At 58.1% G+C, this 57671-nt stretch carries 43 protein-coding genes and 2 pseudogenes (1 of these 45 running past the window's edge); 22 read left to right on the top strand and 23 right to left on the bottom strand.

Features of this window, described 5'->3' with window-relative positions; translation table 11 throughout:
* Positions 1–1128: the 3' portion of a glycosyltransferase family 4 protein gene (locus tag NDI65_RS20645; protein WP_310894233.1), read on the top strand. It extends 21 nt beyond the left edge of the window; only the last 1128 of its 1149 coding nucleotides appear in the window; its start codon lies beyond the left edge, outside the window; its stop codon occupies positions 1126–1128.
* 60 nt (positions 1129–1188) lie between these two features.
* On the opposite strand, the gene NDI65_RS20640 is transcribed toward NDI65_RS20645, so the two are convergent.
* Positions 1189–2514 carry a sulfatase-like hydrolase/transferase gene (locus NDI65_RS20640; RefSeq protein ID WP_310894232.1) on the bottom strand — a complete coding sequence of 442 codons (1326 nt, stop codon included), beginning with the start codon at positions 2512–2514 and terminating at the stop codon, positions 1189–1191.
* A gap of 306 nt (positions 2515–2820) precedes the next feature.
* On the opposite strand from NDI65_RS20640, the gene aglF reads away from it, so the two are divergent.
* Entirely contained in the window at positions 2821–3549 is a 729-nt protein-coding gene (gene aglF / locus NDI65_RS20635) for a UTP--glucose-1-phosphate uridylyltransferase AglF (protein WP_310894231.1), read from the top strand.
* Positions 3550–3638: 89 nt separating this feature from the next.
* The gene (gene aglM / locus NDI65_RS20630; protein ID WP_310894230.1) at positions 3639–4943 is read left to right on the top strand and encodes a UDP-glucose 6-dehydrogenase AglM; all 1305 of its coding nucleotides are present in this window, start codon (positions 3639–3641) and stop codon (positions 4941–4943) included.
* A gap of 100 nt (positions 4944–5043) precedes the next feature.
* On the opposite strand, the gene NDI65_RS20625 is transcribed toward aglM, so the two are convergent.
* Positions 5044–6624, bottom strand: a complete 1581-nt coding sequence (locus NDI65_RS20625; RefSeq protein WP_310894229.1) for a hypothetical protein — start codon at positions 6622–6624, stop codon at positions 5044–5046.
* Positions 6625–6928: 304 nt separating this feature from the next.
* Here NDI65_RS20625 and NDI65_RS20620 point away from each other — a divergent pair, with 304 nt between their 5' ends.
* Entirely contained in the window at positions 6929–7858 is a 930-nt protein-coding gene (locus NDI65_RS20620; RefSeq protein ID WP_310894228.1) for a glycosyltransferase family 2 protein, read from the top strand.
* A gap of 76 nt (positions 7859–7934) precedes the next feature.
* Here NDI65_RS20620 and NDI65_RS20615 read toward each other — a convergent pair whose 3' ends face one another.
* The 8 genes from NDI65_RS20615 to NDI65_RS20580 all read right to left on the bottom strand — a co-directional run bounded on the left by NDI65_RS20615 (position 7935) and on the right by NDI65_RS20580 (position 17132).
* Positions 7935–8879 carry a glycosyltransferase family 2 protein gene (locus tag NDI65_RS20615; RefSeq protein WP_310894227.1) on the bottom strand — a complete coding sequence of 315 codons (945 nt, stop codon included), beginning with the start codon at positions 8877–8879 and terminating at the stop codon, positions 7935–7937.
* A gap of 264 nt (positions 8880–9143) precedes the next feature.
* Positions 9144–10337, bottom strand: coding sequence for a glycosyltransferase (locus tag NDI65_RS20610; RefSeq protein WP_310894226.1), 1194 nt, complete (start codon positions 10335–10337; stop codon positions 9144–9146).
* 145 nt (positions 10338–10482) lie between these two features.
* Complete coding sequence (locus NDI65_RS20605; protein ID WP_310894225.1) at positions 10483–11919, bottom strand: lipopolysaccharide biosynthesis protein; 1437 nt, start codon at positions 11917–11919, stop codon at positions 10483–10485.
* A gap of 102 nt (positions 11920–12021) precedes the next feature.
* Positions 12022–13002, bottom strand: a complete 981-nt coding sequence (locus tag NDI65_RS20600) for a hypothetical protein (RefSeq protein ID WP_310894224.1) — start codon at positions 13000–13002, stop codon at positions 12022–12024.
* A gap of 530 nt (positions 13003–13532) precedes the next feature.
* Positions 13533–14774 carry a low-salt glycan biosynthesis hexosyltransferase Agl6 gene (gene agl6 / locus NDI65_RS20595; protein WP_310894223.1) on the bottom strand — a complete coding sequence of 414 codons (1242 nt, stop codon included), beginning with the start codon at positions 14772–14774 and terminating at the stop codon, positions 13533–13535.
* 314 nt (positions 14775–15088) lie between these two features.
* On the bottom strand, positions 15089–15562 hold the full coding sequence (locus NDI65_RS20590; RefSeq protein ID WP_310894222.1) for a type IV pilin N-terminal domain-containing protein: 474 nt from the start codon (positions 15560–15562) through the stop codon (positions 15089–15091).
* A gap of 710 nt (positions 15563–16272) precedes the next feature.
* Positions 16273–16431: a hypothetical protein gene (locus NDI65_RS20585; RefSeq protein ID WP_167344081.1), complete on the bottom strand. Its 159-nt coding sequence runs from the start codon at positions 16429–16431 to the stop codon at positions 16273–16275.
* A gap of 284 nt (positions 16432–16715) precedes the next feature.
* Positions 16716–17132, bottom strand: coding sequence for a hypothetical protein (locus NDI65_RS20580; RefSeq protein WP_042665006.1), 417 nt, complete (start codon positions 17130–17132; stop codon positions 16716–16718).
* A 205-nt stretch (positions 17133–17337) separates the two neighbouring features.
* Between NDI65_RS20580 and NDI65_RS20575 the strand changes: the two genes are divergently transcribed.
* The 4 genes from NDI65_RS20575 (at position 17338) to NDI65_RS20560 (ending at position 19783) form a co-directional block, all read left to right on the top strand.
* Positions 17338–17622, top strand: a complete 285-nt coding sequence (locus tag NDI65_RS20575; protein WP_042665003.1) for a hypothetical protein — start codon at positions 17338–17340, stop codon at positions 17620–17622.
* Positions 17623–18016: 394 nt separating this feature from the next.
* Positions 18017–18991: a hypothetical protein gene (locus tag NDI65_RS20570; RefSeq protein ID WP_089776756.1), complete on the top strand. Its 975-nt coding sequence runs from the start codon at positions 18017–18019 to the stop codon at positions 18989–18991.
* Positions 18992–19221: 230 nt separating this feature from the next.
* The gene (locus tag NDI65_RS20565) at positions 19222–19506 is read left to right on the top strand and encodes a ribbon-helix-helix domain-containing protein (protein WP_089776755.1); all 285 of its coding nucleotides are present in this window, start codon (positions 19222–19224) and stop codon (positions 19504–19506) included.
* Positions 19499–19783, top strand: a complete 285-nt coding sequence (locus tag NDI65_RS20560) for a type II toxin-antitoxin system RelE/ParE family toxin (RefSeq protein ID WP_089776754.1) — start codon at positions 19499–19501, stop codon at positions 19781–19783. Before NDI65_RS20565 ends, NDI65_RS20560 begins: the two co-directional genes overlap by 8 nt.
* A gap of 178 nt (positions 19784–19961) precedes the next feature.
* Here the strand turns inward: NDI65_RS20560 and NDI65_RS20555 are convergent, their stop codons facing one another.
* Entirely contained in the window at positions 19962–20303 is a 342-nt protein-coding gene (locus NDI65_RS20555; protein ID WP_089776753.1) for a hypothetical protein, read from the bottom strand.
* Between the two features lie 93 nt (positions 20304–20396).
* Between NDI65_RS20555 and NDI65_RS20550 the strand changes: the two genes are divergently transcribed.
* A complete protein-coding gene (locus NDI65_RS20550) occupies positions 20397–20711 on the top strand; it encodes a hypothetical protein (RefSeq protein ID WP_089776752.1) in 315 nt (104 codons plus the stop codon).
* A 647-nt stretch (positions 20712–21358) separates the two neighbouring features.
* Here NDI65_RS20550 and NDI65_RS20545 read toward each other — a convergent pair.
* The 4 genes from NDI65_RS20545 to NDI65_RS20530 all read right to left on the bottom strand — a co-directional run bounded on the left by NDI65_RS20545 (position 21359) and on the right by NDI65_RS20530 (position 27511).
* Positions 21359–21979, bottom strand: coding sequence for a TetR/AcrR family transcriptional regulator (locus NDI65_RS20545; protein ID WP_089776751.1), 621 nt, complete (start codon positions 21977–21979; stop codon positions 21359–21361).
* A 200-nt stretch (positions 21980–22179) separates the two neighbouring features.
* A complete protein-coding gene (locus NDI65_RS20540; protein ID WP_089776750.1) occupies positions 22180–23286 on the bottom strand; it encodes a tubulin/FtsZ family protein in 1107 nt (368 codons plus the stop codon).
* Between the two features lie 175 nt (positions 23287–23461).
* Positions 23462–25981, bottom strand: a complete 2520-nt coding sequence (locus NDI65_RS20535; protein WP_089776749.1) for an MMPL family transporter — start codon at positions 25979–25981, stop codon at positions 23462–23464.
* A gap of 3 nt (positions 25982–25984) precedes the next feature.
* Complete coding sequence (locus NDI65_RS20530) at positions 25985–27511, bottom strand: COG1361 S-layer family protein (protein WP_089777281.1); 1527 nt, start codon at positions 27509–27511, stop codon at positions 25985–25987.
* Between the two features lie 466 nt (positions 27512–27977).
* Here NDI65_RS20530 and NDI65_RS20525 point away from each other — a divergent pair, with 466 nt between their 5' ends.
* Both NDI65_RS20525 and csg read left to right on the top strand, forming a co-directional pair.
* Positions 27978–29579 carry a hypothetical protein gene (locus tag NDI65_RS20525; protein WP_226908689.1) on the top strand — a complete coding sequence of 534 codons (1602 nt, stop codon included), beginning with the start codon at positions 27978–27980 and terminating at the stop codon, positions 29577–29579.
* A gap of 607 nt (positions 29580–30186) precedes the next feature.
* Entirely contained in the window at positions 30187–32658 is a 2472-nt protein-coding gene (csg, locus tag NDI65_RS20520; protein WP_089776748.1) for an HVO_2072 family ArtA-dependent S-layer glycoprotein, read from the top strand.
* Between the two features lie 267 nt (positions 32659–32925).
* On the opposite strand, the gene NDI65_RS20515 is transcribed toward csg, so the two are convergent.
* Positions 32926–33681 (bottom strand): helix-turn-helix domain-containing protein, encoded by a 756-nt coding sequence (locus tag NDI65_RS20515; protein WP_089776747.1) that lies wholly within the window; start codon positions 33679–33681, stop codon positions 32926–32928.
* Positions 33682–34190: 509 nt separating this feature from the next.
* Between NDI65_RS20515 and NDI65_RS20510 the strand changes: the two genes are divergently transcribed.
* Entirely contained in the window at positions 34191–35768 is a 1578-nt protein-coding gene (locus tag NDI65_RS20510; protein WP_089776746.1) for a hypothetical protein, read from the top strand.
* Positions 35769–35905: 137 nt separating this feature from the next.
* On the opposite strand, the gene NDI65_RS20505 is transcribed toward NDI65_RS20510, so the two are convergent.
* Entirely contained in the window at positions 35906–38158 is a 2253-nt protein-coding gene (locus tag NDI65_RS20505; protein WP_089776745.1) for an RND family transporter, read from the bottom strand.
* 28 nt (positions 38159–38186) lie between these two features.
* The gene (locus tag NDI65_RS20500; protein ID WP_089776744.1) at positions 38187–39746 is read right to left on the bottom strand and encodes a COG1361 S-layer family protein; all 1560 of its coding nucleotides are present in this window, start codon (positions 39744–39746) and stop codon (positions 38187–38189) included.
* A 394-nt stretch (positions 39747–40140) separates the two neighbouring features.
* On the opposite strand from NDI65_RS20500, the gene NDI65_RS20495 reads away from it, so the two are divergent.
* The 4 genes from NDI65_RS20495 to NDI65_RS20480 all read left to right on the top strand — a co-directional run bounded on the left by NDI65_RS20495 (position 40141) and on the right by NDI65_RS20480 (position 46520).
* Positions 40141–43203, top strand: a complete 3063-nt coding sequence (locus NDI65_RS20495) for a right-handed parallel beta-helix repeat-containing protein (protein ID WP_089777280.1) — start codon at positions 40141–40143, stop codon at positions 43201–43203.
* Positions 43204–43511: 308 nt separating this feature from the next.
* On the top strand, positions 43512–44702 hold the full coding sequence (locus NDI65_RS20490) for a hypothetical protein (RefSeq protein WP_089776743.1): 1191 nt from the start codon (positions 43512–43514) through the stop codon (positions 44700–44702).
* A gap of 1 nt (position 44703) precedes the next feature.
* A complete protein-coding gene (locus NDI65_RS20485; protein WP_042664976.1) occupies positions 44704–45381 on the top strand; it encodes an ABC transporter ATP-binding protein in 678 nt (225 codons plus the stop codon).
* Positions 45378–46520: an ABC transporter permease gene (locus tag NDI65_RS20480; protein WP_042664973.1), complete on the top strand. Its 1143-nt coding sequence runs from the start codon at positions 45378–45380 to the stop codon at positions 46518–46520. Before NDI65_RS20485 ends, NDI65_RS20480 begins: the two co-directional genes overlap by 4 nt.
* Before the next feature lie 30 nt (positions 46521–46550).
* Here the strand turns inward: NDI65_RS20480 and NDI65_RS20475 are convergent, their stop codons facing one another.
* Positions 46551–47351: a UbiA family prenyltransferase gene (locus NDI65_RS20475; RefSeq protein ID WP_089777279.1), complete on the bottom strand. Its 801-nt coding sequence runs from the start codon at positions 47349–47351 to the stop codon at positions 46551–46553.
* 473 nt (positions 47352–47824) lie between these two features.
* Between NDI65_RS20475 and NDI65_RS20470 the strand changes: the two genes are divergently transcribed.
* Both NDI65_RS20470 and NDI65_RS20465 read left to right on the top strand, forming a co-directional pair.
* Positions 47825–49492: a histidine kinase N-terminal 7TM domain-containing protein gene (locus NDI65_RS20470; RefSeq protein WP_310894239.1), complete on the top strand. Its 1668-nt coding sequence runs from the start codon at positions 47825–47827 to the stop codon at positions 49490–49492.
* Positions 49493–50334: 842 nt separating this feature from the next.
* Positions 50335–50553: pseudogene (locus NDI65_RS20465) on the top strand (inorganic phosphate transporter); the annotation flags it as partial.
* A 389-nt stretch (positions 50554–50942) separates the two neighbouring features.
* Here NDI65_RS20465 and NDI65_RS20460 read toward each other — a convergent pair.
* From NDI65_RS20460 to NDI65_RS20450, 3 genes are all read right to left on the bottom strand, one after another.
* Entirely contained in the window at positions 50943–52157 is a 1215-nt protein-coding gene (locus NDI65_RS20460; RefSeq protein ID WP_089776742.1) for an ABC transporter substrate-binding protein, read from the bottom strand.
* Between the two features lie 84 nt (positions 52158–52241).
* Positions 52242–53453, bottom strand: coding sequence for an ABC transporter substrate-binding protein (locus tag NDI65_RS20455; protein WP_310894220.1), 1212 nt, complete (start codon positions 53451–53453; stop codon positions 52242–52244).
* A 159-nt stretch (positions 53454–53612) separates the two neighbouring features.
* Positions 53613–54626 carry an NADP-dependent oxidoreductase gene (locus NDI65_RS20450; protein WP_089776740.1) on the bottom strand — a complete coding sequence of 338 codons (1014 nt, stop codon included), beginning with the start codon at positions 54624–54626 and terminating at the stop codon, positions 53613–53615.
* 195 nt (positions 54627–54821) lie between these two features.
* Between NDI65_RS20450 and NDI65_RS20445 the strand changes: the two are divergent.
* The 4 genes and pseudogenes from NDI65_RS20445 to NDI65_RS20430 all read left to right on the top strand — a co-directional run bounded on the left by NDI65_RS20445 (position 54822) and on the right by NDI65_RS20430 (position 57398).
* Positions 54822–55380: pseudogene (locus tag NDI65_RS20445) on the top strand (NAD(P)H-binding protein).
* 83 nt (positions 55381–55463) lie between these two features.
* Positions 55464–56672 carry an MFS transporter gene (locus tag NDI65_RS20440; RefSeq protein ID WP_089776739.1) on the top strand — a complete coding sequence of 403 codons (1209 nt, stop codon included), beginning with the start codon at positions 55464–55466 and terminating at the stop codon, positions 56670–56672.
* A gap of 107 nt (positions 56673–56779) precedes the next feature.
* Positions 56780–56929: a hypothetical protein gene (locus tag NDI65_RS20435; RefSeq protein WP_167344080.1), complete on the top strand. Its 150-nt coding sequence runs from the start codon at positions 56780–56782 to the stop codon at positions 56927–56929.
* A gap of 76 nt (positions 56930–57005) precedes the next feature.
* On the top strand, positions 57006–57398 hold the full coding sequence (locus NDI65_RS20430; protein WP_089776738.1) for a hypothetical protein: 393 nt from the start codon (positions 57006–57008) through the stop codon (positions 57396–57398).
* A 135-nt stretch (positions 57399–57533) separates the two neighbouring features.
* On the opposite strand, the gene NDI65_RS20425 is transcribed toward NDI65_RS20430, so the two are convergent.
* Positions 57534–57671: integrase core domain-containing protein (locus NDI65_RS20425; RefSeq protein ID WP_310894238.1), on the bottom strand; the 138-nt coding region annotated here is incomplete at its 5' end.

The raw sequence follows: 57671 nt of genomic DNA, 5'->3' as shown, positions 1-57671 counted from the left end.
GTCCGATTTCCCCCATATATCGGCGGTGTTGAGTCATATACCCACGATATGTCAAAAGAACTTGTTGAACTGGGGCACGACGTGACTGTTCTCTGCGCGAAGGCCAAAGAGGAGTCCGCTTACCGAGAGGTAATTGACGGTGTTGAGGTCGAGAGATTAGACGATATCGGCAAAGTTGCGCAGACAAATATCATGCCACAGTTTCCGATTTCAGTTCTGCAGCATGCACGCGAGGCAGACATTATCCATACACACATTCCCACCCCTTGGACTGCTGATTTCAGTGCACTCGCGGCTAAACTCACCGGGACTCCGCTGGTCGTCACATATCACAACGATATCGTTGGGAACGACCTGCTTGATTACGTTGCTTCGGTTTACAACCACACCGCACTACGGTTCACGTTGGCGACGGCAGACAAGATACTGATCACGCAACCAGACTACTTAGAAAGTTCAGATCACCTGCATCGGTATGCTGAGAAAGTTGAGGTGAACAGCAATGGTGTTGACGTGGACACGTTCCGGCCGATTGATGTTGTCGATGAAGACGTGGAGCGACTTGGATTCTCGAACGAATCTCCCAATCTATTCTTTTTGAGCGTTCTTGACGACGTTCACGAGTACAAAGGACTCGACGTTCTGCTGGAAGCTATGTCTCTCCTTGTAGAGAGAGATGGTACGACTCCGAGACTTGTTGTTGGTGGCGGCGGTGAACTAAAACCGGAGTACGAATCTCTTGCATCTGAGTTGGGCGTCTCTGAATTTGTTCATTTTACTGGGTATATTCCTGATGAAGATCTTGTAACCGCGTATAATATCGCAGATCTATTCGTGCTACCTTCACTCTCGTCCGATCAGGAAGGGTTTGGCCTTGTGGTTCTCGAAGCGCTTGCGTGTGGGACTCCCGTTGTTACGACTGAGGTTGTCGGTGTTTCAGACCAAATTGAATCTCATGATTTGGGTAGCCTATCTAAAGTTGGTGATCCTGAGTCGTTAGCAGAGACCATCATTACTGAATTACCTCATTCAAATAAGCAGATTCGCGGTAGGGAGCTATGCAAATCACAGTACTCTTGGAAATCGTCTGCAAATGAATTAACTCGCATATACCAGAGACTTATCTGAGTGCATAATATTGTCATGTGACTTCGCAGCCATCTGTACTTGATTAAGACTAAGTGTGAATCATTTATACCCCAATGCTTCAAGCTGATCTTGTAACATAGCATTTGTTTCTTCAATCTGACCAACTTTATCACTGTTTGGGAGGTGGCTCTTTAACTCCTCCTCGTGGTGATTCTGATCTGTGATTTCTTCTCCAGATCCACTCTTAACTTTCAAGCTCAACGTGACAGAATCCTCCTCAGAATGAATGATTTTAGAATCTTGGTAGTAAACGGCCTTTCTTTCAGTACCATATCTACTGCCCTCGCAAATTACGTATCGGTCCGAAGGAATATCTTGGAATACACTTCTTCCGTTAAAACTATCAGTCTGCAATCCAGCGCCGTGCAGTAATGTTCTGGGGATATCTTTTAATGAGATCCAGCCTCCCTCATAGGTGGCTTGCTTTGTTGGATGGTGAATCCCAAACGGAACTCTAGCAACCATATCCCACGGCGTTCCTCCATGTCCTGCACCAGGTGCATGTGGTGCAACTGTGAAACTTTTATCTTCTTCCCAATGTTCGTAGAAGGCTTCTCCGTGATCTCCAGTAATTACTATGAGGGTGTTGTCAGATATCGATGATATAAGTGGCTGAAGAATCTCTTCGAGGTAGTTTAGTGCTGCTGCATAGAGCTGGAACCGATTGTCCCTCCAGTTCAATGCTTCAGTTGAACCATCATATCCTCTATACCAATCATTGTAGTATTCCAAAGAAGTATCCACATTGTATCTCTTCAAATATTCATCCGGTGGACTAATTGGTGCATGTAAATCACCAAAGTGTAAATATGAAAAAGACTTTGATTGCTTCCCTCTCCACCCCATATAATCGTCAACTACTCTCTCTGCATCTGCATCACCATACAACTTATTTTTTTGGTACCAACCTCTTGCAGCAAGAAACGGGTTTATGAAAGATGCACCTAAATATGTATTAAAACCTGATACCTCAAATTCGTGTGCAATTGTGTGCTCTGTTTCAATCTGTGTAGGCATTACCATATAGTCGCTGCTTTCCCTCACTTGAGCAGTCCCTCCATGTTCATGAGGATATTCTCCTGTGTGGATACTAGTCACAGAAGGAAAAGTCCAAGGTGCAGGTGCAATCGCAGTTGAAAAATCTACGGGCAAGTTAGGTACATGGTCTGGGCGGAGAGCGTCAATCACAATAACCAAGACATGGTCGATTGCAGTCTGTGTCTCACCTCTGTTTGTAGGGTTCTGGTGAGACCAGTCCGCCCTTTTACTCATGTACTTGTAATAGAATGGCCCAACTATTCTCCTTAAATCAATGGGAGACCTCGTATATGCATAGTTCGCGACTTTTCGAATATTATCTGCCATATGTCTCTACTGGGTGTATGAGCTATTCAAAATTATATGTTTTGACGAATTGACAAACAAGCCATCCCCTAATAATCTGATTTCAATTCGTTTTAGCACCCATCGTGTACTTTACTAACAGTACTAGGCGTGACTGTACCAATGTCCCAAATAATAGATCATCGACCAACGGCCGAATCTCTATGATATTCTGTTCATATTGCTGGTTAGCTGGGCATCTCACTAATGATCCCCTCTATTGTGGTTGGTTGCACAGGCTCCATAAGATGCAACAAGAACTATACTGAATAACGACAATTAGCCAGTATGAAAGCAGTCGTTTTAGCCGGCGGTGAGGGGACCCGACTCCGTCCACTTACTGAAGATAAACCAAAGGGAATGGTCGAAGTCGACGATAAGCCTATCCTGACCCATTGCTTCGAGCAACTCGCTGAACTCGGCGCTGACGAACTCGTCGTCGTCGTCGGCTATCTGAAAGAACGAATCATCGAGTACTACGGCGATGAATTCCAGGGGCTCCCCATCACCTACACCCACCAACAAGAACAAAAGGGGCTTGCTCATGCTCTTCTGGAAGTCGAAGAGCACATCGACGACGATTTCATGCTGATGCTTGGTGACAATATCTTCGACGCCAATCTCGCAGATGTTGTCAACCGTCAACAGGAACAACGAGCTGACGCGGCCTTCCTCGTCGAAGAAGTTCCGTGGGACAAAGCAAGCCGGTACGGTGTCTGTGATACGAATAAGTACGGTGAGATTACCGATGTCGTCGAGAAGCCGGATGACCCGCCGTCCAACCTAGTGATGACGGGCTTCTACACGTTCACACCCGAAATTTTCCACGCGTGTCACCTCGTGCAGCCGTCGAACCGTAACGAGTACGAGATTAGTGAGGCGATCGATCTGCTCATCCACAGCGGACGCACAATCGATGCGATTAGACTCGATGGCTGGCGGCTCGACATTGGCTACCCCGAAGACCGCGACGAGGCTGAAGAGCGACTGAATGGCGAAGTCGCTGAGGCTCAGTAAGCGAAGCCAGTTTTCAACCTTGGCTGGTGCGTCCGTTTCTTCATTTTTTCCCGAGTATTTGATATGACCTGCGTGGGACATACGGAGTAATGGAACTCTCTGTCATCGGGAGCGGCTATGTCGGAACGACAATCGCCGCGTGTTTCGCAGATCTCGGTCACACAGTTGTCAACGTCGATATCGACACAGAGATTGTCGACGCAATCAACCGGGGCGAGCCGCCGATTCACGAGGACGGCCTCCCCGAACTTGTTGCGGCGCATGCAAGCGAAGACAGCACGGGCCGACTACGGGCAACCACGGACTACACCGATGTCCTTGGGACGGATGTTACGTTCCTCTGTCTCCCAACACCACAGCAAGCCGATGGGGAAATCGATCTCTCGATTATGGAGGCCGGGGCAGAACAACTCGGCAAGACACTCGCACAGAAATCCGAGTGGCATACAGTTATTGTGAAAAGCACTGTCGTCCCAGGGACGACTGAGGAAGTCATCACACCCCTACTCGAAGAGGCGAGCGGGAAAGTTGAGGGCGAACAACTGGGAATCGGGATGAACCCAGAGTTCCTCCGTGAAGGGACTGCAGTTCAAGACTTCCGTAATCCCGAAAAAGTCGTTCTCGGTGCGGACAATGACCGAACACTCGAAGATATGCACGAGGTGTTTGCACCACTCATTGCTGAAACTGACCCCCACGTCGTCGAAACAAACAGCCGGACAGCGGAGATGATTAAATACGCCAACAACGGCTTCCTGGCAACCAAGGTCTCGCTGATCAACGACATCGGAAATATCTGCAAAGAGTTCGGTGTCGATGCCTATGAGGTTGCGGACGCGATTGGGCTTGATGACCGTATCGGAGAACAGTTCCTCCGAAGCGGACTTGGATGGGGTGGTAGTTGCTTCCCGAAAGACACCAACGCGATCATTCACGCGGCCAAGCAGCAGGGATACACACCCGCTGTTCTCGAAGCCGCGGTCGAGGTGAACGACAAACAGCCAGAACGATTATTGTCCTTACTTGATCAGCACGTCGATGTCACTGGGCAGAAAGTGGCTGTTCTCGGGTTAGCGTTCAAACCGGGGACGGACGACATTCGGAACTCCCGTGCAATCTCGGTGATTGAGGGTCTCAAGGACCGAGGTGCATCTATCGCCGCGTACGACCCTGTCGCGGCGACCAACATGCGCGAATACTTCCCGGATATTGAGTATGCGGACTCCGCTGTTGATGCACTTGCTAATGCCTCTGCATGTGCCGTGTGTACTGACTGGGATGAGTTTGAGGTGTTAGACGAGGAATTCGATCAGATGGAACAGCAGGTTGTTGTTGATGGAAGGCATACCGTTGTGTCAACAGAGGGACTTACCTATCAGGGCCTTACTTGGTAATTGGTGGAGAATAAGCCATCTCTGTGGAATTCGCAGAAAAACCAACTTACCAATTAGCTAATCATGGAACGTGGTAGGTTCTTAGCTTAACTGAGGCGACTCAGTCAAGGCCTGTTACTAACCGAATATCTCCACTATCATAAATTCTGTCTTCTGATTGGTTGAATTTTACCATTGATTCATTTCGCCAGACGAATAGAGAGGTTTGATTTGATTCATCAACTGCTGTTAGATTTGAATTCCCTTTTGACACCCACAAGCCAGGTTCATAAACCGCAATCTGTCCATCATAGTACTCACTAGTCCAATCACTTGCAGTAAACTGGCTAGAAGTATAATGTCCTTCAGAGAGGGTCGTTGACTCAGGATCTGAAACAAGGACGTGTGGAGGAATCGCTAACAATTGTGTAATAATGAGTGCACAAACTAATATCGATGCGAGGGTAGTCCGTCTGTTTGGGCGTGATATCATTTCCGAATTGCATAGGATAACTAAAGCAGAAACTACCAAGAACGGAACAAAGACTATCAGAAACCGAATTGGATCCAGAGGAATAATTCTACCTGTCACAAGAGATATTGAGTATAGAAGACCAATAATTCCAGCAAATACAGTCCACGAAGTTACCCACGATGGTCTCTGTCTTTTAGATAATGTACCGTAAGCTGCAATTAGTGCTAACGCACCTAACACCCCAACTGCAGACGTTGTAATCGCTCCGCGGATTGAGCTTGAACCTTCCCCAATGCGTCCTGATGCTTCTCCACCCCCTCCACCACCTTTCATGATGGATTGGATCAAGTCTACAGTAACCCACCTTGTAAGATCTGGAACAAAATATGCCAATATGAATATAAAAATACACATCCCCACAAATAGGGATATTACTGGAGGTAGTCCAACTTCATTCATTTCTATGTTTTTGAAGCGTGAGGGAACAATGTTTGAGTTAGTGACTGACCCAATAGTATACCATACGCTTATAAATAAAAGTGCAAACAGCGACACTGTGTGGTGTGTTAATGTAATCGATCCTAAGAGCAGGAGAATGAGAATGCTACGTCGTCGATTCTGAGCCATCAGCAACACAAAAGTTAGTGTGAAGAAAAGGGCAATTGCGAGTGTTTCGTCTAAAAACTTGGCCTCAAATAGTAGTAGTGACCGTGTACTGGCAAAACCCATTGCAGAAATAAATGCTGTCCGTGTATGCACTTTTCGAGATACTGCAAGATACACCATTGTTGGGGTGACACCAGAAATTAACGGTAGGTACTTCCCTACATCGAGAATCGAATGGCCAATTACTCTTTCAATTACATTCGTCAATGCATAGAAAGCTGGCCAAGATGTGGTGAGTGACATGAATTCAGAAATCCCTTGACTGTTGGAAAAAGATAGATGCGCGGGGATTGTGTACGAGTATGGGTCATACCCAAAGAACCCAATCTCGACTGGATCAATTACAATTAGCATCGTGAAGATTGGAGTGAGAAAGAGAAAAATGATATGCGTAGTTTTTTTCAGATCAGTTAGTACTGCTGTGATGATTGGGATGAAGTAGAGACTAATCAAGAGGAGGTAACCAATTCCATGTGGTACTGATGCCTTAGGGACTAATAGACCAATAGCAGCTACTGCTAATATATTAAAATATATAACTAATATCTTTCTATCTACCATTGGTATGGGGTCTTAGTTGATGATGGTCGGCGAAATCTCGATAGAAATAGACAGATGTTAACTGCGGAGGCTATTGATGTAGGACAATATGATAGTCCATATTGATTACTCTTTTTCGAAGGCTCCACCATACATCCATATTGAACATCGCCTATATTAATTCTATTCGGTAATTGTATGCTTTTAATCAACGAAATATGTGTTCACTAGATCTATACTCAAACAGATTGTTGTTTAAATTGCTGTTTTAAATTCAGGCTTGGTTCAACGACAAATATTTCACGTAGTAGGTAAATTAGCATGCATGTCGCTTGTCAGTGCAATAATACCGACATATAACCAAAGTGAAGAACTAGAAAGAGCTGTGAAAAGTGTCCTTGAACAGACGTACCCAGATATCGAGACTATCATAGTCGACGACGCATCAAATGACGAGACTCAAAAAATCATTGAAAAGTATACGGATAAATACGAACAGATAACGTCTCGTACTCATATTCGAAATAGAGGCGGAGCTGCGGCAAGGAATACGGGAATAGACGCTGCAAGCGGCGATCTAATTGCATTTCTTGATTCTGACGACACATGGAATAAAGAAAAAATCAGTAAGCAAGTGAAAAAGATTCAAAGCACTACTTCTGACTGCGTATATTGTGGAATAGACTATCAGCAATCGGGGAGAGCAAAACGAATTAGAACATTTATCCGGAGAGCGTTCAAACTGCGCCAAGATCGAGGCGTTAGAGAGGGCGGAGAAGACTTGATTCCAGAGATACTCTCAATGCAGTTTGATTTAGGTGGTACGTCAACACTGTTACTGACTGCAGACGTTGTGAGCAGGGTCAATGGTTTTGACGAACGGTTCGATCGGCACCAAGATTGGGAGTTCATGCTCCGAGTCTTGAAAAACCATGAAATTTCATACGTCGATGAAAAGTTAGTGAATAAGTTTGAGACTGGCAGGCCTTCGGCAGATAAAATATACGGTGCAAAAAAGCTATATTTCAATAAATTCTCGGAAGAGATAAGGTCTGCAGAGCAATCTGGTTATGAAGTGATTCGAAACCACCGCCTCCACTTAGCTCAATCATATTTGATACAGGGTGAATTTAGCGAAGCAATCGAATGGCTGATAAAATTAAACCTAGATCTTAGTGATTTTCCGATACTGGTTTGGTACACGCTTATCGGACTTGGGAGGTTGAGGAACGGAAAAGATACACATCTTGAATAGACGGTACGTACGGTGAGTGTAAAGAAGTCAGACCGGTATCCGCTGCGACGAGGTTAGTGTCGATGTTTTAAATCAATTAATAGGCTCGCCCACCCATCGAGTTCACTAGTTTTATCGTTTTTTCGTCTACTGGATTTCGTTGTCGAATTAATTTGGGGAGATCACTGATTAGCTCGAACACTGAGCTCATCAATAATTGGATGTCAAATTGGGACCGATAAAGGAGTTGGCCAGTCCAGACGAACAATGAGAGTAAGATAAGTCTAGCAGGTAAGTTCCGTATCGCTAGTGCAATTCTATTTGTGAAATTTTCTTGTAGGACTTTTTTGTCAGTAAATCGTCCCTTTGGATCCTCAAAATGGGTGACTACATGGTTAGGATAATATCGAATATCATATCCGAAATCAATTGATCTCAAACACAAATCTAACTCTTCAGAACCATAATCAAATAGTTCTGGGTAATACCCTACATTTTCAAATAACTCTTTGCGAATAATGTTTCCACAACCCGTGAATAATGTCGTATTGGATGGGATTTCCGGGTGATCATCGGGAGGCCTCATTTGGGCACGGAAAAATGGTACTCTCTTTTCTAACTCACTCACTGGTAGTGGGAATTCAGTTTCGAAAGTTTTCGCATTTACCACATGTAGAGCTGCAATACCTAAGTCATCATCCTGTTCAAAATCATCTACAATGTCTGCAATTAGATGGGGGTCAGATAATATTGCATCATCATCAAGCGTTACTACATAAGCGCCATCTGCCAATTGATAACCAAGATTTCGAGCATTTATGACACCCATTCGGACAGGCTTGTGGATGTATCTGATATTCTCTTCATCGAATTTCCCACCTTTCTCGAATTTTTCTTCTGGGCCTGAGGTACTATTCGAAATGACTATTATCTCAAAATTTTCATATCTTTGTTTTAATATACTCTTGATTGCCCTCTCAAGTTCGGAACTTCGGTTATATGTTGCAACAACATACGAAACTAATGGATTCGAATCGCTCATTTTAGAGCCAATCTACATACATGTAGGAATTCCCAAGTATAAGTAGTTGTGGGGGACCTGAGACGCAATTAGTTGGTGAGTGCTCTGTTGAAATCCTCTCGCCATCTGGCGATTTGCTGAGACGCTAGTTTCCAACTGTATCTGGTGAACCCCGGGAGAAGAATCCTTCTCCTCAATGTCATTGATAGAGGAATTCAACAGAGCCTTGGTGAGTAATAGTGTGCTTCATATCTCAAATAGAATTCAACAACTAGTATCACAAATTCATTTTGAAATATCAATGAATATATCTTCAAGATTCTCAACAGTGTTTTTTATGTTGAAGTCAGAGACAATCGTCTCACGAGCACGTGCCCCAATTGTACTAGTATCTGACTCAATAGCTGATCGAATTATTTCAATGAATCTGGGTGACACCATTTTTCCACAACGCGTGTCTGCTACAAATCCATTTGAACTGTGATTAATTAGTTCTGTCGTGCTGTTAACTCGACCGAGAATTGGGACCGTTTCCATTGCCATTGCCTCCATAGCAGCAACCGGAATTCCGTCCCGGTCCCCATTAGAGGCGACAACAGATGGCAATAAAAAGAATTCTGCAGCATCTAACTCGCTTATTAGTTCATCGTCTGTCACATGGTCCAACAGCGTCACGTGATCAGATATCCCAAATGATTCGATTGCTGACCGGATCTCCTCCTCATTCGGCCCTCCTCCAATGATATGCCACTCAATATCTGGATAGTCTGAGACAAGCTCAGAGATTGCTGCAACCCCGTACGCCAGTCCTTTCTTTTCAACAAATCTGGAGACAGTCACGAAGCGGTTCGTGACTGTTTCATTTGTTGGTGTGAATTTTTCAGAGCGAATACCACAATGAACAACCTGAACGTGTGTGTGTGTGCGGTTTTGCAGATAACGACGATGGGCATCAGAGATCGTGAGAACCCGGTCAAGAGAGGACATACGTTCCGAAAGTGAGTCGTTCATATCATCTCGCCATATGTCATATGCATGGGCTGTTGTCGTTGTTGGAATATTCAGCGCCGAACCTGCGAATTGCGCCCCTAGTGACTGAGATGCTAAAAAGTGCGCATGGATAATTTCAGGACACCACTCTAGCGCATCAATAAATGATCGGATTTCTGCGCCTCTAATTAAACCTTTTGCCAATTCACGTGGTTCTGAGGCCAATCCTTGTGCTGTTTCTAAAGTTGGGATAAGGTGCTTTCCGAGTGAGCTTGCACGAAAAAGGTCTTTTGGATGTAACTCAGAGGCCGTTGAATATCCCGCTGTGATCTGCTTCTGACTAAATTCTGTGTGTTGTATCTCTGAATCACCTTTATTAATCGAAAAGACTGCAACGTTATGCCCTCTGTCGGACAATTCCACAACCTCATTCAGTATGAAGCTCTCAGAGAGCTTGGGCCACGTGTTGACCACATATAGAATGTTCATACATCGACATTACCTTTCGAATAAATAAAGCTTCCACCAAATGCAATCTGCACGAAGAGAGTTACAAGTTCAGTATGCCCGGTCTCTACCTGTGACGCTATTGATGGTGGTATTTTTGCTCTTTCTGGCGGATTAATTCCATTTATCAAACAGTTCCTCGGAACGTCGAGACCAACGATGAAAATTCGTACCTCGATATATTTTCGATCCCGAGCATCACGCCGATGTAGATTACAACGCCGATAATTACGAGCGCACCGAGTTGGAGAACCCCGGTACCAGTGATAACCATCCGATCAAGCCCAATTACAGCAAGGCCCATTATGACACTACCTGTGAACGGGCACATGAGCAAAAACAACAGCCGCGACAGTGACGCTTCGGTCACGTCTATAACCATATAGATGACGAGTGGCTGAACGAGAACCGCGTTTACGACAACTGCCCCCGCGACACCGAGCAGTCCGAACTCCGTGGCTGCGGGATAAATCACAACCACGAGAATCGCGACCTTGAGCGCCTGGATCTTGGTGCCAATCTCGGGCCGGCCAACGGCTTTGAAAAGCGCTCCCGTCGATGCACCGAAAGACCGAATTGCCCCCCAAAACGCGAGCGCTTGCATCACTGGAATCGCTGCTTCCCACTGCTCACCGAGCACAGCTAGGACGAATTGCGGAGCAATAGCGATGACTCCGGCCGCCATCGGGAACCCGGCGATGGTCGTCAGATGGAGAACTCGAAAGTACCCCTCGCGAAGTTGAGCGGTGTCGTTTTGGACCTTTGAGAACGCTGGGAATGCAACACGAGAGATCACTTGGGTGACCTCAGTTGCGGGAGCATTCGAGAAGCGATACGCAAGTTGGTAGAGTCCAAGTGCGGACGCGCTAAAGAACCATCCGATAAAGACATCGTCTCCTTGTCCGTATAGGAATACGAGTATCCCCGAGGCAAACATCCACTTTCCAAACTCAAACATCTCGCCGGCATACTCTCTGTTAAATTCAATCCCCGGACGATAGTCGTGGATAGCATATGACAGAATCACCATGACAACTCGTCCGGCGAGCAATCCGGCGAGAAGTGCCCAAACACTCTGATACACAAGAGCGGTTGCGACGGCAACGAGAATGTCAATTGTGCGCCCGCCGACTTTGTAGATGAACTCTTTGTGAAAATGGAGGTCCTTCTGGAAATAGACAATGGCTGGGTTTTGAATGCCGAGCAGCAGGGGTGAGAAGCCGATTACTTGGATGATTCCAGCTGCTTCTGGTTCTCCGAATGCTTGGGCGAGTAGTGGTCCAGATGCAATCGTGATCGTGGCGATAACTGCACCGCGAGCAATTTTCATGAGCCACAGCGTGTTGAGATATTCGTCGATATTATCAGACTCATGCTGGACGAGGGCCGAATCGAATCCCAAATTCGAAAACTGCTGAAGAGCTCCGAGAACTAGCAGTGCAACTCCGAGAAGGCCGAATGCCTCCGGTGAGAGGATTCGAGCTAGAATGATTACGTTGAGGAGTTGGAGGGTACGATCGGCGACGTTGATTCCGGCAGCCCATATACCGCTCTGGATGGCCATCTGCTTAGTCGATCCACCAGCCGTTAGACGACGGTATAGCGCTCGGAGATATTCACGCATCCAGACTAAAAACTCCATTTAAGATGCAATAAATGACTGTGATCACGTATAGCCGAGATCGGCCAGCTTTTTTGTAACGGCTTCTGATGGCGAGTCTCGCCGAGGTTTTGATCGGACCTCGTAGTCTTTCTCGATAGACTCTTTCCCTGTCTCATCGTCATCAATGACGAACCACGGCACTTGTCGGATGAGTAGTGAATCTTCCTCGTGGAGATACCTTCCGCGTTCGCCAAGATGCTCTCCGTGGTCACCTGTGATCACAACCGGGCAATCGACACGGCGAACGAGCCGGACAACTTCTTCAAGCACCTGTTCGAGATTGTCCCGGTACGCCTGCCGAAGTTTCGCCTCGGAAATCTCTTCCTGTTGGATGCGTCTGTAAATTCGTTGTGTGGGGCGGTCGATATCGTTTTTGAGTAGGGACCGCATCTCGTCGGGGTTTTCGTCCCAAGGGAGTATCTCTGTCGCTCCAATGTAGGGCGCATGTGGCTGCGAATAGTGAGCAACCACACGTGTCGCATCCGGCTCAGATACATGGGCAAGGGCGGCATCAGTAACTCGTTCAGGGGGAACGGTTCCGCATGCGGCGTTCCAGTCGGTCTCCCACAACGGGATGAGCCGACGAATATGCTCTGTCGGCCGATAATCCATCTCACGTAAGTCGAAATAGAAATCCGAGACTACTGGCATCGATGACAGGTACGTAAGGTCATCGTCACGCGTCCATGTCCGCTGTGTATATTCGGCAGTCCACCGGCCAGAGGCCCATACATTCTGAATTTTCCCTTCCAAGTGGGATCCAATGTGGTCGTGGAAGATGTCGAATCGACACGCGTCAAGAATGACTAACAAGAAATCGTCATTTTCTACGAACTCGTGGATAAGCGGCCTCTGCTGAGGAATGCCCTGGAACCGCCGATATGCCTCAAACACCCCACGGGTAGTGTGGTACTTGAGACGGTGAGTCACATAGGAGAGGGCACCTATTGATGTGTCAATAACATTGTTGCCAGCATTAGTCATCAATCTATTCTCTAATCCTTATTTTGAAAACACTTTCCCATGGGCAGTTATTGCCATTTGTTCATCAAAATAACTATTAGTTGAGAGAACATACACTACCATTGTGGATCAAAATAGCCCAAACAAACTAACATTCTCAAATTTAAGTATGTAACTAATTTTAGTTGTTTACCTGCTCGTAGATATGAGTACACAATTATAGTTCATCAGTCAGGTTAGCAGTCTCCGCCTGAGTTCTGCATTCCATCGGAAGCTGTGTAAGAGGTCTATTTTAAATAACCGTCTTCAATACGAGAGTGTTTTGCAACAATATGTATTAGCAAAGAGGGAATTGCTGATTAGTCTGGTGATGGTTAGTCATCTGCTTCGAGTCAAGATGTGAGTCAAAAGAGTGAAATCTTGATTATATATCGATTATAGCTATCATGGTGGGTATCTGATAAGCGATATCCCAAGCGCTCGATTGAGAACCGCAAAAGAAACGCGTTTTCAGTATTTGATGGGAACGCCACGAGAGAAGAGTTGTCGGGTTATTCCCCAACCGACCCCAACAGGAACGACCCAAAGACCATCTGCAGACCGACCACGACGGCCACGGTCGCCACGACGTCGGCAACCGCAATCGGAAGCGCACTAAAGCCACTGGTCACCCAGTTGAACGCCAGCAGACCGCCGTAGGCCAACCCACAGAGCAACACGACAGAGCCAATCGTCGCCCCTCGTTCAAGCGAAATCCGTTCGGTGAACCAGGTCGTAAACGGATCCGAAGCCCCGCGAACCGGGTCCGAAGACACCGTCGAGAAGGCTCCGAACAGCATCAACTGGAACCCGGCGAGGGTCAACAACCCACCACCAATCCCGGTGTGAATCCCGAACTGCGCACTCCCAATCTCGATGCCACTCCACGCCAGCACCAGCGCCAGCACACCAATCACGGACAGCCCGAACCCGGGAGCCGAAAACAGGTACCCCGGCGCGTTCACAAGCATAAACCGAACGTGTCGCCACCCGTCGGGGAAACTCTCTAAGTTCGCCTCGCCCTCGCGGGGATGATACGTGATGGGCTTCTCGGCGATTTCGAGGTCCTTCGCGCCGGCTTCCATAATCATCTCGCTGGCGAACTCCATGCCCGTCGACGAGCAGTCCATGGTCTCCCAGGCGTCGCGAGTAAAGACGCGCATTCCCGAATGCGCGTCACTCACGCCAGCGCCGTAGAAGACGTTCAAGAACTTCGTCAACAGCGGGTTGCCGACGTGTTCGTGCAGCGGCGGCATCGAGCCGGGGAGAATCTCGCCTTCCAGCCGCGACCCCATGGCCATGTCGGCCTCGCCGGAGCGAACGAGGTTCAGAAGCTTGGGGAGCTCTTTGAAGTCGTAGGTGCAGTCGGCGTCGCCCATGGCGATGTAGTCACCGCGGACGGCATCGAACGCGTACAAATACGCGTAGCCGTAGCCCTTGCCGTCGGGTTCGATGACGACCGCGCCATTCTCTTCGGCGATCTCGGGCGTGCGGTCGGTCGAACTGTCGGCGACGACGACCTCGCCGTAAATCTGCAGGTCTTCGAGGGCGGCTTTGACCCACTCGATACACTGGGCGATGCCACCTTCTTCGTTGAGGGTGGGCATCACGACCGAGAGCGTGGGCGTGACCTCGCTGTCCGCGGACAGGAGTAGCTCGTCACCGCTCAGGCGGATGTCCGAGGCAGACTGCCCGTTCGTCGCTCCCTCCTGTGGAGCGTCTACGGGGGATTCTGGTTGGGATCTCGTACTCATTTACTGGATTCCTCCGTGTCACTATTGGGTGTGCCTGCGAGAGACGGCAAGCGTACACACTCCGAGTTGACGCGTACTATCAGATAGACGAAAGCACACCTATAAAGAATTTGGCCTCTCTCTGTCTGAGGGTGTGTTAGGAATTACAGGCTCTCTAGAGTGTTCTGATGGGCTACTTGTGTGGTCGTACTTCACGGGAGGACGGACGCCATTCGAAGAGATATAACGACCATATCGGTGTTAGAACAACGCTGTGAACTGTCTCAGGTTCTAACGGGCGTAATCGCTTCGACGAAGAAAGGGTGACGGCGTGGTTACTGCGGTGCGGTCTGGGAGTGCAGGGTGGCGGAGTTCGACCCGGATTCGGAGGTCCAGACGACGCGGATGGACTCGCCTTCCCAGACGGCGTCCGCCGTATCATTCTTCACGACCGTCGCGGAACTACCGGCTCCGACGGTCGCCGGGAAGTCATCGCTGAACAAGTAATCATCGGTCGCGTCGGCGGCGACCCCGGTTCCGTCGACGGTCACGGTGAGGCGGTCCGCCGAGATGCTGGTTCCGGATTCGTGCGTGATGACGAGCTGGGCGTCGGTGTCGGTATCGGACACGTCGTTGTCAAAGTCGAAGCTGAAACTCGCCTGTGGGGACGTGTCACCGACTTGGTCGCCGAGGCCGAGGACGAAGGTGCCGATGACGGCCGCGAGGATGACGGTAATTGCGACCATCAGAATCACACCGATGACCGGTGAGACGGCGGATTCGTCTTTGAAGAGGGTTGTGAGTTGCATTTGAATATCCTGTGCCCGGACAGGGGGTGATCGGCGAGCGATGACGGTCGAACCGCGAAATCGGGTGCGACGCATGTCGACTGCGTGCGACCTGCCTGTGGGGCGTAGCTAGTCGTTCGGCGGGAGTGCTATTAAAGACAGATTGAGCGACTATCACAGCGGGTAGACAGTCTCTATCAGAGGTCTGTCTGGGGCAATCACGGAGCCGGAACCGAGACTCTTCGTGATTCGCCACCGCACTCTCGCGTCGAGAGAGCAAAGCCGAACGACACGCGCTGACTGCCGTGGCGTTCGTGGCGGCGTCGGCTCTCCGTGACGGCGCTCCGGTTGCTGTGAGCGCACTCACTCGGACGCTAATACTCAGAGTACAAGATATTCTGTACAGATAGTAAAATTGAGCTTGGTAGAATCACGGCCTCATATCAACACCTAGTATTCTGCAATATCATGCGAAAAACTGGAATACGTACGCTAAGTGGCGCAATAACTCGACTAACATACACTATTGGAACAAAATTATCAACTTAGATGACTACGATTCATGTACGGAAATAATATATATTCAGCATATATTCTGGTACTGATACTTTTATTCGAACTACCAACGCGACTATTTCCACACCGGAGACGAAAAAACGGTAAGGTCACCGACCCGTGTCCAAGGGAGTCCCTTGGTATACAGACTTAATGTGGCTGCGGTGAGAAAGATGTCAGTCGTCGTCCGATTCCGCTCGTTCGGTCACCTCGTCCCACGCACAGAGTTGGAGCGCATTCCGGAGGTGGAAGTTCTTCTCGTCGGGGTCCTCGGTTTCGAGCGCCTTGTGCAGGTGGACCTTGGTCTGTTCGACGAACGTTGACTGCTCACTCATCGCTGTGGCGTCCCCACTCATCGGTCGTTCCCCGTCCGGGTACGTTCCGAGTACCGCGACGTATGATATCGTACAACCCAACCATCATGTCTAATAGCTAATCTAATCTAAAAAGTGTTTCTAGACCGTCTACCTCTTATGTGGTGTCTTCTCGGTGCGCTCTGATTCGAACCGAGGCGCTGATATTTCTTCTACACGAAAACGCGAAGATCTGACATCCAGTCGGCTTGAGGCAGTCGAAATGAGACTCGGTCCAAGGTGTCCGAATGAAACGGTCCGTGGTACTAGTCGCGAGCGAACCCGACTTGGTAGTAGTCGGGCGTCTCGGGGCAGTCTTTTTCCTTTCGGGTCCAGCGGTAGGTGCTGTCCGTGTCGATGCTGTTGTCCCGCGTATAGATCCGAAGCAGTTCCCCTTCGAGCGGGCCGCTCTCGTATTTGAAGTTCCACCACGGGAACGGAAGCGCGCCGCCTTTGCCCGGGGGGAACCGTCCGCCTTGACCCTCACACCGGAACGGAAGCGAATCGTCGCGACAGGAACCGTCAGGCGTCTGGTTGTCGCACGACTCAACTTCGAGGATGACGAACGACTCGTCCGGGTAGTACTCGTCTTCCTTGACGATCGCTTGGCCGCCTTTGCCGTTCGCGGCCGCCGTCCCCGTCGCGAGCAAGAGCGCCCCCGTTCCGGCCGACGCTTGCAGCACTCGTCGACGTGTGACCCCGTCGCGAGAGCCAGACTGTGCCCGATCGGCCGCCGGTTCGTCCGGCGAATTTGACAGTGGCATCATGCAGTCCACTCGGACAGTTCTAATCAAGATTCCGTCAGACAACTGTTCGTCGACTGTCGTGTCGCCACGACGCTAAATTTATAATAATTGTTGATGTAGTATCCATGTGGGGGGATAACAGATGTACAACCAACATGGGGGCGTGCCTGACGATGACCAACCGACACAGCAAGTGGTCCAGCCCGCACAGATTGACGCGACTGAGCGGTACGTCTGTAGTCTGATCGGCCTCGGCGCGGTGGCGGCGGTACTGTTTCTGTTTTATCCGCTCTTGCTCGCGGTCACGCGGCCGCTCCACCTGTTGTCGATTACCGCCCTCGTCTTCGTCCTCGCAACGGTCTGGCTGGTCGTCTGGTTGGGGTCGGAACTGGTCTGGGAGTGGCAAACTGGTCGACTCTTTCCTTGAGCTATCTTTCTAGCACAATTCGTCGCTGATGGCGGGACAGTCCCATTGTGTCAGATGACTATTAACTCCTGTTCCTGCTCGCTGACTCCCCCTGTCCACCGTATTAGGCCGGCCTAAAAATCGACGCATTTTTATCTATTTAGGCGAGCCTAAAATTCGCATGACATCGAAATTCGACCCGAAGAACGGTGTATTAGTTGGATTAGTAACGGTTGTTTGTTTACTCACGGTTGGAAGTGCAGTGGGGGGTGCGGCGGCGTCGCCCGCACATACCGCAGTAACCGGGGTGAGCGTGTCCGACGACGAACCGGAAACCGGCGACCGTATTATAATAACTCCGACAATTAGTCATTCCAGTTCGGGAAGCGGCAGTTTCGAAATCACGGAGGTGACGGTGGAGGACCGTTCTGGAACGAAACACAGCGAGGCGAACCAGATCGGCGTTCTCGGTGCCGGCGATACCGCCGAAGTGCCGATTAGTGCGCGCTTCGCCACCGCCGGTGATAAGCGACTGACGGTTCACGTCCGCGGTCGGTATTACGACTCCGATGGCGCGACGTCGGAAATCGTCCACCTCAAGCATCCGGTGTTCGTCACGGTCTCGGAACCGAGCACGTCGACGACAGTTCCGCCGCGGGTCCAAATCGAGACCCGCCAAGCGGTCGCCGAGACTGAGACCACCGTGGCGGTCACGGTGTCGAACGGCGACGACGAGGCGCTGACGGACCTGTCGCTCCGACTCGACTCGGTTACCGGCGGGATGCAGGCTCAGACCGCGCTCACGCCGGTCCTCGCCGCGGAGAACTCGACGACCTACGAGTTCACGGTCGAACCGTCGGAGGCGGGCGAAACCGCGCTCAAGGCGACGCTCCGTTACAACGACGGCGAAACCGTCGACGCGTTCGACACCATGCAGGTCGAGCCGCTCCGGGACGACGTGTCGGTCTACGCGACCGCCTTCGAGGAAAACGACTCGGTCGCCGTTCGGTATCGAGTCACCAACCACGGGAACGCACCCATCGACAACGTCGTGATTTCGGGTGCGTCGAACCGGTCGGCACTGCCGACGACCTCGCTTCGGTCGGTCGCCGCCGCGACCTCGGAGACGGTCGTCGTCGAGGTCAACGAGCGCCCGTCGGACACCGCAACGGTCTCCGCGACGTACGACGTCGGCGAGACGACCGGCCGGGCGACGCAGTCGGTCCAGTTCGATTCGTCGACAACCGCCTCGGGCGCGAACGCACTCACCGTGAACCTCGGTAGTACGGACCCCTCGAACTCATCGACGTTCCTGCTCAGTGGCTTCTTCGGTGGTCTCGTGGTGACTGCGCTGTTGTTCACCGGCCGCCGGTGGGTCAGAGACGACTAAACGCCCGCCGTCTCCCGTCCGCTGCTCCCCGCCGTATCGCCGCTTCGACGTAGACGGCTCTCACCCAGCCAGGTCTGCCCGCATCGTCTCCTCCGTATCTGACGCGTGGCGATGCACGCATTCCCCTGTCGTCTCGACTTGTTCAGAAAGAGCGTGCTGCGTACAGAGAGTGTATGCAGCAGACAGCACCCGCCGAAATTGATTTAGTAAGACGAACGTAATACTTGCGTATGTCTGAAGCAACCACGGGTTCAAATGGTGATGACGAGATTGTCACGGTGAATTTCAAAGTCACGCAGTCGTTTCTCGATGAAATAGACAGCACATGGCAGGGACGTGGGTTCAACAGCCGAAGCGAATTCATCCGTTACACCCTCCGAGACGCGATCGAATTCCCGACGTTCGACCGCGATGAACTCATTGCTCTCCTCCAGGCAGAGGAGGACATCCGTGCAGGACGGACGATGAATGCCGACGAAGCCCGCGAGCAGTTCGGAACGGACAGTGATGAGTGAGGGCGACTGGACATGGGAACTCACATCGACAGCACAGGACGACCTTTCATCTCTTTCTCCATCTGAGCAAGAGCGGATACTGAACAAGCTTGACGAGATTGTCGACTCGCCGTGGCGAGATCCACCGGACTATGGTGAACCACTCCAGAACAGTCTGCACAAGAAGGTACGCATCGGTGAGTTCCGCTTAGCCGTGACCTTCCGTCAATCCGAACAGCGGATGGTTGTCGCTCGAATCAAGCGTCGTGGTGGAGCGTACACTGCCGACGACGATTGAGGCTCTTTGCTGGACGAAATCTCTGACCGACTCGTGCTTTGAGCTCAACACGGCCACAGAGACCTCCCCGAACGCTGTCAGAAAAGTCGTGCAAGACTTAGAGGGTGTATCTGTCACCGTTCGGAACGAATATTAGAGGATAGACGGGGATTTATCAAGCACCCACCTCTGGGGCGACCTACTCGTTGCCGACGTTGTTGAGAGCGCTGTTCAACTCGTAAAGTTCCCGGACGACGCTACTGTCGGCAACCCGATACCGGCGGGGAGACGTGTTCGCGACCTCCTTGATGAGTTCGACTTCGAGCAGGAGGTCCGTGTAGTTACCGACGGTCTGGCGCGTGACGCCAGCGTGCTCCGCGAATTCGGTTTTGTTGAATTCGCGGTTCGGCGGCAGGTCGAGCAACGCGTCTACCAGGATCGGGATAGCGTCGTGCTGCGTCAAGTAGAGCCATCCACTCGGATGCTCCTTTCGGAGTTCCTTTTTTTGGGCGCGGTCGCCGTCCACGTGCTCTATGCTCATACAAGAGTTCAGGCCGGTCGTGTGTATAAGTGTTTCCACTAGTGTTAACGGCCATTAACAGTCTTTATGTAGAAGTGAGTTCACGCATCGGGTATGGAGAAGCCGTCGGTGAAATGTGCCCTCTTGGCGACGATGATAGCGAAACACAAGTGGGGCACACCGATCACGGAGGAAGCGCTCCTCAATCTCTCGGCAATCGATGGCGACTATCCGACTGCACGAGAGGTCTACACCGACCTCCGGAGTGAGCGCTACATCACGTATCGTGGGAAACGCGGCATCGAACTCAACAAGAGTAACTTCGAGAACCTCGCCGATGTCCTCTACTACGAGTGTGGCTGGGAAGCCTGGGAGATCGCCAGTCGGCTCAAACACTACGAGGGCATCGAAAACCACGACTGGGGGTAATTCGTCGCCGAGGTCATTATCATGTCGTGTCGGGCTATGAAAAACGAGTAGCCAGAGCTATTCGAGTAGTAGAAATCGTGGCTCTGTTGAAATCCTTCAGTGTTGACATTGGAGAGAGTGCTCCTTCTGGCTAGTTTCCGTGGATCACAGTGAAAACTAGTCTCTCAACAAATCGCAAGACGGCAAGAGGGTTTCAACAGAGCCGAAATCGTCGCATTCTCCAACGTCACTAGTCGTTCATCTGTTAGAATCCTCGTGACCGAGACAGAGGGTGTATGCAGCACGGCATCTACATCCATTCAGAGAAAATTTTGAGGTATGAGTCTACAAACTCGATTCTACCAACAAACCTACAATCAAAACTGAAGTAGTGAGAATGTGCTACCGAATACCTCCGTTAAGCTGGCTCTCCTTGGAATTGCTATCTTAGTGGCAGGCGTCGGTGCTGTGGTTTGGGCAAGATATATTCTATCTTGGATACGCGAATCGAGGAACTGAAACCTCCTACACTTGGTGCGAAGATGCTGGCTATGATGACCGACTTGCGCGCTGTATTCAGCGCGGCCTCGGAAAACTATCAGTAGCTGAGGACTTCAACAGAGCCTCATATCCCGCTACCCAGGTTCGCCATCACGCTGAGACGCTCGTCAGACGTAGATTCGGTCGGCGAGGAACTGTTGGACCTCGTCGTACAGAGCCTCGCTGTCGACCGAGTCGGTCGTCGCTTGCCGAAACAGGATCCCAGCGACGAACGTGATGATGTGTTCGCTCGTTCGCTCTGGGTCCACCGGCTTGAACTCCCCCTGTTCGATTCCCGCTTCGATGGTCTCTGTGAGCCGTCGTTTGACCCTGTTTTCCGACTCGGTGAAAATCGAGCGATAATCCGGGTTCGAAATCGACTGCGTTCGCAGTTCGACGAACGCCTTCGCGAGCTGTGTCAGTTCGGTCTCCGGCTGGCAACTCAGCGACGGCGCTGCGACGAACAGCGTCAGAAACCGTTCGAGCTCTTCGCGGGGCGTCGTGTCCTCCTGTTCGAATATCTTCGCGAGGAACCGTCGATGCACGGCGTCTAAGAGTTCCGCCAGTAACGACTCCTTGTTGTCGTAGTAATGGTAGATGACCGATTTGCTAATGCCGACTCGGTCGGCGATTCGTGAGATGGAAATCCCGTTGTAACCGGACTCAAGTAAGACCTGGTGCGTCGCTTCGAGGATGGCCTGTTGTGTCTGATGGCGATCTGTGTCTGCTGAATCCGAGAAGTAGGTCATGAATTCTGGAGTCGTCCGCGCGAGGGGTCTAGCGTAGATAGTGTCGAACCGTACTTAACGGTGTCTTTGGCCGGGATCGACAGACGCGTCGACCGCGTACCCGTCGGTTGTATCGCCCCGCGATGTCTCGTCTCGTCTCGTCTCGTCTCGTCTCCTCGGCGTTCCCGATGCACTCGCCTGCCGAACGACGGCGAGCGACCTCAGTCGTCGTTCGTGTCGTCACCGTCCGCGACGGCTTGGAGCGCAGTCAGCCGCTCGGGCGGGGCGACCCCGCCGAGGACGACCAACACGCTGAGCGCGTCCGCATCCGGCCGCGGATCGTCGCCGTTTCGAACCTCCAAACTCCCGGTCTGGTCTTCGAGCCAGCCCTGGTTCTGGCTGATCGCATCGCGATTGAGCCACGCCGGCCGCCCGGTAATCACGAGCAGGCCTCTCGATGCCGTCCCGATATCGCAGGGGAGCGTCAACTGTCCGCGGACGGCCTCTCGGGTCTGTGTCGTGATCCGGTTCAGCGAGTCAATCTGGTCGACGGATTCGGTGTCGTCGCCGATGAGACGCTTGAGACGCCCGCGAACGCTCGTATCGCGCGGCGGGAGCGGGCGTTCGGAATAACCGAGCGTCGCCAGCCCACCGCCGCGGAGCGTGTTCATGATCTCGGAGGCATCGACGACGCTTTCGCCGACGTCGTCGGCGGTCGTAACCTCGCCCGCTGCGAACAGCGTGCCGAGGCGGCGCGCGAGTTCCGCGTTGAGCGTGTCGTACGTCTCGTCGGACACCGGCTCTTCTTTGACTCGCGAGGCGGTGTCGAACCCGAAGACGTGGTCCGTGGTCGATACGAGTCGGCGGAGCGACCGCAGCGTGTTCGAAGCGCGCTGTGGGTCAGTCGTCGACGTCGAGAAGACGCCGACACCGTAGACCGGCTGGTCGTACATCTCGGAGAGCCGCTCGGCGATGACCGCGGCAGTTGGGCCACCCGTCCCGCCGCCGAGACCGGCGCAGACGACGAAGGCGTCGCTCGCTGCGATCGGTGCATCGTCGGTCGGTTCGAGGAGCTGCCGGTGTTCCTTCTTGGCGGCTTCGGTACCACCGGCGGCGTCACCCTCGAAGCCTTCCCCGTTGGTTTCGGCCGTGCCGAACAGCACGCGCGCGTCTTCGGGGACCAGCTCTAAGGCGTCGAGGTCCGCGGCGGTCGTGTCACACGCCGCCGCGCCGACGATGAAATCCGCCTTCAGCTGGCGCTCGTACTGCAGCAGTTGTTCGACGACTCTCCCCCCAGCCTTCCCTGCTCCGAAGCAGAACACGTTCATAGATAGTCTGGTCTGTTACTCACCAGGCGAAAAAAATCCCGGTCTCCCGCGGTTGTGCCCGACGCCTCGTTTCGAGGCCCCGGCGTGCCGGCGGTCTGCCGGCCGCGTGTGGCGTCCGTTCCGTCTCGATACGGCGACGCCGCCGACGGCTTTCAGCGCGTGAACGTCGTCGGGGTCACACCGCACCGCCCGCGCCGTCCGGGCCGCCCGCCGGCTCGGTCGTCTCTGCGTTTTCGCCGTGGACGAGGCGCGCCCAGACGACGAGCGCCGGCGGTAAGACGACAAGCGAGGCCACGTACGAGTACAGAATCGAGACCCCGGTCAGGAGCCCGAACTGGCCGAGAATCGGCGTGATCGCGATGACGAGCACGCCGATTCCGGTCACCGTCGTCAGCATGCTGCCGGTGAGCGCGCCACCGGTCCCGCGCACCGAATCGGTCAGCGCGACGAAGACGTCCGTGCCCTCGTCGTACTCCTCGGCGAACCGGTGGACGAGGTGCGCCGAGTAGTCGATACCGAGGCCGATCCCGATCGACAGGATCGTTCCGGTCATCACGTTGAACGGGATATCGAGATACCGCATCGTCGCGGCGATCCCGGCGACGGTCACCATGATCGGGACCAGATTCACAATCCCGAGCGAGGGCTGGCCTTCCAGCAGGGCGTAGATGATGATGAGGAAGACCGCGGAGCCGCCGAGCGCGAGCACGAGGCTGATGAACGCCGACTGCGCGATGACGTCCGAGACGGCCTTCAGAATCACGACGTTGCCGGTCGCGGTCGCTTCCGTGCGGTAGCGGTCGGCGACCGCGCGCGTGTCTTCGGTCACGTCGGCTTGGCTGGCGTCGGATTCGACCGCGTACTCGACGCGTGCGGAGGTGTAATCGTCGGTGATGTAGTTGAGCGCCTGTCCGCGCGCGGGCGACGCGAGGAGCGCGTCGTAGATCTGTTTGAGGTTGTCGTCGGGAATCCCGTTCGCGTCGCGGTCGTTCCGGGCGACGAGCGCCGCGAACTCGGGGTCCCGCTCCGCGTAGCTCTGGATGACGGTGATGATGCTCGTCTCCCGCGCGTGGCCGTCGTCGACGACGAAGCTGTCGGGGGGGCTGTTCCCGGCCCGCCACATGGACTCTAAGGTACCACCGTCCGTGAGCGAGCCCTCCACATAAACCGTCGTGACGTCTTCCTCACCGGTCTGGAAGTTGTCTTCGAGGAAGTTCGTGGTCTCCGTCACCGTGTAGTCACGCGGTTGCAGCTGTTGGGGGAACAGTTCGAGGTACTCCGGGTTGTCCTCCGGCGGGAGGAACGAATCCTGCGTGAAGCGACTATCGACGCCCGAACCGTAGTACCCCATCCACGCGGTACTCACGAGCAACGCGACGAGGAACGCCTTTGGGGCGATGCGGGCGATGTGAATCCCGACGGGGAGGATTTTCCCGAGGAACGAGTCCTCTGCCCCGAGCGGCTCGGACCCGAACTCGGGGAACCCGACCCGCTCTCGGAGGCGGTCCATGTACACCTTGGCCGCCGGCAGGAAGATGCCGAAGATCAGGAAGGTGAACACGATTCCGACGGCCGCGACGATACCGAAGTCCCGAATCGGCCCGAGGTCGCTCGATGCGTTGGCCGCGAAGCCGATCACGGTCGTCCCCGTGACGATGGTGAACGCGACGAGGAGTTGGTCAGTCGCCGTTCGCATCGACTCCTGGATTCCGAAGCCCTCGGTCCGCTCTTCGCGATACCGATTGATCGCGTGGATGCCGAAGTCGATACCGACCGCGAGGAGGAGCGGCGGCACCGCGATCAGCATCTGCGAGAACGCGATTCCCGCCAAGCCCATGAAGCCGAACGTCCAGAGGACGGCCATCGCGAGGGAGACGACCCCGATGAGGAGGTCGATCGGGTCGCGGTAGGCGAACACCAAGAAGAACAGAATCAGGACGACCGCCGCGGGCACGACGAGCGCGAGGGAGTCGCCGATGACCGAGGAGAACTCCTCGGAGAGGATTCCGCTACCGAAGACCCGGATATCCCCGCCGACGGAGCCGACGATGAACTCGGCGTGTCGCTGGATATCCGTAAGCGGGCTCTCGCCGCCCGTCCCCGCCGAGTCGGACACCTCCGCGGTGAGCGAGTGGGTGACAATACCGATGGTCGCGGACGCAGACGCGGAACGCGCGTTGAAGTCCTCGCTCAGACTCGACCGAATCGCGGGGTTCTGTTCGACGGCGACTTGGACTGCGCGGTCGATTTCCGTCGGCGTCGCCTGCTCGACGGCGTCGATCTCCTCGGCGAGCGTCGTGGCCGACGGGTCTATCGTTCTGGCGACGGCGCGGGCGACGCTCGTCGTCTGTACGACCGATAGCTCGGGATTGGCTTGCAACCGCTGTTGGGCCCTGAGCATCCGGAGTAGCTCGGGCTTCGACAGGACGTTCGTCCCCGATTGAATGAGCTGTGTCGTGCCGGTGTCTTCTTCGAACGCCACCCGCTCGAAGTTGTCGTTGACCTCCTCGAACGCCTGATACGCGGCGACGTCTTCAGTAAACTGACTGGTTCCAGACGAGGTTCCAGACTGTCCAAGCCCGGCGGAAAACCCCGCCGAAAGCAGTAAGAACGCGAGGAGCACTGTCTTCGGTTGGTCGACTATCCAACCGTCGACAACGTCGATGTAGTGCTGGTAATCGATCTGGAAGTCCATTAGTTACTCGTCCGTGTTGAAGCGCCGCCAGCCGAACACGCCGAGCACGCCGATCACGACGACCGCACCGACGATCAGCCCAATCGGGAGGCCGCCGCCCTGCGACTCGGTCACTTCGATCGGCGTGGTGTACGTTTGGGACACTTCCGTGTCTCCGTCCGGCATCTCGTACTGGAAGTCGAAGGAGACCGGATAGCGCTTCGGCAGCGCGTCGGCCCCGGCGCTCAGCGCAATCGTGAACTCCTCGGATTCGCCCGGCTGGAGCTCGCTGATTATCCCCTCGTCGTTGTCGCTACTGAGCGGGTCTCGGACGAACGCCTGGGCTTCGATGTTCGTGAGTGGCTCGTCGCCGTTGTTGGTGACCCGCACGCGGACTGCTCTGTCACTTCCGGCTTCGATCGTGTTGTTGACCACCTCGACGATAAAGCGGTCCTGATGCGGAGCGATCTCTGCGTTGGTCGTGAGCCCGTCGCTGACTCGAATGTTCCCGCGGCTGTTGCGGTACTCCACCGAGAGGTTGAGCTGTTGGACGTTCGCGCTCGCGGCGTCGCTAACGCCGACCTCGTATTCGAACGCGGCACTGTCGCCCGGTTCGAGGTCCGGCAGCGCGTACTCGGACGTCTCGACGTTGATGTTCGGATTGCTCGAACCGAACCGGAGCACCGGGTCGTCGACGCGTTTCGGCCCGTTGTTGACGACCGTCCCCGAGACCGTTCCGTCCGCGCCGACGCGGAGGTTCGTAGAGACGTTTTCGAGGGCGAAGCTCTGTTCTTCGGCGGGGGTGACGCCGATGTTCAGCGTTCGCGACGTTCGAGCGATGCCGTCGGTGTCGGTGTAGTCGACGTCGAGATTGACCGTGTAGCCGCGCACCGTGGCGTCTTCCGCGAGCGAGACGGTGTAGTTGACCGTCCGACGCTCGCCGACGGCCCAGCGGCCGACTTGGGCGGTCGAACTCTCCGAACCCGTTCCGAACACGAGTTCGTCGCTCCGCGAGGTCGCCGTGACGCTCGCTTCGCTCGCAGCGCGGGTGCCGGTGTTTTCGATCGTCACGGAGAGGTCGCCAGTGTTCCCGACCTGCGCAGTCGACGACGTCTCGACGACTTCGAACCGCGGCTGGTCGCGGACGCGGACCGTCACGTAGTGGGTCCTCGTTCGCGTGTTATCCGTGTACTCGGCGCCGGACGGGTCGTAATCGACGAGTCGCGTGTACGTGTACGACACCTCGATCGGAATCCGATACGTTCCGGGGGTTGCATTCTCGGACACCGTGATATCGATTGGCGAAAGGTCGACAGTCCCCGTCGCGACATTTCCGGCCCCGATAGTGCCGGTGTTAATCTCGATGGGCGCGTCCCCGGACTGTGCTTCGACAGTGACGCCGCGGGCGGTCGTCACGCGGCTTTCGTATCGCTCGGGGCCCGATTGATCGATCTGACCGTTGTTTCGGAGTGTGAGCCGGAGCTGCGACTGCGTCCCGGGCTCGAACTCGCTCGTCGAGGTGAACACGTCGATGTCGGGCGACCCGTACACCTGCCCCGAACTGGCGGTCTGGGCGACGACCGGGGTGACCAACGAGGTAGTCAGCACGAAGACGAGACAGAGGGCAAGTAGCGTAGAACGAAGCGTGTCTCTGTACATCAGTGCGTTTCAGACGTGAGGAGGAGGGCGCTGATTCGGCAAGGCTCTCGGGACAACACCTGTGTATACATCTCTACTAACAGTAGCGACACACAACTAATATCTTTTGTGGACACTGGTCGGTGAGTCAACAGAAAACCCGCCATTTGACGGGCGAAACCACGTCAAACGGACGGTTATCGAGGGCAGTGACGGCCGGTGACAGCACGCAACCCAAAACTGGACTCTCAACTGACGTGAAAGCTACCTACAGGCGTTTGAGGATGGTGACTGTGACAGAAAGTACTTACTGCCGGACCAGATAGTCAGGGGTATGAGTCCACGGACCCGCTCGATACGAACATTATCTGTTATCTTCTTGTTGATTCTCGGGCTGACGGCGGTTCCTAGCGGCGCAATCGCTGTGCACGCGTTGGACCCCACAGACGAATCGGTGCGGTTCGCGGACGCCCAGCGGGTCGAACAGCAAGGCGACTTCGTAAAACGCACGCTGGTCCTCAACAACACCGACGAGGCTAGACTCCAAATCTCGTCTGCGGAAGGCGACTTCTCGGCGACCGTCTTAGCGACCGACGGCTCCGGCGACGGCGTTGTCACCGTGGTGTTCGACACGTCGAACGCGAACGCCCCCGACGCCGCGTTCCGGACGGCGGACGCAAACGACACTGTCTCTGTCCTCACGCGCCCGAACGCGGCCGCCCCTGAAGCACTTCCGACCGGCCGGTACAACGTAATCGCCTCCGCCGGCCAGACCCGGATTGCGGACCGTCTCTGGATTGAGCCCCCATCGGTCCGAGGGAGCGCGGCGTGTTCGGTACCAGCCACCCAGCAGCCCGGTAACGTCGACTGTGCTGACCGATCGCGCGGGAGTGGGTCCGCTCCCGTCGTCGCGGTCGGTGACGACGCAGTCGTGCAGTACCACGTGAGCGGGCTCGAAAGCGCCGTTCAGCGGCCTGCACCCGGCACGCAGCCGGTGTTCGCGCGGAACGCGTCCACGGGCGCGCGCACGACACACGTCGTACAGTGGTCCCCAGAGACGGACGTCCGCACGAGTCAAACGCTCCGGATCAACTATCGCGAGGGGCTGTCTCCGTCCCTGCACAGCTCGCAGTTGATCGAACACATCGGGATTGATACGGATGCCGACGGCGAGATCGACCGGTCGCTCAGAACCGCCGTCAATCGGTATCAGGTCACGTCTAGTGGCGGGCTGACAGTCGCATTCGACGAGCCTGTCTCGGTCGCGGACAACGAGACGCTGCTGTTCGAATACCACGTCGTCAACCCCCGTACGGAGGGTGTGAGCGATGTTTCGGTGTCGTTCGGAGAGGAGACCGCCCACAGTCGTCTCGAATACGCGTCGAATGCCCTCGGTAACGTGGGTCCCGGCGTCGACCTCCGCGTCGAGAGTTCCGAGATGGACTTCGTCTCCCCGCAGACTGTGTTCGACGTCGCATACGACGCGGAGACTGACACGCTCAACGTCGTCGCTGACTCCACGCGCTTGGAAACCGGGACGTACAACGTGACCGTCGTAATCGACAGCGAAATCCACGCCGACGGGGAGCGGGTCGTACTGACCGAGGCGTTCACGGTCGCCGAACCGTCGGTGGACAACCTCACGGCGACCATGTCCGGCACGAAGCTTAACGTCTCGGCACGGACCAACCTCGCCCCACAGACCAAGATGGACATCGACCTCACGATGTCACAGGAGGGCACCACCTACTTCTCCCGCTGTCTGACGACCGTCGGGCAGAACGGCGTCGTCTCCTGTAACTTCACGCCGGCGAAGGCTGGGGCCGCGAACGTCTCGATCAGCTACAACGACACGGTCGTCGCGGGGCCGCAAAAGATCGAAATCGAGCCGAACGTGACCACTCGCGATGACGCTCATCCGCGTGGTACTGCCGCCGACTCACAACTGAAGTCGTGGCTCGTCCGCGGACGCTCAACCTGACGACGTAGTCTCGCAGGCGGCGTAACCGCCGTCCCCGACGTGGGGGCGCGGTGACTCCCGCCCAACCCGTCTGGACGTGTACCCGACGGAACAGTTGGCAATCTCAGACGGCTGTTTTCCGAAGCGCCGTGGTCACGATCCGCTGAGTTCCCACAGTTGCTACCCTCGAACTGCCCGCCTGAGATGCGGTTCGGCCCCGACTGAGAGCCGTGCTCCGAGCGACTCGTCCCGGCGGTCGTGATTCCTCGCCGCGTTTCGTCTACTTCTGAGGATGGGACTGCCGTCATCGCGACCGTGCTAGTCAGCGTCGTTGCTGGGGGTTTGGTCGGGGAGTGGCCTGCTGGAGGCCGTTTTCTCGCGCGTCCGTCCCCGAGGGTCGGCCAGAGCGGTCCGACCGTCTCCACTATCACTATGACGTTACGTGCGCGCGGATGACCCGACGCCAAGTCCGAGACGGCAACGGGAATAGTGACCAATCAAGCAACAGAAACAGAAAGCATTTACCAAGGCCGCTTATATGGTTCTACCGTACCCCTGCCCATCCCCCGCTAGTAGGGATCCGCGTCATAGCGATGTGCGTGGAAAATACTGGCGCTACAAGTACACTATGACAAAGCTCAAAAACCAAACGCGTGCGATACTTCTCGCAGCGCTAATGGTAACCTCCGTCTTTGCGGGGACCATCGCGCTGACCGGAAGTGCCGCCGCGGAGCGTGGAGATCTCGACGCAGATAACGAAGCGTTCAACAAGACAATTGCATCCGGAGACCGCGTCTTCCTCGGTGAGGAGATTAACACCGACGCAGGACTCGGCGCTTCGAATCCGCTTCTGACGGGTACGGCAGGTAACGCGGAAGGCGTTACGCTGGACCTTTCCTCGCCAATCCCGCAGAGCTCGGATGACCAGCCGCTTGGTACGTACTCCGCTGACGGATCGTCTAGCGGATCTGCCAACGTCACCCTCCTGACGCCCCGTATCACGGACAGCGAAATCGTGACGGCGTCCGGTGGCGACGTTACCGGCTCCTCCATCAGCTCGGGCGACGCTGATGAGCTCTACGTCAACGCTGACTACAACTACGAATCGGCCGAGAAGGTCGAGGTCACCGTTGAAGACCCGAGCGGAACTGACATCACCAACGAGGTTCTGACCAGCTCCGACGGTCTCGTCGACGACGGTACGACTGGCACGCAGAACGGTGCCCAGCTCGACATGTCCGGTCAGGACGCTGGCGAGTACACGATCACCATCGAAGGCGCTGAGGACCTCGACTTCGGCTCGGCGTCCGAGACGCTGACGCTGACGATCTCGTCGCAGGACGAGGTCGGCATCGAACTCGACAGCGAGTCCGTGACGCAGGGTACTGACGTTCAGTACACGGTCACGAACGGCATCGACGGCAACGAGCACGTCGTTGCAATCGACATCAACGACCTCCAGAACGACGTCACGACGCAACAGGCCAAGGCGGTCTTCCGTAACATCGGCGACACCTCGGAGGTCGGCATCGCGAACAGCACGGCTGTGAACAACTCCTCCGCGGCCACGACCATGGACGTCAGTGACGCGGACATCGCGTACGCTATCGTCGAAATCGACGGCGCGAGCGCCGTTGGCGGCATCGAAACGCAGTATCTCGACGACAGCGACATCGACGTCGAAGTCTACGACGTCGGTGTGAACGCGACCGAAGCAGTCGACGAAGACCCGACGAACGACATCACGCTCACCGTCGAGGAAGGCGGTGCATCGCTTTCGAGCCCGACCGGTCAGTACGTCGTTGGCTCGGAAGTCGACATTAACGGTACGGCTACCAGCTCCGACAGCGTCGCAATCTACGTCCGCGACGATGGCGACTGGCAGCTCCTCGAAATCGGCGGCGACAACGAAATTAACGTCGACTCTGACGACACGTTCGAAGAGGAAGACGTTGCGATCTCGAACCTCCCCGGCGACGGTAGCAGCATCCTGTCGCTGACGGGTACCTACCGCATCGGCGTCATCGACGCGTCCGACGCTGACACTGACGACGACGGTTCCGTCGACGACGCGCTTACGACGTCTGACTTCACCAGCGGCGTGAGCAGCAGTAACTCGATCCGTGTGGTCGACCAGGGTCTGACCGGTCAGTTCACCACGATCAACGGCCAGGTCGCTCCTGTCGACTCCGGAACGACTGACGTTAACGGTACCGCCAGCGGTGCCGACTCCGTCCTCGTCATCTTCGTCGACGAGCGCGGTAACGTCGAATACCAGTCCGTGAGCGTTGACAGCGACGGTACCTTCGAAGAGGACGACATCACCGTCGGCCTCACGCAGGGCCAGGTCACCGCCCACATCCTCTCGGTCGGTCGCGACGGCGCTGTCGGTGACGGCTCGCTGCCGTCCGGCCCGAGCAACGGCGCGAACCTCGACGACCTGACGGGCTACCTCGACCAGCTCGACAGCAACAACAACAACGGTGAGCAGGTCAACGAGCTCATCGCCTCCGAAACGGTTGACGAGACGGCGAGCGACGACCTGATCGTCACCGAGACGTTCCGTCTGGCCGAGTCCTCGACGTCCATCGACTCGATCTACCCCGACGCCGCTGAAGCGTCTGGCATCAACCCGGTCGCAACCGGTGAAACGATGGTCATCGCTGGCTCGACGAACCTCAAGCCGGACGACAACACCATCAGCATCGAAGTGACGAGTGAAGACGGCACGTCCGTCGCACTCGAAGACACTGACGAGTGGAACAACGACGGCCAGTGGATGGTCGAAATTGACACCACCGACTTCGAGACGGGTACGTTCACCGTGGAAGCCGACGACGGCGACAACACGGACACCGTGAACGTCGAAATCGTCTCCGAGCGTGAGGACACCACGACGACGTCCTCGGGCGAAACGGAAACGTCGACGACCACGGACGAACCCACGGAAACGACGACGACCTCGGAGCCGACTGAGACCACCGAGGAGCCGACTGAGGAGACGTCCACCACGTCCTCCAACACGCCCGGCTTCGGTATCGCAGTCGCTCTCGTCGCACTCGTCGGCGCGGCCCTTCTCGCACTCCGCCGCGAGAACTAACGCCGCCGTCCCGCCTCGTCACTCCGACGAGGACGTGACGACAGCAGACGAGTAACCAACCGGATTCGTTCCGGTCTTTTTATTTTACCCGACCAACCCGAAGAGACACTTCTGACAGACGAGCGTCGCCACCGAGACTACGGTGGAGACCGACGACTGGGTCGTCCTCACGTACTTCTGGAACGGAGTCAGGACTCGGAGAGCTCTGGCACATTCTCGAACAGCGGGCGGCGTCACCCTAAGCGAGCCCGGAAGACAGAGAGCTGTTCACTCGGGAACGGGGAGACTGCTCGTGAGGAGCTGTGAGAACGCCTCGGCGAACGTCGTGTTTGCGCTCCAAATCGCGATCTCGGGTGCCGATCGGTTACTGCGGACACTCAGGAGGAAGCTATCCGAATCGACGAGTAACAGCCGCACTGCGTGGTCGCCTTTGGACTGTTGCGGTGGGATCGACACGGCGGACACGCAGTCGATCTCTCGCCACTGGTCCGAAATCTCTTGGTCGCTATCCTGAAGCAGGTGTACCGAGACGTCGCGCGAACAGCACGAGCGGACTGTACTCAGGAGTTCGGCATCCGGATGACCGAGGCTCTCGGCACCGTAGATCACTCGCGTTTCGGCTTCGTCGATGAGTTGGCTGGCCCGGCCGATGATCGCCGGCGTGCCCGTGATCGTCCACACGTCTTCGTTCTGTTCGGCCGCCGGTGCGGTCTGCCGTTCGAGCGTCTTGAGCCGGTCGAACGCCGTGTCACGCTTGGATGCGAATTCGCGACTGAGTTGCGACTCGACCTCGGACAGCGATATCGGTTGGAATACCTGTGGATTCGCCTGTTGGACGCTAATGAACCCTCGCGACTGCAGTTCTTTTGCCGTCGTATACACCTGCGAACGGGGGACGTCCGACGTCTTCGCAACCTCGCGGGCCGTTCCCTCACCGAGTTCGATCAGTGCGGTAAACACCCGCGCCTCATACGTAGACAGACCGAGCTCGATGAGCGCGTCGATCGCTTCGCTGTTGTTCATGGGTGAACTACCTCTCGGAGAGTGGTAGCGGTTTGGGTATTTGTCTCCCTTGATTCCGCTCTTTCGTTGCGTGGGGCTCCCACATGGATGCGGAAGGTGCTTGGCCAGACGGACCTAGTCGTACGTCATCTCGGGACGTTCAATCCTCCCTCGACAGAGAGGACTGCCCGAGAGGCGACTTGAGACCGAAATAGATTAGTATCGATGGATTTGAGGATAAGAAAGGTTGGCGTCAAGCCAGCCTCTGTATGGGCAGTCACCGGATCGACCCAACTAGTCGTGTTCGCGGCCAGTTGTTTGATGGCTGTAACGCGAGTAATCTACACCGATTTGCTTACTCGCAACGACAGGCCAGCACCACTTCATCTTGGGTCGGCGGCTCCCGATTTCGGGACCGTATCGCTCCGTATCTTCGGGTCCGTCTCCGTTAGTCCTGCTCCGAATTTCAACGATGATAGTTGGGTCTGTAGATTTATCTTCGAAACGCCCACTGGCTAGTGTATTCGAACATGGACTCCAAGCACGTGGGCTGGGCGGCCGCAGTTCTACTGATACTCTCTTTTACTGCAGGAGTAACCGCCGCGGCGGAGCCATCGACGACAACTGGAGACGTGGCTATCGATGTTTCGGACACACACCAGCAGGTCGAACGGAACAATTCGACCGACCGTTCAGAGCCGAGTCTGACGCTGGTTATCGAAAACCGGACTGTGGCCGACGGGGACACGGTTACGACCGGCGACAACCCCGAACTCACGGTTCGAGCAAACAGTTCAGCGGCAATCGAACTGCTCGTCGTCCGCGTGGATGGAGACAGCCGACGGATATATACGCCGAACAGCACCGCGGTCCAGGAAACGTCAACGCTCGATGTGAACGCTGGCGAGCACGATCTGGAGGTTCTCGTAAAGGAGGGCGGGAGAACCACGACCCACAGGGCAACGATAATCGAGGATTCGATCGCCCCGGCGTTGGTGTTCACGTCGCCGTTCCGGACGGGCAACACCAGTATCTACGAAACCCCCGAGAACAACTATACGATCAATCGGTCTCGAATCAGCCTCGACGGGACGCTCTACGACCACTCGGACGTCGAGCAGGTGTCGATCGAACTGCGGTATCACGGCCAGGGTATCGATACTCCCTGGGGCTTCCGAAAGCGGGTCGTGATCGACGATCCGAACACGTCGATTTCGAAACCGCTTCGGCTAGGGCCGTTCGACGACAGCGTGGGCGCTGGCCAAAACAGTCTCAAGATTACGGTGCTCGATTCGCGCGGCCACCGTCGTCAGTACAATGTCAACATCTACGTCAAAGACGAGACGCCGCCGTCGATTGAGATACTCAACCAGAGCCTCGTCAAAACACGCTCGGCGGTTCGGTTGACCATTCGGGTGACGGACGCGGTCGGCATCCGCTCGATCGGTGTTCGTCGCGGCTCGGCGGACGGCTCGGGGTTGAACTACGAGGTCCAACCGAAGCCAATCGGTGCACGGCCAATCGAACACACGTTCACGAGGACGATACCGATCACGGGAGACCGTCGGAACATCACCATCGTTGCGGACGACGCCACCGGCAACGCGACGAAACGAGAACTCGCGGTGAACGTCACGCAGCTCGTGCAACCGGCCATCGAACTCCAGCCGGACGCGATTCGGGTCAGCGACGGCCGGGTCCACGTCGAGGGTCGCGTGTACGATGGCCGCGTTACCAGCGTGTACGCCGAGACGGTCGGACCGGCCGGCGACACCGTCGATTTAGCGCAGATTTACGGTGGGGGCGTGGCCAGCGACGTTACTATCAACGAAACGCTCCAACTGGACGGGTACCCGGCGCGTGTTCGGGTCCGTGTGACCGATTCGACCGGGAGAGAGCATATCGAGACGGTTCAGGTCGCACCACCGAACGCGACGGCCGACGAACCGAACGCGTCGACGCCGACTCCAGCCGGCTCGGTGCGCACGAACACGCCGTTACCCAGCGTCCCCTCGGAGCCCTCGTCTGACGGACTCATCGACACGCTCGTCGAGGCGGTTAGAAACCTGATTTCGACAGTTACGCGAGGCGAGTCCCTCGGAACGTGACCCGAGAGGGTATCGCCGATGCTCCGTGAGGGTTGGCGTTTCTCACCCCGTTCGTTGCCTCCGGGCGTCGGTCACCGACCTCAACGGCGAACCCCTCGCGCGTTAGCGCGGGGGATGGTAAGAAACGCGGGGGAGCGTCACACTCGCGACGAGCGGATGGCGGTCACGCGCTCGGAGATCGAGTCCAAGAGGACGAGCGTCGGGGGGAGTGTCGCCAGCGACGCGATGAGGGTCAGGAACACGACGCCGACGGTCAGGAAGCCGAACCCGCTGAGAATCGGGAACGGCGACAACACCAGCGCCGAAAAGCCGAACACAGTCGTCATTCCCGACACGCTGATCGCCTTTCCGACCCGAGTGGCTGCGGTCTGAACGGCATCGAGTCGACTGACGCCCGCCTGCTGCTTCTCTTGGTAGTATCGGTCCATCACGATGATGGTGTACTCCGCACCGATCCCGACAGTCATCGCCCCGAGACTCGCACCGAGTGGCGAAACCGGGATGTTCAGCAGATACATGTAGATGTTCTGCCAGCCGATGACGAACACCATCGGGATGAGCGGCGCAACAGCCTTCACCAGATTGCGATAGTACAGGAGGAGCAGGACGAACACGAACAGGACTCCCAGTCCGGTCGTCACGTTTCGTGAGTTGATCTGCTCCACGATGGAGGGCGTCGCAATCGCGGCGGTTCCCGTGATGTCCGCCGTCACTCCGGGCGGCGGACTACTGTACGCGATCGACTCGCGCGTGTTCTCAAGGAACGAGAGGGCCTGCTGGGTGGTCATATCCCGTGCGGAGTAGACCATGATGTGCGCACGCCCATCGTTGTAATACTGGAGTTTCTGTCTCTCGGGGATGGTTTCGAGCACGCGCTTGACGCCACTCTCGGTTTGGGGGATTTGGCCCCCGTTGTGCTGTTTAATCAGCGTCGCTGGCGAATCGACGCCTTGTACCAGCGGGGCCTGTGTTGCGATGTGCTCGAAGTCAAGCATCCACTGCAATGTTGTCGGGTGTTTGAGATTCGTACCGGTCACGAGCACGTCGTAACTCGTGCTCGAACCGCCCCCGGCGACAGAGCGGAACTGTTGGAGGTCGGTGTACGCGGGGAGGTCCTGCGGGATGAACCCTTCCGTATCCGCGAGCGTGTCGAGTGACCCGCCGGCCTGAAAGCCCACGAGAGCGATCAGCAGCGCGATGCTGAGGACGAGCACTGGATGACTCGCGAGCGTCCGCGCCGAACGGCCGAGCAGTTCTCCAACGAGGCCGACGCGATCTGAGTCGCCTTGGGACTGCGTCGTTTCGGCCGTCGTCGGAGCGTCGTCTTCGGTCGGCGTTTCGCCCGTCGAGTCGTCCCGCCGGCGAACCCAGAGGGTGAGAAGCGGGAGGAGAACGAGAATCCCCGCGACGAAGGTGAGAAGCACGCCGAAGATCGAGGTCTGGGCGAACCAGATAATCGACGGCGACGACGTCGACACCCACGTCGCTCCGAACCCTAGGGCGGCGGCGAGCATAGCGACGAAGACCGGTGGGCCGATCCCGCCAAGCGCTTGCGGAAGCGCTTCGCGCGGCGGATGGTTTTCGAGTTCTTCCTCGTACCGCTCGTGGAACTGCACGGAGTAGTCGATGCCCAGCCCGATCAAGATGGGGAAGACCGCGCTGGTCATTGTCGAGTTGGGGACTCCAGCGTATCCGATCGCTCCGAACGTGTAGATGACGCCGACGAAGACGGCGACAATCGGGAGGAGACGGAGGCGGACGCCGCGGAACAAGAAGAACAGCGCCACGACCATGAGCCCGATCGCGAGGCCGAGTAACTGCTGTGTACTCTGCTGGATGAGCGTCGAAAGCTGTGCAGAGAACGCGGCACTGCCAGTGACGGTTACCGTCGTCCCGGCGGGGAACTCCGCCCAGTCAGTCGCTTCTACGGCCTGCGTGTAGATGGGGCGTTCGTCCTGTTGAGAGAGCCCCGTATCGAAGACGATCTGGACGACCGTGTAGTCCGGTGATCCGATAACGCTCCGAATTTTCGCCTCCGAATCGGGGATTCGGCCGTACTCTTGACGGACCTGGTCTGCCGGACTCGTTACGGTCTGGACGTTCGCCTTCGTCGACATCTGCCGGTCGACGCGGTCGATCGCGTGGAGTGTCTGCGGTTCCGAAATATCCCCCCGTACGAGAACGGCAATGCTGCCTCGGTCAAACGATTCCGTAAACGCGTCGAACGTTGGGTTGTCCGCAACGAATGCAGCGTCGCCAGTAACGCTCGTGATCTGCGCAGCACCGCCGAACGCTCCGAAGATCAGCAGGACTGCGAGGAGCAGCACTGCGACTGGTCGCTGTTGGACCTGTCTTCCGACCGTGCTGAATACCTCGCGTAGCTTATCCATGGTTACTCCTTGTCCCGTCCATGATCCGTCATCGACGGCGGTAGACGACGGCTATCGCTCCGATCCCGAGGAGTGCGAGAACACCGATTACCGACATCGGGATCGGGAGTCCACCGCTCGACGGGGACAGGGCAATGCCGACCGGCAGGCCGTCAGTGTATTTCGTGTCGCCGTCGGCCTCGTCGTACCGGACCTCGACCGAGGCGTCGTAGGCTTTGACGATCGCTTCCGAGCCGGCGCTGACGGTGAACGTCGCCGTCTTGGTTTCTCCCGGCTGCATCTCGCCGAGATACGCACCGTCGTCGGACGTCGAAATCGGATCGCTCACGAAGAGCTTGGCGTTCGCCGCCGAGATCGGCTCTTCACCGTTGTACTGCACCTCGACGTCCACCGTCTCGGTCGTCCCCGGCGAGACGGCCGTACTGACGTTCACGACCGTGAACGGGTCCTGTTCCGCCCCGATCGAGATCGACTTGCGAATCGGCGACGACGTCGTTCTCACGTCGCCGTCTTGGTTCTCGTATTCGACGATGAACGGGAACGTGTTCGTCCCCGGCTCGGCGCTCGCCGGAATCGAGACGGTAAAGGAGACCGGCTGGGACTCGCCCGGTCCGAGGTCACCGATTGCGGACTCGCCGTTCGTCGGCGTCACAACGGCTGTGTCACCGATACGGACGGCGACGTTGCTCACGGAGCCGCTGCCCGTGTTCACGACCTGCGCGTTGATCTTCGCCTCTCCCTCGTCGACTCTGAAGCGTTTCGTCTCGATGTCTCTGATCTCGAACGTTCGCTCGGGGTTGACCGTGACTCCGGTCGTCAGCGTATCCGAGGTCTCGGTGACTCCGTTTTGGTTCTCGTACGACACGGCGAGGTTGACGGGGTACGACCCGGCTTGGGTTTCTCCCGCCGCACCGACTTGGACGGAGAGGTTCGCCCGCTCACCCGGTTGGAGCGACGGAACGTACAGGCTCGTCGACGACTGCGGGTTCTGCGTCGTTCCGAAGAAGATCGTCGGCGACTGCGTCGTGAGCTGGACCGACGACGACGTGGCGGTTCGCGTCCCCGTGTTTTCGAGCGTGAACGAAAGCTGGCCGGTGTCCCCGGCGAACACCGCGTTGTTGTCGTCGTTCACGACCTCGAACTGCGGACGGTCTTCGACTTCGACCGTCACCGACTTCTCTTTCGTGACCGTCCGCCACACGTATTCCGGGCCATCGACGTTGCCGTACGTGACCATCCGGACGTACTTGTACTGTACCTCGACGGGAATCTCGTAAGTTCCCGGCTCGGCGGCACCGATCTCGATGTTGAAATCGAAGCGGCCGGTTCCCGAGTCCGGGATTGCGCCCGCCGTCACGGTCCCCGTTTTCACGTCGATCGGCGCGTCGATCTGCTCTTCGAGAACCTTCATCTGGACGCTCTGCGCAGTCTGGACCTCCTGTTCGTACTGCGCCGGTCCGCCCTGTTCGAGCCGTCCGTTGTTACTCGCGACGATCGACAGCGTGGCGGACTCGCTCGACCTGTAGGTGTTGTCCGACACGCTTAGCGAGAGTTCCGGATTGCCGTACACCGAACTCTCGGCCGACACCGGGACCGCCGCGATTGACGTTACTACTAGCACACAAAGGAGTATCGCTGATTTGTTCCGTACCATCGTGGTAATATGTTAATTTTCTAACTGCCCACTCGTCAGTCGAGTAACCGAGTCTTCGCTGTTTCCGACGTTCGATTTCACACCTGAGAGGTGATTCGTTGAGGCGTAAAACTCTATCGAACGGTCGTTCTATAAGATCGATTTTGTATATAGCTAGACACTAATAGGCGCAGTATCGGCATCGGCCTCGGGCCGACGACGTGTAACTCAGCGAAGGCGAAAGCTAAATCCGTATCCTGACCTATCTGAGTGTAAGACAAACGTGGTGACTAACAAACTGACCCCGTGGGCCGTGGCGCTCGTCGTCGTCTGTGCGCTTTTCACACCCATGTTGAGCGGATCGGCCGTGGCGGCACCGTCCGGGGTCACGTTCGTCGAGTCACCAATCCAGTCGGACGCGACGTGGACCGAAGACGGCGGCCCCTATCGACTCATTCGGGACGTCGCTGTCGAACCCGGCGCGACGCTCACCATCCGGCCCGGAACGGAGGTCCAACTCGCAGAGGGAGTCTCGCTGACGGTCCGGGGGTCGTTGCACGCGGTCGGCACCGAAACGCGGCCGGTCCTGATCACGCAGAGTGCGAGTTCCGGGGACGTAAGGTGGGAGACGATTCGATACAACGGCTCGGAGTCATCGACGCTCTCCTTACGCAATACGACGTTACGAGGCGGTCGAAGCGGGGTTACGACCACGAGCGGCGAGGGGTCAGTCACCGTCACCGATTCGCGGCTGCAAAACTTCGCCGAGGCTGGAATCTCCGCTAACGGCACGACGACGCCCCCGGTGACGATAACGCGGTCGACGTTCTCCGAGATCGGCGGCCATGCCATCCGCGCAAGCCCGTCGATCGGGGCCGTCGAGGAAATCGAACTCGACTCGACGGACCGACGCCGGAACCGGACCGCACGGCACACGCTCAGACTCGCCCCCGGCGTCGGCGTCTCGATGGAGACGATTCGGCTGCGGTACCCGAGCGCACGGTCGGTGAGAAACGTCGGGTCCGAGTCGCTCGGTCGCATTGGCCTCGACACCGACAGCGATGGGGAGATCGACCAGTCGTTCGACGACGCCGTCTCGGACGTGTCGGTCAGCGGGCGTCACGTGGAAATTTCGCTCTCGAAATCGGAGTATATTTCGAGTCGAGATCGACTCGTCGTCGAGTTCGACGGGGTCGTGAACCCGCGGACGCGGGGGGTGTACCCGGTCGGGGTCAGTCTGCTCGACCGCCGAGTCCCGCAGCTATCGGACGGGGTCCACGCGATGTACGTCGTCGGAGCGGAGACGACGCCGTTCGCGTACGCGCCGCCGACCGACCTCACGCGCGTCCGCGGGATCACCGTCCACGACTCCGAGTTCGATGCGATCGACGGCGCGGGGCTGTTCGCCGACGCGGATATCGTCACCGGCATCCGGGTCAGCGACAGTCGGTTCGCCGACGTGCGGGGAGACGGTGTGGCGATACGGGCCGCCCAGAGCGAAGGCAGTTTCCGTGGTAACAGCATGCACGCGGGCGACGCGGGCATCCACGTCGAGACGCGGGCACAGACGACGCTGGTCGCGACCGACAACCGGATTTCGCGGTCGACGACGGGGATTCGCGTTCGGCAGTCGGAACGGCGAGACCGTGGAGTCACGCGAGTGACGCTCCGCGGGAACGAGTTGGTCGACAACGACCGCAACGGGCTCGAAATCCAGTCCGAAACGAGCGAGGGCGAACTGTGGCTCACGGACAACGTGATCAGCGAAAACGGCCAACACGGGGTCGCGCTCTCCAATTGGGCTATCAGGAACGGTCGGGTGACAGGGAACCGAGTTCTCAACAACAGCGAGGACGGGGTCGCGATCAACAGCCACGTGGTTCGAAACGTCACGCTGTCACGGAATCGAATCGCCGAGAACGGCGGCGACGGCCTCGACCTGTCCGTGCGCGCATTGGCCCGCGATTTCGTCGCGACCAACAACACGATTGCCGACAACCGCGGCCACGCACTGACGGTCCGCTCGGACCTCCTTGTCCACCGGGTCACCGTCGCGGGGAACCGCCTCGCCAACAACGGTGGTGCCGGGCTCCTCGTCTCCAGTCCGCTCACCCACAGCGGGCAACTCAACGTGTCTGACAACGTCATCGCCGCGAACGGCTACGGACTCGTGGCTCGCGGCACGCTGAACGCGACGGTTCGGAACAACGACATCGTGTTCAACACGAATGCGAACGTCCGGCCGCCGCCGGTTGCCGGTGTCGACCCCGGTACCGGGATCTACATCGCCGAGGGGTCCCGCGGTGCGATTCTCGACCAGAGCGACGTCGACGCTCCGTTCGCGGAACTCGTTGCGAACCCGCAACTGCGACAACAGATCGAAATCGCAACGCTCTGGGACGACACGGTCGCCGTCCTTCGCACCGACGGCGTGAGTCACACCCGGTCGACGGCCGAGGGTGCGGTCGATATCCGCCGCGTCGACGACACGCTGCCGACAGGCGTCGAGCTCTCGTACGGCGGGGCGGACGCCGACAGCTACCGAATCGCTAACAACGACGTCTACGGCCACGACACCGGGATGGAGATTAACATCTCCCGGCTCATCACGGCGAACGCGACGGCGCGTATCGTCACCGATTCGATACGGACCGTCAACGCGGAGTCGAACTACTGGGGGGCCGCGAGCGGGCCGTATCACTCTTCTATCCTCCCGGAAGGCGACGGCGACGAAATCACGATAACCAACGGCTGGGTCGACTTCATCCCGGTCGCGGACGCCCCGATCGGTCAGCGTTACCGACGGCCGACCCCGCGGCTCAGTGCGCCGTCGACGGCGTCCCCGGGGAGTCGAATCCAACTCTCGGGGGGCGAAAGCACCGTGGAGACCGGTTCGGTCTCGGAGTACCATTTCGTCGTTAACGGGACGAGCCACACGACACGGGAGCGCGCCGGACTCGGCGTCCGCATGCCGAACGAGACGCTTACGGTCATACTCTCCGTCGAAGACGGCCTCGGAATCGACAGCAACGAATTCGCGACGGCGTGGATTCGCCCGGGACCCGCGGCCGCCTCGGAGTCGGCGAGTTCCACCGAGACCGCCGCGGCCCTGCCCGAGCGTGAGCCGGGGGCGACCTCTGGGACCGGACTGCTCTCCGGGTGGGGCATCCTCGGCGGTGGCTGTTTCTTGGCCGCGCTTTTCTTCGGCGGGTATGGAATGGTTCGGACGGTTCGAAGCCAGCCCGTTCCGATGCGCGGGTTGTTCGTCCAGCTACTCGCCGGGCTCGGGATTCTGGTCTGGCTCGTCGCCGGCGTCGTCGGGTCGAACCGGCTCATGCTCGTCGCCGGCGTCGCCGGGATACTCTGGGCCGGACTCACCGCCACCGCGTATCTCGTCGCGACTCGGACCTGACATCTCGTCGGGGACGACCGTTCGGTGTTCTGTCTTTTCGCCTAGGCGTCGACGGCGTGTTGAGACCGACGCACGGGTGTCAGAACCGTCGACTGCGGCGGCATGTCTGGAGGATTTGGGTCTAAGTAGTGAAAAGACTCATTTATTCTTGGCTCACTGATTTGTTCTGTAGAAATGGAGCGACGCAACCAGATGGTCCCACTGATCGATCGGCCCTCCAAGAGACAGACACCGGTGACGCGGTCGGTTCGGCTCCGAGAACGAACCGACAGCGGTCGCCAAACGAGCGCGGCGACCGGGTCGAGCGTATGACCGGCGGACGCGGTGTTCGGCCCGCTATCGCGGCGACGGTCACGCTGTTGGCCGTCACGAGCGTACTCGTCGGAGGGATTTCGGCGGTGAGCGCACAGTCGGGTCAAATCGTGGTTAACTCGACGACGGTCGAGCCGGATGATCCATACGTCGGTGAGTCGGTCACGGTCAGAGCGACCGTTTCGAACTTCGAGAGTAGTTCCGGCGGCGTGGACCTCAGAGAGGTCACCCTCCGGTCGGGAGGCGTCATCGTCGCCGAAGCGAACAATCTCGGAACGCTCGGTCCGGGTGGGTCAGTCGACGTGCCGCTGTCCACCACGTTCGCGAGCGCCGGGGAAAAACAGCTCAGAGTCCACGTCTCCGGCCGCCAGGAAAACGGGAACGTCGTTAACGTGGAGTACCCGGTCATCGTGAACGTCGACAGGCGAGACGTTCGGGCCGGTCTCTCGGTGGGTGACCAGACGAACGATACCATCGAAGTGGAGCTGACAAATTACGGGAACACGGACCTCTCGGAAGTCGAAATCGTCGCGTCGGTGAACGACTCCGAGGTCGCCCGGAAATACACCGCGGACCTCGGCCCGGACGTGAACCGCTCTGTCGTGTTTGACACCGCAGACCTGAGCGACCAAGTCGTGCAGTTCACCGCGACGTACGTCGTTGACGGAGAGACGTACACGAGCTCGCTGTCGGAGGAGATAGACGACGAGTCGGTTCCCGGCGAGATTCAACTGACGAGCATCGAGACGACGCGAAGCGCCGGAACCGTCACGATACAGGGCGACGCCGCGAACGTCGGGAACACGGACGCGAGCTCGGTCTTACTGACCGTCAAGGAGACGGCAAACGTGTCCCACGGCTCGCCGTCCGGCGGCTATTTCGTCGGGCGCGTGGAGGCCAGCGAGTTCGCCACGTTCGACGTGACCGCACAGCTCAGCGGCGAGCCGACCTCCGTCCCCATCGAGGTGTCCTACATCGTCGACGGCGACCGCGTGACGACGACACAGCAGGTGCCACTCGATGCGAGCGGCACCGCGCCTGTCGCCGGCGGTCCCCAGTCCGATCAGGGCCCGGGTTCGAACGAGTCGTCGTCAGGTGGGTCCCAGCTTCCGCTGCCCATCATCGGGGGCGTTCTGGTGATCGTCGTGGTCGGCGGGGTTGGCATCTATCGCTGGCGCCAGCACTAGCATGAGTGTCATTGAACTCACTGACGTCGTGAAACGCTACCAGAACGGCGAGGAGGTCATCGCCGCGCTCGACCACGTCGACTTTCACGCCGAACGCGGTGAGATGGTGACGATCATCGGCCCGTCGGGGTCCGGGAAAAGTACCATGCTGAACATGATCGGACTGCTCGACACCCCGACAGAGGGGACGGTCCATCTCGACGGTCGCAACGTGACCGACTTCTCCGAGGACGAACTGACCGAAGAGCGGCGGTCCGGAATCGGGTTCGTGTTTCAGGACTTCCATCTGTTGCCGATGCTGACCGCGACCGAAAACGTCGAGCTTCCGTCGATGTGGGACACCTCTGTCGACCGGCACGACCGCGCCCAAGACCTCCTTCAGCGGGTGGGTCTCGGTGACCGACTCGACCACAGACCCGACCAGCTGTCGGGGGGACAGCGACAGCGCGTCGCCATCGCGCGGGCGCTGATCAACGAGCCGGACATCCTCCTCGCCGACGAGCCGACGGGGAACCTCGACCAAGACACCGGAGAGACGATTCTGAGCGAGCTGACTCGCTTAAAAGAGGACGAAAACGTCGCGATTGTCGCGGTCACGCACGACGAACAGATGCTGGAGTACACCGACAGCTCCGTTCGGCTCGTCGATGGCGTGGTCAAAGAGGTCGTCGAGAGATGAGCGTCGTCGACCTCCTCTGGCGCTTCCCCAGCGTCCAGATGGCGTGGCGAAACCTCGGCCGGAACAAACTGCGGACGGTGTTGGCCGCCCTCGGCATCATCATCGGCGTGGTCTCCATCTGCTCGCTCGGGATGGCGACAGCCGCGATTCAGCAACAAGCGACGTCGCAACTCGGGAGCATCGGTAACGAGGTGTCGATAACGTCCGGTCAGGACAGCGACACGGACGGGGTGACCGACGACCAGGTCGATACGATGCGGAATCTGGTGACCGACGCGGAGGTGGTCCCCCAGAAGACGAACTCGACGTCGGTCTCGTCGCGAAATGGACGGGAGGTGCGGGTGAGCGTCACCGGGGTGACGAACGCGGCCGCGCTGTACAACCTCACCTCGGGCGAAGCGCCCTCCCGGCTGTTGAGCGGCGCACTGCTCAGCAACAGCACCGCGACCACCCTCGGGATTGAGGAGGGTGACCCCGTCGAATACGACGGCCAACTGTACCGCGTGCAGGGCTTAATCGAGGAAGAAAACGCGTTCGGCTTCGGCGGCGGCGAACTCGTGTTGCCCGAGTCCGCGCTCTCCGAGCAGAACCACTACGACGTCGTGACGATTGTCGCCGCGGATAGCTCGACCGCGACCGAGATCGGCGGGGAGTTAGACCAGTACTTCAACACCGAAGACGAAGAGGAACTCAGCATCAACACGTTCGGCAACGCAGGCCAAGTCGGCGGGTTCTTGGAGACGCTTTCGCTCGCCTTGCTGGCAATCGGCGGCATCTCGCTCGTCGTCGCGAGCGTCGCCATCCTCAACGTGATGTTGATGAGCACTGTCGAACGCCGCGGCGAAATCGGCGTCCTCCGTGCGGTCGGGATTCGGCGTTCCGAAGTGCTTCGGATGATTCTGACGGAGGCCGCCCTGATGGGCGCGCTCGGAGGCCTTATCGGCGTGGCACTCTCGCTCGCGGCGGGGCTCGCCATCTTCCAGATGATTACAGGAAACCCGCTTGGGGCGTTGCAGTGGAGCGGTGCCCAGTATCTGGTGTACGGGTTCGGCTTCGCCGTCGTCGCGAGCATCCTCAGCGGGGTCTACCCCGCGTGGAAAGCGGCGAACGACCGGCCGGTCGACGCGTTGCGAGGCTGACCCGCCTGCCGCGAGTCGCCGCCCGCGGCCTCACCCGTGGGTGGAGTGCTGCCCCGTCTCGGACGACGCGTTCCGTCTGTGTAGTCGCGTGAGACGGCGGAACACCGAGAGCGCGAGCAAGTAACAGAGAACGAGCCCGGCGACGAACGTCCCGGAAACGACCCAGAACACGACCACGCCGCCCGCCTTGAGGAGTCGGACTAACAGCGACGCCGTTCGGGGCCCCAAGTACCCCGCGAGCGTGGTTTTGTTGGCGCGTGTATCGCCGGTGATATCTTGGATATTGCGGGACTCGACCCCGGCGGCGGTGATCAGAAACCACCCGAAGAAGACCGCCACCCCTTCGAGTGAATACTGCTGGTGTGTCGCTGCGACGACCGAAAAGACGGCGACGAACGCCCAAGTGAACCCGACGCCGATGGAATCGAGAGTCGGATAGCGCTTCAGCCAGCCGTAGCTTCCGAGCACGACGAGGGGAACCTGAGCAAATAGTAAATCGCTGACGTTCGCGGTCGCCGTCTGAAACACCAGCAGACAGACCACTAGCTCGTAGCCGAGTAGCGCGAGCAGTTCCGTCGCGAGTAGCTCCGTCTGGTACCGTCGCACGAGTCTCGTCCGGTGCGGTTGGTTTATCTCGTCTTCGGCCGTCCCCCCTCGTCGGTCTTCGACGTATATGAAATAAAACAGGAGCGGTGCGAGCAGGAGCCCGCCTCCGATCGAGCGGGGGTCGACTCCCATCGCGACTCCCGAGATCGCAACCATCGCGGCCGATAGCAGACACAACCAGATGTTCAATTGAAAAAACAGGAATCGAGCGTCTGCCACTCTCATCTCAGCGCGTTCCCCCCCGAGAGCCACCGTTGCGGCAGACCTGTGGTCCGAGCCATTGAAACCAGTCCGTACTGTTCATCTCTCAGGACTATCTCGCCGCTCGTACTATACTTGTTTGGTCACCGCCACGACTGAAGTCGTGTGCTCGGCCGTGCGGTCGTTTCCCCTCCGAACGGTCCCGAGCGGTAGCGGTGTCATCGCCGCCGCCCGACTGCCGCGTTCGCCGCATTCGAACCACCGTCTGAACTGCGATTCGAACCGAACCGGTGCCCGCACCGAGGCCAACTCTGCGAGCGTTTTCGCGAACCCATCCGCCTCTCTTCCCGCTTTTCGTACTGACGGAACTAGACTACGCCTTCCATGCGGAATTGTGCATTATATTACAGATGCCCCAAAAGAATAATTAGATCGATAATACTGGTATAGAATACGTGCTTGACCGATGGCTCACTCCCGAGATTTCTATCTCTCTGATGTACCTTGGGGTGGTCCCATCGGTCGTGAACTGTCAGCTTCTCTGGCAGGAACGTGACAAACCGGGTGTCATCTGGTTTATCCTTTCGATGGCAACCGGGGGTCTGTGGTCGTTACTGTTCGCAACGTTTACCCTCATTCCGGACCCGCAGCTCACGCTCGCGGTTGCGAATTTCTTCTGGGTGATGATTCCGACCGCCGCAGTGACGCTTTTCTTACTCGCCTACGAGTTCGTTTTCAAACAAACGGCCTCCAGAACCGCCGTTTATGCGTTGTTCACTCCGATTGTACTCTTATTTATCCTCTCTTGGTTCAATCCGTACGAACTGGTGTTCACGAGTGCGTACTACGTGACCGCGGACGGAATCTTACACTTTCCAATTTTCGACGGCCCCCTGAAGGTTCTCGTGACGAAGATATACGGTTACCTTCTCGTGTTTCTGGCCGCGGGCATGTTCGTCGGAGAGTTGCTTCGGACGAACGGCACGCAGCGTCGACAGACAGTCTATCTCTTGGTCGTGTTCTCGATGCTCGTCGGCTCAACGCTCGTTAAGGTCGCGGGGCTCGTCCCAATCTATTTCGACCCTACGTCCGTCTTGTACTCGTGTTCCGGACTCTTCTTTGCGTATTCGATTCGGGAACACGGGTTACTGAAATTCGTACCCGTCGCTCGCGAGCAGACGTTCGAAGAGATCACCGACCCCATCTTCGTGGTCAACGCCGCCGGCTACATCGTCGATGCGAATCAAGCCGGGGTCCGACTGTCAGAACAGAGTCTCATCGGAACCAAAATCGAGGAGTTCATCTGTGGCTCCACGGTGTCTGCGGACGCGCAAGGCTCCGGCGTCGTCAAATTAGAGATATTCGGTGGAACGCGGACGTTCTCGATTGAGACATCGGAGATCATCTACGGTCGGGGAGTGACCGGGAAAATCGTCGTGTTGAGCGACATCACGGCCCTCAAGGAGCGCGAAGAGGAATTAGACCTCCTCAAGCAGGTCCTTTCGCGTATCTTCCGACATAACATTCGAAACGACCTCAACGTGATTGCGGGGTTCGCGGCCATCATTCGAGACTCGACGAGTGGTGAGACCGCTCAGTCGGCAGATCGCATCCATACGCGCGCCATGAAAGTCGTCGAACAGGCGGCGAAAGCGAGGAAGATCGAAACGGTGTTGTCGTATACCGAGACGGATCAACGCCCGCTCGACGAGTATCTATCCAAGGTCGAACAAAGCGTCTCGGCCGAGTGGCTGACGCACGTCTCGTTTGACGTCGATGACGTCGTCGTTGACGCGCATCCTCGGTTCGATCTCGCACTCGCTGAGTTGATCGAGAACGCCGTCTCTCACCACGCCGGCGACGACCCGATCACCGTGCGCGTCACGACGGACCTCTCTCCGACAGCGGCGACGATCATCGTCGAGGATAACGGTCCGGGTTTACCACCGTCCGAATTCGCCGTGTTAGAGGCCGGAGAAGAAACGGATCTGGAGCACGGCTCCGGAATCGGCCTGTGGTTAGTGTACTGGATCGTCTCCCGTTCGAACGGGACGCTTAGTGTCCGGGCGTCCGAGTCCGGCACGCAAGTCCGAATTCGACTGAACCGAGCGGATTCGGCCGCTGACGGCGGAGACTCGCCCGCGACTGACGACGGTCGCGGATGACGATGTCTCCGACCGGCGCGTCGGAACTGACAGCAGAAGAGAGTCGCGTACCGTGCGTACGGTCGCCAGACACAACCTGCGTCACACAGGCTACGCTCCGGTACGACACTCTCACGCCGTATCGGTTCGATTCGGCGGCCCCGCTGGAGTTCCGCAGTCAGACAAGGACGCACTGCGATATTATTCCTGTTGGTATGACAGAACACCGCATGCTAATCCGACGACGGGCGGGGGCACCGAAAGCCACAGTCGCGTTCGAGACGCATCGGCCGTGGCGCAGAGCATATTGTATATTTTATACTTTCTTTCGGATAACTACGGTCTACCCTACATTCTAAATATGTGAACTGTATATTAGCGACACGACCGCGTAGACGTCCAGATTACAGAAAGAATGCTATTTTAGCCCTGTTAATTCAGTAATACCCAGCTACAAGATTAAAATAACAACAATGTATTCGAATATAACCGAATTCATTGGCGAGTAATAGTCGATTGAATTACTAATTCGGGTAACAGTAACTTTATTGCGATTATAGATGTGGGTGATCCGTCCATGATTTTCGCCCGTTGTGGTACGCGATATGTGATGGGAGTCGACGCGTCCCCGCGAGGCGCGACGCGATGAGCGTGTACGCGACCAGAAATTACACGCATAAATTTGTAACCCAATCTCGCGCCCACGCGGCGTTCGGTCCGTGCCCGCGTTTAGTTCGACAGCACAGATATGTATTGAACGACCATGGTAATTCAGTAATACCAGTATTACGCAATTGTCAGCGTCCGATTCAGGTCGCCGACGAACAGTACGTTCAATACGGGCCGGCAGACCCGGCTGGTACATGGTCGCGTTCGGCGGGCTCGCAACAGTCGTCATAGCCGTAGTCGCAAGTCTGTTCGTGGCGTGGGCGATCGGAGCCGGGTCATCGGGGTCGACGCCGTTTGCGCCCGCGGTCGGGGCCAACGCGATTTCGGTGATGCGCGCGGGCTTCATCGTCGGGCTCCTCGGCCTCGCGGGTGCGACCCTCCAGGGGGCGAACGTCACCGGGGCGATGGGAACGACCTCGTCGTGTTTCCGGTTTGCGAACCACGCTCGTCGACAGATGATAAATATTGTGAAAAACAGACAATAGTAGAGTGGTTGAATCACCACAATTATAAAAACAATCAAATTCGACAATTTCGACACGAACACTCGTAGTATCCAAATTAATATTGATAACTACATGGTTATATGCACTTCAGAAGGTAAATAGGTCAAAAAATATCGGAAATATGTTTCATGTGGGTTTTGTACGTGTATAATGTACTGATATCGGTTCTACTCGAATCTGAGACGCATCTGACTACTCTGTAATTTCGTCCGATTCCAACCTTCCTCATGGCGATTAGAATAGTATATTTCAAACAATATTCGTGGAGGACTGCTGACGCGACAGGCTGTGACGGGTTAGCCGTCTGTGACAATCCCTTCGACCCGTCCGTGGTCGAACAACTGCTCGTCGTCTCCGAACTCCGGGTAGTCGTCGCCGTCCTCGTAGGTCGGCCACGCGCCGAACTGGTCGGGATACAGCTGTTTGGCCGTCATCTCCAACTGGAACAGGTTCATCAGCGGCCCCTGCCACCGCGTCCCCTGCGGGTAGACGCGGTCGTTCTGGACGGCCGCCAGTTCGCGGCCGACGGGGTCGTCTCGGAGATTCCGCTTCAGCCCGTCGAAGTCGAACGTCTCCGTGACGGTCCATAACGCGAGAATCACGTCGGGGTCGGCCTCTAACAGCGCCTCCATGTCGACCTCTTGGAACGGCCCCGTGAACTCCGCGCCGCCGAAGGCGTCGACCGCGCCGAGCGGCCGGGTGTGGGAGTTCCAGTAGCCGGGCGCGTTCAGGCGGAGCAGATAGATGCTCGACAGGTCCGTCGAGACGGAGAGGTACGCGGCGGTGGGCCGCTCGGACTCGGTCGGAAGGCCGTCTTCGACGGTGCCGAGCAGGTCGTCGTGGACGGACTGGAGCGCCTCGTAGCGCTCGCGCTCGCCGTACAGCGACGCGACGCGCTCGAACAGCTCCCAGAGGTCGTAGTACTCGTAGCCGTCGGCCCACTCCTCCGGGGGCGCGGCGTTGAAGTTACTGTAGTAGTTGCCGAACCACGGGCCGATGTTGTCCGCGACTTCGTCGACGTCGGCTCGGTTCCAGTTGTCCTGCGCGGTCACCCACGCGGGGTCGACGAGATGGAGGTCGCTGTCGAGTTCGTACAGCCGCTCTTTCGTGAAGCCGTACTCGCCCGCCGCGTCCGCCCACTCAATTTCGAAGCCGTCGAAGCCGGCAGTGAAGTACTCCAGCCCCGCGACGGTGCCGTCCCACCAGAGGTTGTTGACGGTGTCGCCCCGTCCGAGCGCGCTCGCCATGTCCGGGAACCACGGGAAATGAGTGAACACGTTCGTCGGCGGCTCGTCCAGCGTGACCGTCCCGACCGGCGACAACTCGGCCGCGTAGCTCGACTCGGGCGTCTCCGTGGCAGCCTCGGTGGTTTCCGTCTCGGTCGCGGTCGCCGTCGAAGCCGCATCGCCCGACTGGCCGGCACAGCCCGCGAGCACCCCGCCGCCCAGAAGCGCTCCGCCGTACCTCAGGTAGTCTCTCCGCGTCGCCCCCGTGTTCTCGTCGTTCCTCATGTGAATCAGGCCCACCTAAAACGATATAGCTGCTTCGAAATTTAGGTGAGACTAAAAACGATTAGCACGATCTGAACAGTCGGCCTACGACTCCGCTCCGCGGATGATGTCGGCGACGCGCTGGTGGTCGAACAGTTGTGCGTCCTCGTCGTGAAGCGTCTCGATGCCGTCCCACGCGCCGAACTGCTCGGGGTAGAACTGCTTGGCCACGATTTCGGTCTGGATGAGGTTGATAATCGGCCCCTGATACGACGTGCCGCCGCGGTAGAGCCGGTCGGTTTGCACCGCGGTGAGCCGCTGGCCGAGTGGGTGGTCGCGAAGCCGGTCCATCCGCGTCTCGAACTCGCTGTGCGAGAGACTGGCGAAGCCGTACGGGAAGACCAGGATGTCCGGGTCGGCTTCGAGCAACTGCTCGTAGTCCCAACTCGCGTAACTCCCGTCGATGTGGGGACCGAACCCGTCGACGATGCCGAGGTCTTGGTACTGCTTTTTCCCGTTTCCAGCGCCGATGGGGTACGCGTCGAGCGACCCCTCCGAGAAGTCGGAGAACGACGAGATGAGGCCGATTTCGGGGCGTTCGCCCTCCGGGGGTAGGCTCGCCTGGAGGTCGGCGATGAGCGCGTCGTGGACCGTCCGTAGCCCCTCGTACCGCTCTCGCTCTTGGAATACGTCGGAGACCTTCTCGAACGCCTCGTACAGCGAGTAGTACTCGTAGTCGTGCCAGTCCTCGCCGTGCCGTCGGATGTAGTTGCCGACGACCGGGCCGACGTTCGACGCGATTTCGTCGAAGTCCGTGGCCGAAAAGCCGTCGTGTTTCAGACCGACGAAGTGGGGGTCGAGCAGGTGTACGTCGGCGTCGAGTTCGTAGAACGCCTCTTTGTCGAACGTCCCCGACGAGAGCTGACGGACGCCGTCGAACGAGACGTCGACGCCGGGAAGCGTGTCGTAGAACTGCAGCGGCCAGCCGTCGCGGTAGACGAGCGCCTGCAGCGAATCGAGTTTGCCGAGAGCGATTCCCATGTCGCCGTAGTTGCTGTAGTACGCCATCCACGTCTCCGGAACGGCGTCGAACGCGACGTCGCCGGCGGGAGCCATCGTCACCGTGTACGGCGCGTCTTCCGGCGTGGTCGTCTCTATCGCCGTCGCGGTCTCGGTCGACGGTGCGGTCTCTGTCTGCGTCGCGGCCGAATCGCGCTGCGAACAACCGGCCAGTAACCCGCCCCCGAGAACTGCGCCACCGTATTTCACGTAGTCTCGTCGCGTCGGTCCCTCACGTCCCTCGTCATCACTTGGCATGTGTTTTTAGGCTAGCCTAAATTAATATAATCACTTCGGTTCCTCGGTGGTGACCGGCGCTGGTGTCGATTCCGACTCGGTGCAGCCGCTCGGCGCGCGTTCGGTATCGAGTCTCAGATTTAGGGTGTCGACCCGACGACGCCCGGCGTCGAAGCCGGGCTAGGGTTCGGACACGCCGACGACCTGCTTGCCGATGTTGTCGCCGGAGAACAGGCCGAGGAACGCGTCGGGCGCGTTCTCCAACCCGTCGACGACGGTCTCGCGGTGTTCGAGGTCGCCCGAGGCGACCCACGCCCCGAGCCGTTCGCTCGCCCGTCCGAATCGGGTGGCGTAGTCGCCGATGAGAAGCCCTTGGACCTTCGCGCGCGGCGCGATGAGCTGCGGGAGCTTCCGCGGGCCGGTCGGCACGCCCTCGTCGTTGTAGTGGGCGATCTGCCCGCAGACCGCGACGCGGGCGTCGAGGTTCAGCTTGGTGAACACCGCGTCGGTGATGGGGCCGCCGACGTTGTCGAAGTAGACGTCGACGCCGTCGGGCGCGGCGTCGTCGAGGGCCGCCCGGTAGTCGTCGACCGCTTTGTAGTTGATTGCGGCGTCGAAGCCGAGGTCGTCGGTGAGCCACGACACCTTCTCGTCGGAGCCGGCGAAGCCGACGACGCGACAGCCGTTCAGTTTCGCAATCTGGCCGACGACGGAGCCGACCGCGCCGGCGGCCCCGGACACCACGACCGTCTCGCCGGGCGAGGGGTCGCCCACGTCGAGCAGGCCGAAGTACGCCGTTCGGCCGGGCATTCCGAGCACGCCCAGATAGGCGGGGAGGTCAGCGACGGACGGGTCGACGGGCGCGACCTCGCTGGCGTCGAGGATGCTGTAGTCCGCCCACGCCCCGTTGCCGGTCACGACGTCGCCGGCGTCGTAGGCGTCGCTCTCGCTTTCGACGACTTCGCCGACGACGGCCCCCTGCATCGGCTCGCCGACGCTCCACGGCTCGGCGTACGACTCCGCGTCTCGCATCCGGCCGCGCATGTACGGGTCGACGGAGAGGTATCGCACGCGCACGAGGAGTTCGCCGTGTCGCGGTTCGGGTCGTTCCCCCTCGCGGAGTTCGAAGCTGTCCGTGTCCGGCTCTCCCTCGGGTCGCTCGGCGAGAATCCACTCGCGGTTCGAATCGCGCATACCCGAACACGGACCCGCGGACCAAGGACGGTGTCGGTTCCAGCAGCACCGTCCGGTTCGACAGACTGGCGTCGGGCGTCGGTCGACGGCGCTCCCGTCGCGCGGCCCACCCTCACGCCACCCTCGACGAACGACCGCTACACCTTCGCCGAACCAAGCCCCTATTGCGTCGGACCGGTTACGAACCGCCGAACCATGCAGGTCGCAGTCATCGGCGCGAACGGCGGTATCGGACGCGAGCTTCTCCCGCGACTCGCGGACGCCGGCCACGACCCCATCGGCGTCGTCCGCGACGAGTCGCAGTTCGAGGCGGTCCGCGACCGCGGCGGCGAGCCGCGACTGGGCGACCTCGAAGGCGACTTCGACGCGGCGCTCGCCGGGGCCGACGCGGTCGTCTTCACCGCCGGCTCCGGCGGGTCGACCGGCGCGGACAAGACGCTCACGGTCGACCTCTGGGGCGCTCGGCGGGTGGTCGACGCCTGATCTGGTCGCCAAGCGCTGCGCCGACGACCACCTCGAACAGTCGTCGCTCGACGCGACGATTCTCCGCCCCACGGCGCTCACCGACGCGGACGGGACCGGCTCCGTCTCGCTGGCTGTCGACGGCCTCGGCGGCGACGCGCCCGAGATTCCGCGGGCGGACGTCGCACAGACGGTCGTCGCCTGTCTGGACATCGACCGGACCGTCGGCGAGACGATGACGCTCACGGGCGGCGAGACGCCCATCGAGCGGGCGCTTCGGGGCGACGACTGAGTCGGTGACGCGCCCGCGGCTACCGCGGGACCGGACCGATATCAGGCGGTTTCATACTCCCTCGCCGAACAGCTAGCGAAACCGTGAGTACGAATGGCGGCACGACGGGCACGCGACGCGAGACGCTGGGGATAGTCGTCGGGTTCTTCCTGCTTTCGACGGCGGCCGCGGCCTACGAAATCGCCCCGGCGAGCGTCTTTCCGGCCATTCAGGACTCGCTCGGACTGAGTTCGAGCGCGGCGGGCTGGCTCGTGAGCATCATGTACGCGACGGCGGTCGTCACGAGCGTCCCCATCGGCGTCGTCCTCGACCGATTCTCCGTGCGCCGCGTGGTCGGACTGGCGACCGTCGCGCTCGTCGTCGCCGGCGGCTGGGGCTGGTACGCGGCCACCGCCGGCGCGTACGGCTGGCTCCTCGTCTCGCGGGTGCTCGGCGGCCTCGCGTACGTCACGTTCTGGAACGCGGGCGCGAACGTCGTCGGCAGCGCCGTCCCCCCGCGACAGCGCGCGACCGCGGTCGGCGTGTTCACCGCGAGCGCGCCGGTCGGCTTCGCCCTCGGACAGTTCGGGAGCCCGCTCATCGCGAACGTCGCCGGGTGGCCCGCGATTCTCCCGCTGTACGCCGGGGTCGCGGTCGTCGGGGTCGCGTTCTTCGCGGCCGCGACTCGCCGCCGCGTCCCCGGTGTCGACGCGCCGTCCCCCGACGGGGCGGCGCTCCGCGAACTGTTCGGAAGCCGGGCGGTCTGGACCGTCTGCGCGCTCTGCTTTCTCGCCTACTCGCTGTACCTGTTCGTCAACACGTGGCTGCCGAGCTTCCTCGCCAGCGAGTTCTCGATTTCGCTGGCCGCGAGCGGCCTCCTGACCGCGCTGTTCCCCGCCATCGGGGCGGTCGCGCGGTCGACAAGCGGCGTGGTGACCGACCGCGCGTTCGGCGGTCGCCGCCGCCGCGTCATCGTCTCGTCGTTCGCCGTCGCAACGCCGGCGGTCGTCGCGTTCGCGTTCGTCTCGCGGCTCGGTGCGGTCGTCGGCGCGGTCGTCGTCGTCGGCTTCGCCATCCAGCTCGTGACGGGACTCATCTTCTCGTACATCGCCGAACTCGTCGCCCCCTCGGTGCGGGCGACGGCCGTCTCGCTCCTGACGAGCGTCGGACTCCTCGGCGCGTTCGCCGCGCCCATCGCCGCCGGCGCTATCATCGACTACGCGGGGTACACGCCGGCGTTCCTCGCCGCGGGCGGCGTCGCCGTCATCGGCGTGCTCTTGGCGCTTCGAGCGCCGGAGCCGACTCGGGCGTAAGCCTCCGAACCGCGCTGTTCTCACCCGTCCCAACGCCTCGATTCGCTCGCCTATTTATATATTAACTATTCAGTCACTTTATGTATGAGGCACACCGACGACTACGTATGGCCCGCGCAGTCAACCCCGTTCGAACCGACTACTCGAACACCCAGATGGGGCTCATGGGGACGCTCATCGTCGCTTTGATTGCAGTGCTCATGATACCGTTCGCGCCGTTCATCCTCCTCGGTCTGCTGTGGAGAGCGTTCCACTAGAGACGGCGAACCACGCGTTGACCGGCGGATATCGGGCACAACGAATTTTATCGACCCGGCCGACCGACCGACTGGTATGTCCGTTCCCCGCCGAACACTCCTCCACTACTGCGGCCTCGCCGCGATTGTCGGGCTCGCGGGATGTGCCGGCTTCGGCACGTCACCCGCCGGTGCGCCCGACCTCGTGCTCGTTAATCAGAACGACGCCCCAATCACTGTCGAGACGACTGTCACCGACGCCACCGGCGAGACGCTGGTCTCCACGCGTCTCGACGTGCCCGTCGTCGAGGGTCACGGTCGTCCGAACGCGTCGATCGACAACGTGTTCGACACCGACGGAACGTACGCCGTCTCGGTCGCCGTGACTGATGGACCGTCGGCCACGACAGAACTCGATGTCGACGGAACTGCTGAGGACACCGACACCCACCAGGTGTACTTCGAGGGTGACGATATCACCTTCTCGTGAGCGTCGAGACGGGCCCACGATCCCGCCGACTCGCCATGGGCCTCTCCCTCTCGCCCACCAACGGAATGTTCGGAAACACATGCATGTTCAATTGAATACGTAATAATTGATACTGTTCGTATAGTTGGGCACTGTCTAGTTAGTGACCTCCTCGACCGGTGTTCGTCCGTCGAGCGCTTGATGCGGTCTTTGAAAGTTGTAGTATTGCACAAATTGTATGAACCACTCGCGGACGCTTCCGTGACTGCCCACCCACGAATTATGGAAGCGGTC

The sequence above is a fragment of the Haloferax sp. S2CR25 genome (genome assembly GCF_031624535.1).
Lineage (GTDB): Archaea > Halobacteriota > Halobacteria > Halobacteriales > Haloferacaceae > Haloferax > Haloferax massiliensis.
Note: the sequence above shows the minus strand (reverse complement) of the source record. Positions and strands in the feature narration are given on the sequence as shown.

Excerpts from the sequence above, each read along its gene's own strand:
- NDI65_RS20640 (WP_310894232.1), bottom strand. The coding sequence starts at position 2,514 with ATGGCAGATAATATTCGAAAAGTCGCGAACTATGCATATACGAGGTCT.
- aglF (WP_310894231.1), top strand. The coding sequence starts at position 2,821 with ATGAAAGCAGTCGTTTTAGCCGGCGGTGAGGGGACCCGACTCCGTCCA.
- aglM (WP_310894230.1), top strand. The coding sequence starts at position 3,639 with ATGGAACTCTCTGTCATCGGGAGCGGCTATGTCGGAACGACAATCGCC.
- NDI65_RS20625 (WP_310894229.1), bottom strand. The coding sequence starts at position 6,624 with ATGGTAGATAGAAAGATATTAGTTATATATTTTAATATATTAGCAGTA.
- NDI65_RS20620 (WP_310894228.1), top strand. The coding sequence starts at position 6,929 with ATGTCGCTTGTCAGTGCAATAATACCGACATATAACCAAAGTGAAGAA.
- NDI65_RS20615 (WP_310894227.1), bottom strand. The coding sequence starts at position 8,879 with ATGAGCGATTCGAATCCATTAGTTTCGTATGTTGTTGCAACATATAAC.
- NDI65_RS20610 (WP_310894226.1), bottom strand. The coding sequence starts at position 10,337 with ATGAACATTCTATATGTGGTCAACACGTGGCCCAAGCTCTCTGAGAGC.
- NDI65_RS20605 (WP_310894225.1), bottom strand. The coding sequence starts at position 11,919 with ATGGCCATCCAGAGCGGTATATGGGCTGCCGGAATCAACGTCGCCGAT.
- NDI65_RS20600 (WP_310894224.1), bottom strand. The coding sequence starts at position 13,002 with ATGACTAATGCTGGCAACAATGTTATTGACACATCAATAGGTGCCCTC.
- agl6 (WP_310894223.1), bottom strand. The coding sequence starts at position 14,774 with ATGAGTACGAGATCCCAACCAGAATCCCCCGTAGACGCTCCACAGGAG.
- NDI65_RS20590 (WP_310894222.1), bottom strand. The coding sequence starts at position 15,562 with ATGCAACTCACAACCCTCTTCAAAGACGAATCCGCCGTCTCACCGGTC.
- NDI65_RS20585 (WP_167344081.1), bottom strand. The coding sequence starts at position 16,431 with ATGAGTGAGCAGTCAACGTTCGTCGAACAGACCAAGGTCCACCTGCAC.
- NDI65_RS20575 (WP_042665003.1), top strand. The coding sequence starts at position 17,338 with ATGTACAACCAACATGGGGGCGTGCCTGACGATGACCAACCGACACAG.
- NDI65_RS20565 (WP_089776755.1), top strand. The coding sequence starts at position 19,222 with ATGTCTGAAGCAACCACGGGTTCAAATGGTGATGACGAGATTGTCACG.
- NDI65_RS20560 (WP_089776754.1), top strand. The coding sequence starts at position 19,499 with ATGAGTGAGGGCGACTGGACATGGGAACTCACATCGACAGCACAGGAC.
- NDI65_RS20555 (WP_089776753.1), bottom strand. The coding sequence starts at position 20,303 with ATGAGCATAGAGCACGTGGACGGCGACCGCGCCCAAAAAAAGGAACTC.
- NDI65_RS20550 (WP_089776752.1), top strand. The coding sequence starts at position 20,397 with ATGGAGAAGCCGTCGGTGAAATGTGCCCTCTTGGCGACGATGATAGCG.
- NDI65_RS20545 (WP_089776751.1), bottom strand. The coding sequence starts at position 21,979 with ATGACCTACTTCTCGGATTCAGCAGACACAGATCGCCATCAGACACAA.
- NDI65_RS20540 (WP_089776750.1), bottom strand. The coding sequence starts at position 23,286 with ATGAACGTGTTCTGCTTCGGAGCAGGGAAGGCTGGGGGGAGAGTCGTC.
- NDI65_RS20535 (WP_089776749.1), bottom strand. The coding sequence starts at position 25,981 with ATGGACTTCCAGATCGATTACCAGCACTACATCGACGTTGTCGACGGT.
- csg (WP_089776748.1), top strand. The coding sequence starts at position 30,187 with ATGACAAAGCTCAAAAACCAAACGCGTGCGATACTTCTCGCAGCGCTA.
- NDI65_RS20515 (WP_089776747.1), bottom strand. The coding sequence starts at position 33,681 with ATGAACAACAGCGAAGCGATCGACGCGCTCATCGAGCTCGGTCTGTCT.
- NDI65_RS20510 (WP_089776746.1), top strand. The coding sequence starts at position 34,191 with ATGGACTCCAAGCACGTGGGCTGGGCGGCCGCAGTTCTACTGATACTC.
- NDI65_RS20505 (WP_089776745.1), bottom strand. The coding sequence starts at position 38,158 with ATGGATAAGCTACGCGAGGTATTCAGCACGGTCGGAAGACAGGTCCAA.
- NDI65_RS20495 (WP_089777280.1), top strand. The coding sequence starts at position 40,141 with ATGTTGAGCGGATCGGCCGTGGCGGCACCGTCCGGGGTCACGTTCGTC.
- NDI65_RS20490 (WP_089776743.1), top strand. The coding sequence starts at position 43,512 with ATGACCGGCGGACGCGGTGTTCGGCCCGCTATCGCGGCGACGGTCACG.
- NDI65_RS20485 (WP_042664976.1), top strand. The coding sequence starts at position 44,704 with ATGAGTGTCATTGAACTCACTGACGTCGTGAAACGCTACCAGAACGGC.
- NDI65_RS20480 (WP_042664973.1), top strand. The coding sequence starts at position 45,378 with ATGAGCGTCGTCGACCTCCTCTGGCGCTTCCCCAGCGTCCAGATGGCG.
- NDI65_RS20475 (WP_089777279.1), bottom strand. The coding sequence starts at position 47,351 with ATGAGAGTGGCAGACGCTCGATTCCTGTTTTTTCAATTGAACATCTGG.
- NDI65_RS20470 (WP_310894239.1), top strand. The coding sequence starts at position 47,825 with ATGTACCTTGGGGTGGTCCCATCGGTCGTGAACTGTCAGCTTCTCTGG.
- NDI65_RS20460 (WP_089776742.1), bottom strand. The coding sequence starts at position 52,157 with ATGAGGAACGACGAGAACACGGGGGCGACGCGGAGAGACTACCTGAGG.
- NDI65_RS20455 (WP_310894220.1), bottom strand. The coding sequence starts at position 53,453 with ATGCCAAGTGATGACGAGGGACGTGAGGGACCGACGCGACGAGACTAC.
- NDI65_RS20450 (WP_089776740.1), bottom strand. The coding sequence starts at position 54,626 with ATGCGCGATTCGAACCGCGAGTGGATTCTCGCCGAGCGACCCGAGGGA.
- NDI65_RS20435 (WP_167344080.1), top strand. The coding sequence starts at position 56,780 with ATGGCCCGCGCAGTCAACCCCGTTCGAACCGACTACTCGAACACCCAG.
- NDI65_RS20430 (WP_089776738.1), top strand. The coding sequence starts at position 57,006 with ATGTCCGTTCCCCGCCGAACACTCCTCCACTACTGCGGCCTCGCCGCG.